Origin of the sequence: Bremerella sp. P1 (assembly GCF_028748185.1) — a bacterium.
In the GTDB taxonomy this organism is placed as follows: Bacteria; Planctomycetota; Planctomycetia; order Pirellulales; family Pirellulaceae; genus Bremerella.
Genome location: NZ_CP118164.1, coordinates 6,745,580 through 6,803,250, shown reverse-complemented (window position 1 = coordinate 6,803,250; position 57,671 = coordinate 6,745,580). Strand labels below are relative to the sequence as shown.

At 56.8% G+C, this 57,671-nt stretch carries 47 protein-coding genes (2 of these 47 running past the window's edge); 19 read left to right on the top strand and 28 right to left on the bottom strand.

Annotated features, from left to right (window positions below):
- The 4 genes from PSR63_RS27525 to PSR63_RS27510 form a co-directional block, all read left to right on the top strand.
- Positions 1-651, top strand: the 3' portion of a protein-coding gene (locus PSR63_RS27525) for an ankyrin repeat domain-containing protein (RefSeq protein WP_274329432.1). 1,764 nt of this gene lie to the left of the window's left edge; only the last 651 of its 2,415 coding nucleotides appear in the window; its start codon lies off the left edge, out of view; the stop codon is at positions 649-651.
- 283 nt (positions 652-934) lie between these two features.
- On the top strand, positions 935-3,106 hold the full coding sequence (locus PSR63_RS27520) for a peptidase domain-containing ABC transporter (RefSeq protein ID WP_274329430.1): 2,172 nt from the start codon (positions 935-937) through the stop codon (positions 3,104-3,106).
- Between the two features lie 62 nt (positions 3,107-3,168).
- Positions 3,169-4,518 (top strand): HlyD family secretion protein, encoded by a 1,350-nt coding sequence (locus tag PSR63_RS27515; RefSeq protein WP_274329428.1) that lies wholly within the window; start codon positions 3,169-3,171, stop codon positions 4,516-4,518.
- A gap of 131 nt (positions 4,519-4,649) precedes the next feature.
- The gene (locus PSR63_RS27510; RefSeq protein ID WP_274329426.1) at positions 4,650-6,110 is read left to right on the top strand and encodes a TolC family protein; all 1,461 of its coding nucleotides are present in this window, start codon (positions 4,650-4,652) and stop codon (positions 6,108-6,110) included.
- Between the two features lie 5 nt (positions 6,111-6,115).
- On the opposite strand, the gene PSR63_RS27505 is transcribed toward PSR63_RS27510, so the two are convergent.
- A complete protein-coding gene (locus PSR63_RS27505) occupies positions 6,116-6,937 on the bottom strand; it encodes a hypothetical protein (RefSeq protein WP_274329424.1) in 822 nt (273 codons plus the stop codon).
- A gap of 418 nt (positions 6,938-7,355) precedes the next feature.
- On the opposite strand from PSR63_RS27505, the gene PSR63_RS27500 reads away from it, so the two are divergent.
- Positions 7,356-8,141 (top strand): phytanoyl-CoA dioxygenase family protein, encoded by a 786-nt coding sequence (locus PSR63_RS27500; protein WP_274329422.1) that lies wholly within the window; start codon positions 7,356-7,358, stop codon positions 8,139-8,141.
- Positions 8,142-8,165: 24 nt separating this feature from the next.
- Positions 8,166-9,362, top strand: coding sequence for a Gfo/Idh/MocA family protein (locus tag PSR63_RS27495; RefSeq protein ID WP_274329420.1), 1,197 nt, complete (start codon positions 8,166-8,168; stop codon positions 9,360-9,362).
- A 159-nt stretch (positions 9,363-9,521) separates the two neighbouring features.
- Here PSR63_RS27495 and PSR63_RS27490 read toward each other — a convergent pair whose 3' ends face one another.
- Positions 9,522-11,489 (bottom strand): trypsin-like peptidase domain-containing protein, encoded by a 1,968-nt coding sequence (locus tag PSR63_RS27490; protein ID WP_274329418.1) that lies wholly within the window; start codon positions 11,487-11,489, stop codon positions 9,522-9,524.
- A gap of 441 nt (positions 11,490-11,930) precedes the next feature.
- On the opposite strand from PSR63_RS27490, the gene PSR63_RS27485 reads away from it, so the two are divergent.
- Both PSR63_RS27485 and PSR63_RS27480 read left to right on the top strand, forming a co-directional pair.
- Positions 11,931-14,363, top strand: a complete 2,433-nt coding sequence (locus PSR63_RS27485) for a DUF1553 domain-containing protein (RefSeq protein WP_274329416.1) — start codon at positions 11,931-11,933, stop codon at positions 14,361-14,363.
- 24 nt (positions 14,364-14,387) lie between these two features.
- A complete protein-coding gene (locus PSR63_RS27480) occupies positions 14,388-15,806 on the top strand; it encodes a DUF1501 domain-containing protein (protein WP_274329414.1) in 1,419 nt (472 codons plus the stop codon).
- Between the two features lie 14 nt (positions 15,807-15,820).
- Here the strand turns inward: PSR63_RS27480 and PSR63_RS27475 are convergent, their stop codons facing one another.
- On the bottom strand, positions 15,821-17,191 hold the full coding sequence (locus PSR63_RS27475) for an SPFH domain-containing protein (protein WP_274329412.1): 1,371 nt from the start codon (positions 17,189-17,191) through the stop codon (positions 15,821-15,823).
- A 184-nt stretch (positions 17,192-17,375) separates the two neighbouring features.
- Here PSR63_RS27475 and PSR63_RS27470 point away from each other — a divergent pair, with 184 nt between their 5' ends.
- Together PSR63_RS27470 and PSR63_RS27465 are read left to right on the top strand one after the other, a co-directional pair.
- Positions 17,376-18,746 carry a sigma-54-dependent transcriptional regulator gene (locus tag PSR63_RS27470; RefSeq protein ID WP_274329411.1) on the top strand — a complete coding sequence of 457 codons (1,371 nt, stop codon included), beginning with the start codon at positions 17,376-17,378 and terminating at the stop codon, positions 18,744-18,746.
- A gap of 170 nt (positions 18,747-18,916) precedes the next feature.
- Positions 18,917-21,115, top strand: coding sequence for a cation:dicarboxylate symporter family transporter (locus PSR63_RS27465; protein ID WP_274329409.1), 2,199 nt, complete (start codon positions 18,917-18,919; stop codon positions 21,113-21,115).
- Positions 21,116-21,165: 50 nt separating this feature from the next.
- Here the strand turns inward: PSR63_RS27465 and PSR63_RS27460 are convergent, their stop codons facing one another.
- The 7 genes from PSR63_RS27460 to PSR63_RS27430 form a co-directional block, all read right to left on the bottom strand.
- Complete coding sequence (locus PSR63_RS27460; protein ID WP_274329407.1) at positions 21,166-21,645, bottom strand: hypothetical protein; 480 nt, start codon at positions 21,643-21,645, stop codon at positions 21,166-21,168.
- 46 nt (positions 21,646-21,691) lie between these two features.
- Positions 21,692-22,285 carry a DUF4291 domain-containing protein gene (locus tag PSR63_RS27455; protein ID WP_274329405.1) on the bottom strand — a complete coding sequence of 198 codons (594 nt, stop codon included), beginning with the start codon at positions 22,283-22,285 and terminating at the stop codon, positions 21,692-21,694.
- Between the two features lie 312 nt (positions 22,286-22,597).
- Positions 22,598-23,023, bottom strand: a complete 426-nt coding sequence (locus tag PSR63_RS27450; protein ID WP_274329403.1) for a hypothetical protein — start codon at positions 23,021-23,023, stop codon at positions 22,598-22,600.
- A gap of 166 nt (positions 23,024-23,189) precedes the next feature.
- Positions 23,190-24,158: a DUF1559 domain-containing protein gene (locus tag PSR63_RS27445; RefSeq protein ID WP_274329401.1), complete on the bottom strand. Its 969-nt coding sequence runs from the start codon at positions 24,156-24,158 to the stop codon at positions 23,190-23,192.
- A 201-nt stretch (positions 24,159-24,359) separates the two neighbouring features.
- On the bottom strand, positions 24,360-25,484 hold the full coding sequence (locus tag PSR63_RS27440) for an amidohydrolase family protein (protein WP_274329399.1): 1,125 nt from the start codon (positions 25,482-25,484) through the stop codon (positions 24,360-24,362).
- The gene (locus tag PSR63_RS27435; RefSeq protein ID WP_274329397.1) at positions 25,484-26,851 is read right to left on the bottom strand and encodes a glutamine synthetase family protein; all 1,368 of its coding nucleotides are present in this window, start codon (positions 26,849-26,851) and stop codon (positions 25,484-25,486) included. The genes PSR63_RS27440 and PSR63_RS27435 overlap by 1 nt, the downstream gene beginning before the upstream one ends.
- Before the next feature lie 10 nt (positions 26,852-26,861).
- Positions 26,862-27,641, bottom strand: coding sequence for a hypothetical protein (locus PSR63_RS27430; RefSeq protein WP_274329395.1), 780 nt, complete (start codon positions 27,639-27,641; stop codon positions 26,862-26,864).
- Between the two features lie 502 nt (positions 27,642-28,143).
- On the opposite strand from PSR63_RS27430, the gene PSR63_RS27425 reads away from it, so the two are divergent.
- Entirely contained in the window at positions 28,144-28,980 is an 837-nt protein-coding gene (locus tag PSR63_RS27425) for a hypothetical protein (protein WP_274329393.1), read from the top strand.
- A gap of 54 nt (positions 28,981-29,034) precedes the next feature.
- Here the strand turns inward: PSR63_RS27425 and PSR63_RS27420 are convergent, their stop codons facing one another.
- The 11 genes from PSR63_RS27420 to acnA form a co-directional block, all read right to left on the bottom strand.
- On the bottom strand, positions 29,035-29,478 hold the full coding sequence (locus tag PSR63_RS27420; protein ID WP_274329392.1) for a hypothetical protein: 444 nt from the start codon (positions 29,476-29,478) through the stop codon (positions 29,035-29,037).
- Positions 29,479-29,512: 34 nt separating this feature from the next.
- Positions 29,513-29,941 carry a hypothetical protein gene (locus PSR63_RS27415; protein ID WP_274329390.1) on the bottom strand — a complete coding sequence of 143 codons (429 nt, stop codon included), beginning with the start codon at positions 29,939-29,941 and terminating at the stop codon, positions 29,513-29,515.
- Positions 29,942-30,824: 883 nt separating this feature from the next.
- Positions 30,825-31,346, bottom strand: coding sequence for a hypothetical protein (locus PSR63_RS27410; RefSeq protein ID WP_274329388.1), 522 nt, complete (start codon positions 31,344-31,346; stop codon positions 30,825-30,827).
- 495 nt (positions 31,347-31,841) lie between these two features.
- Entirely contained in the window at positions 31,842-32,528 is a 687-nt protein-coding gene (locus tag PSR63_RS27405; RefSeq protein ID WP_274329386.1) for a rhamnogalacturonan acetylesterase, read from the bottom strand.
- A gap of 663 nt (positions 32,529-33,191) precedes the next feature.
- The gene (locus PSR63_RS27400; protein ID WP_274329384.1) at positions 33,192-33,725 is read right to left on the bottom strand and encodes a hypothetical protein; all 534 of its coding nucleotides are present in this window, start codon (positions 33,723-33,725) and stop codon (positions 33,192-33,194) included.
- A gap of 178 nt (positions 33,726-33,903) precedes the next feature.
- On the bottom strand, positions 33,904-34,449 hold the full coding sequence (locus PSR63_RS27395; RefSeq protein WP_274329383.1) for a nucleotidyltransferase family protein: 546 nt from the start codon (positions 34,447-34,449) through the stop codon (positions 33,904-33,906).
- A 79-nt stretch (positions 34,450-34,528) separates the two neighbouring features.
- Entirely contained in the window at positions 34,529-34,963 is a 435-nt protein-coding gene (locus tag PSR63_RS27390) for a 5' nucleotidase, NT5C type (RefSeq protein WP_274329381.1), read from the bottom strand.
- A gap of 152 nt (positions 34,964-35,115) precedes the next feature.
- Entirely contained in the window at positions 35,116-36,087 is a 972-nt protein-coding gene (locus PSR63_RS27385) for a toxin-antitoxin system YwqK family antitoxin (RefSeq protein ID WP_274329380.1), read from the bottom strand.
- Between the two features lie 171 nt (positions 36,088-36,258).
- Positions 36,259-36,390, bottom strand: coding sequence for a hypothetical protein (locus PSR63_RS27380; RefSeq protein ID WP_443111109.1), 132 nt, complete (start codon positions 36,388-36,390; stop codon positions 36,259-36,261).
- A gap of 85 nt (positions 36,391-36,475) precedes the next feature.
- On the bottom strand, positions 36,476-38,371 hold the full coding sequence (locus PSR63_RS27375) for an FAD-dependent oxidoreductase (protein ID WP_274329379.1): 1,896 nt from the start codon (positions 38,369-38,371) through the stop codon (positions 36,476-36,478).
- A 301-nt stretch (positions 38,372-38,672) separates the two neighbouring features.
- The gene (gene acnA, locus PSR63_RS27370; RefSeq protein ID WP_274329377.1) at positions 38,673-41,384 is read right to left on the bottom strand and encodes an aconitate hydratase AcnA; all 2,712 of its coding nucleotides are present in this window, start codon (positions 41,382-41,384) and stop codon (positions 38,673-38,675) included.
- A 277-nt stretch (positions 41,385-41,661) separates the two neighbouring features.
- On the opposite strand from acnA, the gene PSR63_RS27365 reads away from it, so the two are divergent.
- From PSR63_RS27365 to PSR63_RS27335, 7 genes are all read left to right on the top strand, one after another.
- Positions 41,662-43,188: an AAA family ATPase gene (locus PSR63_RS27365; RefSeq protein ID WP_274329375.1), complete on the top strand. Its 1,527-nt coding sequence runs from the start codon at positions 41,662-41,664 to the stop codon at positions 43,186-43,188.
- 240 nt (positions 43,189-43,428) lie between these two features.
- Positions 43,429-45,399, top strand: coding sequence for a SpoIIE family protein phosphatase (locus PSR63_RS27360; protein ID WP_274329373.1), 1,971 nt, complete (start codon positions 43,429-43,431; stop codon positions 45,397-45,399).
- A gap of 87 nt (positions 45,400-45,486) precedes the next feature.
- Entirely contained in the window at positions 45,487-45,900 is a 414-nt protein-coding gene (locus PSR63_RS27355) for a hypothetical protein (RefSeq protein ID WP_274329371.1), read from the top strand.
- A gap of 194 nt (positions 45,901-46,094) precedes the next feature.
- Entirely contained in the window at positions 46,095-47,153 is a 1,059-nt protein-coding gene (locus PSR63_RS27350) for a serine hydrolase domain-containing protein (RefSeq protein ID WP_274329369.1), read from the top strand.
- 71 nt (positions 47,154-47,224) lie between these two features.
- Positions 47,225-48,298: a DUF3592 domain-containing protein gene (locus tag PSR63_RS27345; RefSeq protein ID WP_274329367.1), complete on the top strand. Its 1,074-nt coding sequence runs from the start codon at positions 47,225-47,227 to the stop codon at positions 48,296-48,298.
- 66 nt (positions 48,299-48,364) lie between these two features.
- Positions 48,365-48,907, top strand: coding sequence for a hypothetical protein (locus tag PSR63_RS27340; protein WP_274329365.1), 543 nt, complete (start codon positions 48,365-48,367; stop codon positions 48,905-48,907).
- 525 nt (positions 48,908-49,432) lie between these two features.
- Positions 49,433-49,840: a hypothetical protein gene (locus PSR63_RS27335; RefSeq protein WP_274329363.1), complete on the top strand. Its 408-nt coding sequence runs from the start codon at positions 49,433-49,435 to the stop codon at positions 49,838-49,840.
- An 86-nt stretch (positions 49,841-49,926) separates the two neighbouring features.
- Here the strand turns inward: PSR63_RS27335 and PSR63_RS27330 are convergent, their stop codons facing one another.
- The 3 genes from PSR63_RS27330 to PSR63_RS27320 form a co-directional block, all read right to left on the bottom strand.
- On the bottom strand, positions 49,927-50,658 hold the full coding sequence (locus tag PSR63_RS27330; protein ID WP_274329362.1) for a C39 family peptidase: 732 nt from the start codon (positions 50,656-50,658) through the stop codon (positions 49,927-49,929).
- 21 nt (positions 50,659-50,679) lie between these two features.
- A complete protein-coding gene (locus tag PSR63_RS27325) occupies positions 50,680-51,855 on the bottom strand; it encodes a transporter (RefSeq protein WP_274329360.1) in 1,176 nt (391 codons plus the stop codon).
- Between the two features lie 78 nt (positions 51,856-51,933).
- Entirely contained in the window at positions 51,934-53,073 is a 1,140-nt protein-coding gene (locus PSR63_RS27320; RefSeq protein WP_274329358.1) for a hypothetical protein, read from the bottom strand.
- A 559-nt stretch (positions 53,074-53,632) separates the two neighbouring features.
- Here PSR63_RS27320 and PSR63_RS27315 point away from each other — a divergent pair.
- Positions 53,633-54,550, top strand: a complete 918-nt coding sequence (locus PSR63_RS27315; protein ID WP_274329356.1) for a hypothetical protein — start codon at positions 53,633-53,635, stop codon at positions 54,548-54,550.
- Positions 54,551-54,664: 114 nt separating this feature from the next.
- Here the strand turns inward: PSR63_RS27315 and rpoN are convergent, their stop codons facing one another.
- The 4 genes from rpoN to dnaX all read right to left on the bottom strand — a co-directional run.
- Positions 54,665-56,143: an RNA polymerase factor sigma-54 gene (gene rpoN / locus PSR63_RS27310; protein ID WP_274329354.1), complete on the bottom strand. Its 1,479-nt coding sequence runs from the start codon at positions 56,141-56,143 to the stop codon at positions 54,665-54,667.
- Between the two features lie 113 nt (positions 56,144-56,256).
- Positions 56,257-56,856, bottom strand: a complete 600-nt coding sequence (gene recR, locus PSR63_RS27305) for a recombination mediator RecR (protein ID WP_274329353.1) — start codon at positions 56,854-56,856, stop codon at positions 56,257-56,259.
- A 56-nt stretch (positions 56,857-56,912) separates the two neighbouring features.
- Positions 56,913-57,260, bottom strand: coding sequence for a YbaB/EbfC family nucleoid-associated protein (locus PSR63_RS27300; RefSeq protein ID WP_274329352.1), 348 nt, complete (start codon positions 57,258-57,260; stop codon positions 56,913-56,915).
- A 183-nt stretch (positions 57,261-57,443) separates the two neighbouring features.
- A protein-coding gene (gene dnaX / locus PSR63_RS27295; RefSeq protein WP_274329350.1) for a DNA polymerase III subunit gamma/tau crosses the window boundary here: on the bottom strand, positions 57,444-57,671 show its 3' portion. Its footprint extends 1,545 nt past the window's final position; 228 of the gene's 1,773 nt are visible here — the last part of the coding sequence; its start codon lies off the right edge, out of view — the gene reads right to left on this strand; it ends in the stop codon at positions 57,444-57,446.

Genomic DNA, 57,671 nt, shown 5'->3' with positions numbered 1-57,671 from the left:
AAGGCCCAGCAGCGACCGATCGCGGTGACACCGGATGGATTGATTTTTGGCGGAGGTGTTTCGGCATGGAGATTGGATGAGAACCAGCTTGTTCCACAGGAAGAAATCATCTCGGAGGCCATGAATAACTATCTCGGTCGGGTCTACACGGTCGCGGTGTCGCCGGATGGTTCGATCCTGGCGGCGTCCGGGGGAATGGACGGTGCGATAAAGCTTTGGGATCTCGCGAATGACAAGCCCATCGGTCAAACCATGTATGGGCATACAAAGGGGATGTTGCGTTTGAGCTTTTCACCGGATGGAAAGCGATTGGCCTCGGCTTCGTGGGACGGAACTGCGAGGGTTTGGGAGATTCCCACGGGGCGTCCGCTATTGGTGCTCGATGCGGATGTGGGTGCCGTCTCGGACCTGGCCTTCTTGCCTGACGGCAACCTGGTGACGGGCAACGCACTGGGAACAGCTCACCTGTGGGATCTCAACAAGCGACTGGAAGACCAACGAACTTTTGTGGGTGATGAATCCGCCACAAATCGACCGATTCCGAGGACGAAGACCGAGGAAATGTCGCCCAAAACCATGGAATTTCGGTCCCATCATTTCTTGCCCAAAAGTGCTGTTACGGGTAGCCGCAGGCAGGAGCCGACGAAGTGACCAGCCTACTTAGGGCATTTTCTGGCCGTAAATCGATGTTTTTGCCTTGAATTTCCGGCTTTTTTCCTTCAGAGATGCCATCTTGTAGCAGTGGATCGTGGTCCTTGATCCCCCTGAATCATTGGCAACGGGGAATACTCGGCCACTGTCGATCTATTGTCGCGGCCATCGAAATTTTCTATGCCAGGGATGCAATAAATCAATTATTCCATGCCGTGATAGGCACGATAATTTACGGTTAAGGAATCTGCCGCGCAGATGCATATTTGAAAGATCGCACACGATGACGCTTGGACGGCCAACTGACTGGGAAGATGCTTCACTCCGCGGGGCTGCGGACGTGCTGGCGCAGTTTGCTGATGCCGCTCGGGTCACATTCGACCGTGGGCAGGCTCGTCGACTGTTGCACGAGGCCGAACGCGCGATTCCCGGTAGCGATCCAGCAACGTGGGGGTGCCGCCTGGTCGAAGTGGGTGAAAGCATCAATCTCAAGGTGCGAACCCTCGATGCCAGCATCGATCGCATTATCGAGTTCGTCCAAGACGGAACACCGGTCGCCCACGGCTCGGAGGACGAGTCGGGCGAGATACGTTGGCGGATAATTCTTCAAGCACGAGGAAGCAAGGTCCTTGTTCGCCAGCCTCAATCGGATAACACGCAGTGGATATCACACGGGGCGTTGGCCAAAGAGCTGGCACTATCCGCGAAGGATTCCAAGTGCCGCTGGATTGTCGGACAGCCGGCTCTCAGTTGTCAGTCTTCCGGTCGGCCGACCAACATCCCCTCGAGCAAGCAAGGAGCGAAGCCCTTCAACCGACTGATCTCGCTCTTCATGCCAGAGAAGCGAGACCTGTGGATTCTGTTGATCTTCTCAGCGATCGTTGGTTTGTTGGCCCTGGCAACGCCGGTCGCGGTGGAAGTGCTGGTCAACACGGTCGCATTCGGTCGTTATCTGCAGCCGGTCATCATTCTCGCGGTGCTGTTGTTCACCTTCCTTTTGTTCGCTGCCGCGATGCGGGCTTTGATCATCTTCGTGGCGGAAGTTCTTCAGCGACGTATTTTCATTCGCGTGGTTGAGGATCTGGCTTACCGTCTGCCGCGCGTCGAACAGGAAGAATTCGACAACGTTCACGGTCCCGAATTGACCAATCGCTTCTTCGACGTGGTAACCGTCCAGAAGTCGACCTCGGCGCTTCTGTTGGATGGTGTCGCGATCATCCTGCAAACGCTCATTGGTATGGCCGTGATCGCGTTTTATCATCCGTTTCTGTTGGGCTACGACGTCGTTCTGTTGATGCTCATCATCCTCGCCGTTTCGGTACTCGGACGCGGGGCCATCAAAACGGCGATCAAGGAATCGAAAGCGAAGTATGCGGTTGCCGAGTGGCTCCAGGAGTTGGCCCGGCATACCACCGCATTTAAGATGAACGGCGGGCAGACCTACGCCCTGGAGCGAGCCGACGACCTGGCCGTGCATTGGTTGGAAGCACGTCGATCGCATTTCCGCATCCTGCTTCGGCAGATCCTCTTCGTGTTGGGGCTCCAGGCAGTCGCCGCGACGATCCTCTTGGGCTTGGGGGGCTGGCTCGTCGTGTCGGGTGAAATGACGCTCGGTCAATTGGTTGCCGCTGAGCTCATTGTGATGACCATCCTCTCGTCGTTTGCCAAGTTAGGAAAACACCTCGAAAGCTTTTACGATCTGTTGGCTTCGATCGATAAGTTGGGTCAACTATTCGACCTGAGCATCGAGCAGCACGATCGATTGTTCCATCTGCGGGAAGGGGAACCGGCACAAATGTGCTTCCGCAGTGTTTCCCTTTCCAATCACGAAAAGCCGGTCTTTTCGGACCTCAATATCGAAATCGAAGCAGGCGTTTCGCATGGAATTTACGGTGACTCCGGTGCCGGCAAGTCGACGCTGCTGAGTCTGTTGTGCGGGCTGCGTCATCCCAACAAAGGGGGCGTCGAACTCGACGACATCGACATACGCGAGCTTCGCCCTGACTCGCTTCGCGAGCACATCGCACTGGCAGGCGAAATCGAGATCTTCCACGGAACGATTCACGAAAACATTCATCTCAATCGAGCACACATCAACGCCCGAGACGTCCACGATGCCTTGGCGACGGTCGAGTTGTTGGACGAATTCCAAGACCTGCCGGATGGGCTCAACACGGTTGTACAGACGCACGGGCATCGGCTCTCGCGTAGTCAGGCCGCGCGTGTGATGCTGGCCCGAGCCATCGTGGGGCATCCACGGATGCTTCTTTTGGACTGTGTGCTGGATGGCCTTTCCGACGATCTGGCCGATCGTCTGCTAGCTCGCTTGCAAGAGGAAAAGAGCTGGACGCTCGTAGTGGCGACGTCGCGGAAGCGGCTTGCCGAACAGTGCGAACAGCAAATCTCCCTTCGATCCGGCGGCACTTCCCAAAATACCAAGGTAAATACGCAGTAAAACAAATCAATTCTAAGGGTTATGAGCAGCAATTTCCGATGAACAGAATGGGTTTGACGAACATGACGACCACCGTACAGACGCGCGATGATAGCTTGCCAGCATTGAAGCTGGTTCAGTCATCGCGTTGGGTTTGGCGGTTGGCCAACGCGCTGCTGGTCATGCTTCTGCTGTGCATCGTGGGCATGATTTTCGTGCCGTGGCAGCAGTCGGCTCGCGGGGCTGGACAAGTCGTTGCCTACGCTCCGCAAGAGCGGCAGCAAATGGTGACCGCTCCGACCAAGGGAATCGTGTCCGAAATCATGCCCGACCTGCGAGAAGGATCGCCCGTGAAGAAGGGAGATCTGATTCTCGAAATGGAGCCGGCCGCGGCGAACCTGGTCAACCAATTGGAAGGGTCCGTGCGAGACCTCGATGCCAAGATCGAGACGGCCCAAACCAAAGTCGAGGTGTACGGACGAAATGTTATCGATTTCACGGAAGCCAAAAACGCAGCCGTTTCCGCCGCCGACCAACTGGTGGAAGCTGCCAAGGCGAAGTGGGATGCCAAACGAAAACTAGTGCCTGGCTACGAAGCCAAGCGATTGCAGGCCCAGCTGAATCTGGATCGCCAGAAGAAGCTGTTTGACGAAGGCCTGCAGTCGGAAAAGGAATTGGAAAAACTCAAAAAGGATCTCGACGTCGCCCAGGCCGACTTGGAGTCGGTCAAGCTTGATGTCGAGGCCGCGCTGGGTGAACTGGAAGCGAAGAAGAACGAACGGATTCAAAAGGAGCGAGAAGCCCAAACCAAGGTCGACTACGCCAAAGCGATGCAGCAGGAAGCCTTGGGGCAGGTAGCCACCGCCAACAAAGAACGCCGCGACGTCAACATCAAGCTTTCCGAACTTCAGCGATTGAAAATCAGAGCCCCCCGCGATGGTACCTTGTATCGGGTCGAAGTATTCGAGCAAGGGCAAATGTTAAAGGAAGGAGATCCCCTGTTCACGATTGTCCCTGAGACAACTCAGCGGGCCGTGGAACTGTGGATTTCCGGGAACGATGTTCCATTGGTTCACACAGCCGATCACGTTCGGCTGCAATTTGAAGGTTGGCCTGCCGTGCAGTTTGCCGGTTGGCCTTCGGTTGCAGTGGGTACGTTCGGCGGAACCGTTGCGAGTGTCGATGCCACGGATGACGGACTAGGCAATTTCCGGGTGTTGGTCGTACCAGACGCCGACGCCGAGAATGCCTGGCCCGACGACACCTACTTACGACAAGGCGTCCAAGCCAACGGCTGGGTGATGCTGAATCAGGTTCCCTTGGGCTATGAAATATGGCGACAGTTAAACGGATTTCCTCCCACAGCCGCCGATCGCAAGGCCAAACCCAAAGGCAAGGATGCCACAAAGCCCAAGGTCAAGCTTCCCAAGTAAGACCAGCGGTAGTTGCATTGTTTGCGTTTGCGTCAGCCCTTGCGCTGTTGGGTTGCCGCACGTCTTCGCCGAGCCCTCCTGCTTACTCGGAACACGTCACCGCAAGGGCGCCGCAGCACGATGATCAGCCGGTGCCTGCCGCCGGCGATGCCCAGTCCGGTAGCGATCTGCAAATGGTCTCGTTCGAGGAAGAAGAGACCAAGCCGACCGTCGGTGAACTTCCCGAACTCAAGTCCGTTCCGCTGGAAGAAATTCAACCGGCACCGCTCGACGTGCAAGACGTCCTCACGGCCGTTCAGGCATCCTACCCGCTGTTGACCAGCGCGTACCTGGGACGCAACGTGGCCACCGGCGAGAACATCTCGGCCTGGGGTAATTTCGACTTGAAGCTAAAAGGCTCGTCGATCTCGCGCCCCGAAGGTTTCTACGAGACATATCGCAACGCGGTATCGATGGAAAAACCACTGTTCAACGGCGGCTACCTGTACGGCGGTTACCGCCTGGGGGAAGGCAATTTTGCGCCATGGTATGGCGAACGACAGACCAACGGAGGTGGCGAATTCGCTGCCGGCGTCGGCGTTCCCCTGCTGAAGGATCGCAACATCGACAAACGCCGGGCCGAACTGTTCAAAGCTCAGCTCGAACGACAACGGGTCGAGCCGGAGATCCGTGCTCAGCTGATCGACTTCTCGCGCGTCGCCACCATATACTACTGGGACTGGGTCGCCGCCGGTCAGGCTCGCACTGCCCAGCAAGGACTCCTTTCGCTCGCCCAAGAACGCGTGCAAAACATTCAACGACGAATCGAGCTAGGCGACCTCAAGTCGATTACCCGCATCAACAACGAACAGCTCATCGCATCGCGTGAAACGAAACTGATCGAGGCAGAACGAAAGCTGCAAAGTGCGGCGATCAAATTGTCGCTCTTCTTCCGCGATCCTTCTGGCGAACCTCTGCTTCCGCACGATTCGCTACTGCCGGGCAGCTTTCCGGACCAGGTGTTGCCAACCGAAGCCGACCTGGCCGACGCCACCGACGCCGCGATCGCCGCTTCGCCCCTGTTGGCCGAAATGGACTGGAAGATCCGTCAAACGCGAATCGATCTGCAGCAAGCGGAAAACTCACTGTTGCCCAAGCTTGACGCGCAGTTGTACGCCTCGAAGGACGTCGGCGAGCCGACCAGCTCCAAGGGAGACAAGACTCCGTTCGAGCTGGAGCTGGGGCTCTTCGGCGAAGTGCCTTTGCAGCGACGAGAGGCCTACGGTAAGGTTACCTCCACCCAGGCCAAGCTCCAGCAGTTGTCGGTTAAGCGTCAGTTCACGCAGGACAAGACGGTTGCCGCCGTGCAAGACGCCGTGTCGGCTTTGCTGAACGCGCATCAGCGAATTCGCCGAGCCGAACAAAACGTTCGCCTGGCCGACGAGGCGTTGAACCTGGCTCGCATCCAGTTCAACGAAGGGGATATCGATCTGGTGGAACTCAACATCTACGAGCAAGCCACCACCGATGCCCGCCTGATCGACATCTCAGCCAAAGCCGACTTCTTCAAAGCGATGGCCGATTACCGCGCGGCGCTCAACATCACGCCGTAGTACCGTTAGCGTGGTGGCCCGCGTCCTTTCGTTCCTGGTGCCATGCCCAAGTCTGCTTGGGCGTGTGGTGCGGTGCTTACCTGGTCAATCCAGTACAGCAGATCGAACTCCACGACCTCGACATGAGGGCAAACCTTCGGCACGTCTTCGCTGGGTAAGTGCTCTTCGTAGCAAGCCACTTCGTGGATACCACCCAACTCACGACGCAAGCGATCAATCTTGGCCTGCTTCGTGTGGATCTTCTCCTGCAGTTCCAGGTCTTGCAGCTTCAGCCGATAGAAGGACCACGCCAGGTAGCGTTTCTCTTGGTACGTGTACGGCTGTTCGAGGGGAAGATCCTTCCAACGCTTTGGCCGCTTGCGGCGTGTTGGTGAGTCTTCGTCGCGAGTTGATTTCATCCTCTTAGGACTGGGCAACTGCGGTGGATCTTCCTCGGGGAAGTCGTAGCCTGCGACGTCCGGATCGATCGGCACCGTCAGGTAGTCGGCACAGAAGCCGGGGTCGTCTGACGCCAAATACTCGGCATGACGTGCTTCCTGCTTGGCTTTCTCGGCCTGCTGAAACGCCTCCCATGCTGCCTCTTTAAGTGCGTCTTGCCGACGTGCGATCGCTTCCCAGGGGGAAGGTCTCATGCCGGGCGGCTTAGGGTAAGCCGGTTCCGGCGTCGGCGAGTGTTCTTCACGTGGTTCCTCGACCGCAAGATGCATCAACACTTCGCCGCAGCAGGGGCACAGGAGCCGGTTCCCATCGCGCACGGCAACCTGCGGAGCGTGCTTGGTTGAGCCTGCTCCGTGTGTTTCAAGTTGTGCGACGAGGTGATGGGACATGACGTTTGTTGTGTGTTGATGATTGGTTACAAGTTCGCACGCCCAAGAAGCAAGATTGCTTCGTTGGGTGTACGTGCAATCTATCAGCGAAGTGCTTCAGCGAGATAGTGCGCGCGAGATTTTTTTGTAGGGCCCGCGCCAGCTCGGGTCGGAACCCTGGTACCCACTTCGCGACCCGCGCTGGCGCGGGCCCTGCTTTTATTCGTGACCATCGGTGAAATCTGTGGTTGGTCCTCTCTCGAGACTTCGACGCTGGTGCCCGGTTCGCCCCCTCACTCTAACCCTCTCCCCTAAGGGGCGAGGGGACTGGATTTGTTATTCATTTGCTTCTGATTTGGCGATGGGGCGTGGAATGTGGATAATGGCTGCGTGTCTCACCCAACCTCCCCTCATGTTCCGAGACCAGAAGGATCGATCGATGAATCAGTTCGCCGTGAGCGAAGAACAGGTCGCGCGGTTTCAGACCGAAGGCTATTTGATTGTCCGTAGTTTGTTTGACCAGTCCGAGATGGACGGCCTCTTGGCGTATGCCCGGGCCGATCAAGATTTGCTGGGCCAGTCGCATGTGAAGACGGATGCTACCGGAAAGGAAACGCGCTTGACGGTGCGAAACGACCTGGAAGAGAGCTCGCTGTACACTGCGATCGTGCGCAGCCAGCGCGTAGCCGGGACGATGCAGAAGCTGTTGGGGGACGAGGTCTATCACTACCACCACAAGATGATGCTCAAGCAGCCCAAGACCGGCGGGGCCTGGGAGTGGCATCAAGACTACGGCTACTGGTACGAAAACGGTTGTCTGTACCCTGACATGGGAAGCTGCATGATCGCCGTCGATCAGGCAACCAAGGCCAACGGCTGCCTGCAGGTTCTCCGCGGTACACATCACATGGGCCGCGTCAATCATGTAATGATCGGCGATCAGACCGGCGCCGACCCGCAGCGCGTCGAAGCCGCGATTGGGCGGCACGAACTGGTCTACTGTGAAATGAGCCCCGGCGACGCGGTCTTCTTTCATAGCAATTTGCTGCATCGCTCGGATCAGAATACTTCCGACAACCCGCGATGGTCGCTGATCTGCTGTTATAATACCCGGCACAACGATCCGATCGTCACCGGCGGTCGCCACCCCAACTACTCTCCTCTGGAAATCTGGCCCGACCAACGGGTCTCGAAAGCGATTCAGGCCGTTTCGGCCAGCCACTAAAATCGCACCGATGAAGGCACTTCTATGACACGCATTGCTCTTCTGGGTACCGGTCTGATCGGCCGGTTCTACGCTCAATCGCTGCACGCACCACGTTCGCGAGACCGGATTCATCTGGTCTATTCCCGCAGCCACGATCGCGCGGACGCGTTTGCCGATGAGTTCGGCATCCCTCACGCAACCGACAACTGGCAGGCCGCACTGGCAAGCGACGAGATCGATGCCGTCGTGATCGGCTTGCCCAATCACATGCACCTGGAAGTGGTACTGGCAGCCGCCGCGGCCGGCAAAGCGATCCTCTGCACGAAGCCGCTCGGCGTGAACGCGCAGGAAGCCCTGCAGATGCTGGAGGCCGTCGAAGCGGCTGGCGTTTACCATGCTTATCTCGAAGATCTCGTCTACACCCCCAAGACATTAAAGGCACTTCAGTCGGTGCGTGCCGGGGCGATTGGGGATGTGCTGTGGGTTCGGTCGCGCGAGGCGCACCCAGGCCCGCACAGCGATTGGTTTTGGAATAAGGAACTCTCTGGCGGTGGGGCGATCATCGACTTGGGGTGTCATTGCATCGAGATCGGCCGCAACTTCATCGGCAAGGAAATTCGCCCCGTCGAAGTGATGTGCTGGGCCGATACGCAGTACCATCCGGTGGAAGTCGAAGACCACGCGATCGGCATGGTCCGCTACGAAAACGGCGCGATCGGGCAGTTCGAGACCAGCTGGATCTTCCGCGGCGGAATGGACCTGCGGGACGAGGTCGGCGGCACCGAAGGAACCATCTGGCTCAACCATTGGCTGCGGACCGGGATGGAGATGTTCTCGTCGTCCAACCAGTCAGGCTACATCGCCGAAAAAGCCGAGACCGACACCGGCTGGCTCTTCCCGGTCGGCAACGAAGGGGCCGCGCTGGGCTACGACGACATGTTCGCCGACGTCCTCACCCAAATGGAAAACGGCGGCAAACCTCAGGAAGATTTCTACGATGGCTACGTCGTCAACGCGATCATCGACGCCGCGTACCAATCGGTGAAGACCCGACAATGGTCCCCGGTCGAACTTCCCCTATGGCGAGGCCACACCGGCGAGCAGAAGGTCGAAAAGTCGCGTTCGTACGACGACGAGCACGATCTGATCAAACGAGAAATGATGCCTGATGGTGCGACGAAGCTGATTCTGCGGCACAAAGAGACGGGTGAGCTAAGCCAGCGGATTGTGGCGAAGTAGCTTCGCTTGTCCGTGTGCCACTGGCACCCTCGCCAGTGCGAGGTGGGTACCAGCGTGCCAACCTTTAATCAGCTTCGAATACACCAGCCAGAGGCCAGTGGCACACAGAGGTATCATCCGTGATCAGTGCCACCCTGTCGGTCGCCACTGTATGGAGCGTTACTCATCCTTCAACCCCACTTCCACCGCCACGGCCGTTAGCGAACGTTCGAGTTGCTGTTCATACTGCAGCATCGATTGGCTGAAGGTGGCGTAGTTGGCGTGGTTTTGGTTGGCGAAGCGGGCCAGTTCGGGGATCAGGCGATCGAGCGTCGCCAGACTGCTGCGGGCACGTGATGAGATGGCCCGGTTATTTTTCAGCGACTGAATGTCTCGGTCCAGGTTCTCCGACAACACGGCGATGATCTCACGAGCGGCCCCGCTTTTGAATGCCTGTTGCATCTTCAGGTCTTCGCCGGGAGAGAGCATACGGCACATGCCGCCGGCTTTCCCTTGCGAACTGACGACGAAGGCCTGGTGTTTGATGTGCTGGCCACACATCGCGAGCGCTTCGATATACCGAAGTCCGACCAGTGCGACCAACCGCTCAAACACAATCAGCAAATCGTGCTGGGCCGAGACGTTCGCTGCGTCCTCAGGCGATTGTTTCAGAACAATATCGATGGCACTCGTCACGTCGCTGGCCGGTATTCCGAAGGCAATGCCGACCTGTAGCTTCGAGGAATCGTCACGCTTGTACTTGTCGCTGAAGGTCGTGATCCCTTCGCGGATGGATGCTTCGGCATCTTCGTTCGCTTTCATCGCGGTTACCGCGACTACTTGCCTATCGCTGCTGAGGATAGGACCGCCGCTGGAGCCTGGGTTTACCTTCGCATCGATCTGCAGATAGTCGGCTCCGGCGATACGAACGTTGGCTCCGATCTTGCCGCCGACCACGGCATTTTTGAGGATGATCCCGCCGCCCACCGATGGGTTGCCATAGACCTTCACCTCGTTGCCGGTCGTGGCTGAATTGTCGTAGCACAGCGAAAGGGGCAGCACGTCGGCTTCGACCAGGAGAATCGCCAGGTCGCGCTGGGGATTGGAGTAAACGACACTCGCAACAGGGTAAGCCTTATCGGAGTCGCCAAAGTGAACCTTCAGGTCGGCAACCACGGCGTCGGCAATCACATGATGGTTGGTGACGACGAGATTGCGCGCGGCCATGAATCCAGAGCCGCTGCTCGAGCCTGATTCGATCAAAGCCACCGAGGAAACCACTTCCTGCGAATCGATCTTGCGCGGCTGAATCTGCGACTTCGTGATTTCGCGTAGCTCCATCCGCGAGATGAGAAACTGGGCACCATATCCAATCAACACGAAGCCATCGTCCGGGACATTGTTCCAGTCGGACCCGACCACCTGAAAGCGATCCGTGTCGCCGTGCCAATTGAGGAAAGTCGTTCCATCGATCGAAACGTGAATGTGGTGGTGATGTACGGTCACCACAATGTCGTGCGTCGTGCCTGGACGCAGACGCTGTCCGCGATAGCGGGTAACCTTGGAAACTTCAATCGAGCCATCGATTCGACTGAGCTCGCTGAATCGCTTATATCCGTCCAGACCGAGGGCCACTCGCTTTCCGCCGGCCATCAAGCCCAGGAACAAGGCTTCATCCCCTGCTTGCCGCTCGATGGTCATCGCCAATTGATACTGCGGGGGTGACTGGGCAGGGATACCGACGATCGTTCGTTCACCGCGGGGAAGCGTCAGCCCTTCTGGGCGTTGCTTGGGATTGCCGCGAATGGTCGCTTTCGCCAAATCCAAGGCACCGATCAGATCGACCGCGCCATCCAGTTGGTCGCCCCAATTGATGCGGCCCATCGGCGGCGTCTGAGAGGTGGACTGCTTGGCCTTGAAGATGAATTGCACATCGTCCGGCGAAAGAGAATCGAGGGAGACTTCGATCTGGTTTCCATCAGCCTGCTTGAGAATGACCGAGGACTGCTGAATTTTCAGTAGGGTCGCAGTCGTACGAAACCTCCCATCGCGACTGGTCCAAACGCGGGCTGCCTGCTCGTCCGCCCAAGCGACCTGCAGGCAGACAAACGCCAGCAAGAGGACCAGCAATGAAACACGACATGGCATAACGTGATACCCACATGGGAAGAAGAAAAGGAGCCAAGTGTTCCCTATTCTGCATTCTTAGTTCTTTGATTTCAATTTTTTAATCGCCCAAGAATTCTATGAAATGATCGCGATCGCGCAGACCGACCGTAGCGCGTAGTCGGGAGTCCTCTTCGGCCCCCACGCCTGTGGCTTTACGTATGCAAATTTCCCTACGAACGCAAAGCAAGGAGAGCCAGCGGCGGGGTAGCCTACCTAGGTGAATTGACCACGAATTCAATTCTAAAGCGAACGCCGGTGATCAGGCAAAATTGTCTGCGTCCAAAAATCAATGTGGGCAAATGTGCGGCTTGCGATATACTAAAGTGATCTCACCTGATATCACTTTCCTGCCTGTTTTTGCCGCTACCCTCGTTTGGGGTGGTGGTGCCTGCCCTTCGACAGACGCGTAGTGAGGCTACTATGCCGACATCGCCTTTCGTGCCCGCGACGATCCTTCGAGCTGCAGTTTTGCTGCTTGTGGTGACCGGTTCGCACGCGTATGCCGCGGAACCGGCCTCGCCTAGTTCGCAGGACCTGGCATTCTTTGAGTCGAAGATCCGTCCGTTGTTGGTCGAGCACTGCGTCGATTGCCACGGGGCCCATACACAGGAAAGCTCGCTCCGCGTCGATACCATGTCAGGCATGCTCGGCGGCGGTGAATCGGGCGCGGCGGTGATTCCCAAAGATCCGAAGCACAGCCTGCTACTGGCCGCGGTGCGGTACGACAACGAACATCTGAAGATGCCGCCCGACGGCAAGATGACCGACGCGCAGATCAAGCTGCTGCAGCAGTGGATTGAAATGGGGGCACCCCATCCCGATCAACTCGGCAGCGGGAGCATCCAGCCGAGACGTTCGCCGATCGACATGAATGCGGCTCGCGCGTATTGGGCGTTTCAACCGGTTCGGCGGCCGGTGATCCCGACTAGCGAAGCTCAAAACCCAATCGACGCGTTCATCCATGCGCCGCTGGCCAAGCAAGGCCTGGCACCCAACGGCCCGGCCGATCGGCGGACACTCATCCGTCGGGCCACGTTCGATCTAACCGGCTTACCCCCGACGCCGGACGAAGTGAGCGTGTTCCTGGCGGATGACTCGCCCGACGCGTTTGCCAAGGTGATCGATCGCTTGCTGGCATCCGACGCTTATGGCGAACGTTGGGGACGGCATTGGCTGGATGTCGTACGTTACGCCGATAGCAACGGCCTGGACGAAAACCAGGCGTTCGTCGATGCCTGGCGGTATCGCAACTACGTGATTGACGCGCTGAACGAAGACAAGCCGTTCGACCAGTTCGTCATGGAGCAGGTTGCCGGCGATCTGCTGGCCGGGAAGTCGGATGGCGGGTCGGATGACGATTCGGCAATCGCGACCGGTTTTCTGACGCTTGGCCCCAAGGTATTGGCCGAGAAAGACACCGTGAAGATGGAGATGGATATCATCGACGAGCAGATCGATACGCTGGGTCAGGCGTTTCTCGGTCTGACGATCGCGTGTGCCCGGTGTCACGATCACAAGTTCGACCCGATCTCGACCGCCGACTATTACGCGCTGGCCGGCATCTTCAAAAGCACGCAGTCGATGCAGTCGCTCAAGACGATTGCCAAGTACAACGAAAAGGTGTTGGCAACCGACGAGGAAGTTCAGCGAAAAGCGAAGCTCGATCAGGCGAAAAAGGAGAAGCAGACCGAGCTCGACAAGCTGGTCAAAGAGGCCAAACAGAAGCATCCCGATAGCAAGGAGGAAGCCTATCCGGAAGACATTCGTAAGCAACTTGACACGCTGCGAAAGGAGATCGCTTCGCTTACCGAGCAAGCCCCTGAGTTGCCGACCGCGATGGCGGTGAAAGAGGGAACGCCAGAGAACTTGCGGATCCACGTCCGCGGGAGTCACTTGATATTGGGGCAGCAAGTGCCCCGCGGCGTGCCCGTTGTGCTTCAGCGAAGCCAGCCACTGGATATCAGCGACGCCGAGAGTGGTCGCCTGCAACTGGCTCAATGGTTAGTTCACGCGGATAACCCGCTTACGGCCCGCGTGGCCGTCAATCGCGTCTGGCGATGGCATTTCGGTACCGGGCTTGTGCCGTCGACCGACAACTTCGGTAAGCTGGGCGAAGCGCCAACCCACCCTGAACTGTTGGATTGGCTGACCGCCGATTTCGTGGCCAACGGCTGGTCGCTTAAAAAGCTGCACCGGCAGATCATGCTTAGCGACACCTACCAGCGAAGCAGCAGCGTGAACGAAGAGAATGCGACGATCGACCCAGAAAACCGCTGGTACTGGAGAGCTAATGTGCAGCGATTGGAAGCCGAAGCCCTGCGTGATTCGTTGCTGGCAGTTAGCGGCAAGCTCGATCCGACGCAGGGAACCACCATGCTGACGGTCGACAAGTGGAAGCTGGTGTTCGATCACACCTCAAAGGACGACACCAGCTACGATACGCAGCGGCGTTCGATCTATTTGCCGGTCATTCGTAACAACTTGTACGACGGCTTCGCGCTGTTTGATTTCGCTACGGCTGACACCACGCAGGGAGACCGGGCGACCTCGACGGTGGCTCCGCAGGCATTGTTTACGCTTAACAGTCCTCTGTTTCTCGATGCCGCCGAAAACCTGGCCGATCGATTGCAGCAGCAGGTGCCGGATGACGAACGAGCACGGATCGAATTGTTGTATCAGTTGACCGTTTCGCGCCCGCCGCACGATCACGAGGTGACGCGGCTGCTAACGACGATCGACCAGTTGGAAGTTGCCCTGCGAGAAACGATGGATCACGACGCGGCAAAGCACCAGGCTTGGGCCGCGGCGTGCCAGTGCGTGTTGGCCTCGAACGAATTCCTGTATGTGCAATAGGCTGACCTGGAAATGGGAACCACGATGAACGACCAATCGACATCGACGATGACCCGGCGGTGTCTGCTGCAGAACTCGGCGGTCGGCTTCGGTTACCTGGCGCTATCGGCCCTGCTGCAAGGCGAGGCCCGACAAGCGATGGGAGCTCCGGCGACCGAACTGGCCCACTTCCCTGCCCGGGCCAAGCGGGTCATCTTCCTGTTCATGAAGGGTGGTCCTTCGCACGTCGATACGTTCGATTACAAGCCGCAGCTACAAAAGGATGACGGCAAGCCCCTCCCCTTCGACAAGCCTCGCGTGCAGTTTGCCCCGACCGGTAATCTGTTAGGTTCGCCGTGGAAGTTTCGTCAGTATGGCGAAAGCGGAATGCACGTGAGTGAGCTTTTCCCGCATGTCGCACAGCATGTCGATGACCTGTGCTTTTTGCATTCGGTGCACGGTACCAATCCGTCGCACGGCGGTGCGCTACTGAAGCTGCATACCGGTAGCGATAACTTCATTCGCCCCAGCATGGGAGCATGGGTGAATTACGGTCTCGGCAGCGAGAACGACAATCTGCCAGGCTTCGTGACCATCTGTCCCACGTTCGCCCACGGCGGCGCGAAGAACTGGGGTTCCGCATTCTTGCCGGCCGAGTACCAAGGCATTCCGCTGGGGGTGGCGTCGCAGCCATCGACGGCGGCAAATGTGAAGTACATCGACAACCCGCGCTGGAGTAAGGACGTGCAGCGGGTTCAGCTTGACCTGATGAACGCGATGAACCGCGAGCACATGACGCACGTGCAGAGTGAGTCTTCGCTGGAGGCCAGAATTCAGTCGTTCGAGCTGGCCTATCGCATGCAGTCGAAGATGCCGGAGACGCAAGACCTTTCGCAGGAAACGGCGGCCACCATCGAAGAGTACGGACTCAATGATGAGGTCACGAAAGACTTCGGACGCCAGTGCCTGCTCGCGCGACGTTTCGCCGAACGCGGCGTGCGATTCATCCAGGTCACCCACAGCGATACGAAGGTGCAGTGGGATCAGCATGGCGATTTGAAAGCAGGCCACACAAAGAATGCCGCCGAGGTCGACAGACCGATCGGTGCCCTGCTGGCCGACTTGAAGCGACGCGGCCTGTTGGAAGATACGTTGGTGCTGTGGGGAGGCGAGTTCGGGCGAACGCCGACCTGTCAGGGAAGCGGAGCCAATGGCCGCGATCACAACCCAGAAGGCTTCACCATGTGGATGGCCGGTGGCGGCGTGAAGGCGGGCTATCGCCACGGCTCAACCGATCAGTACGGCTATTATGCCCAGGAAAACAAGATGCACGTGCACGATTTGCACGCGACTCTGCTGCATCTCTTGGGGCTCGATCACGAGCGGCTGACCTATCGCCACGCCGGTCGTGATTTTCGTTTAACGGATGTCCACGGACATGTTCACCGTGAGATCTTGGCCTGATCTCTGCTCAAGGGCTAATTTGCCTCCGGCGTTTTCATGACGCTGGCCGTCTGGGCCGGTAGCTGCATCATCAGGCTGGGCGATTGGCTGCTTGAGTCCATCTGAAACAGGTAGTTCGGGTACTCGCCGTTCCATTTCTCGATCCGGTCACGTTCGACCTCAAACTGCTTGAGCTGCACGAACAGCGGATCGGATTGGGCTTCGCGGGTTGCTTCGGCAATCTTCATGATCGCGTCGGCTTCACCTTCGGCAATCGTACGGGCCATGTTTGCCTGACCTTCGGCTTCCAACTCGATGCGTTCGTTCTCCTTCTGCTGGGCGTCGAAAAGAGCGATGTTGATCACTTTCTTCTGCTGCGCCACGAAGGTCTCGTCGATTGCTTCCTGGATCTTCGGGTTCTGGTAGGTGAAACCACCAAACATGCCGATTGTGGTGACCGTGATGCCGCGTTCCTTGAAGAACGCGATCACGTCGGCGCGTACGTCGTCGACCATCTCCTGCTTGCGGGAACGGAGTTCGTCCAAGTCGTACTTGGCTGCCGTCTCGGCAGCAACCGACTGAATCCGGGCTCGGACCTCTGAGTCCATCATGTCAGCCAGTGACCGGCTGCGATACATGTACAGAAAGCGAGCCGTGTCTTCTTCTTCGATGAACGCCGTGCAGTTGAAGCCCACCGAGAAGCCGACCGAATCTTTGCTTTCAATCCAGATCGCTTCGTTGGTGTTCTTGGTGCCGCTGGTCGAGTCGGCGGTCCACTCACGCGTAACCGGCGAACGATCAACCTTGATCAGGCGAACCGTGTCCATCCATTCCCCGGTGCTGTACAGGCGTCCGGTCTGGACCCAGCGATGGGGTACCTGAACGCGCTTGGCGGCGACCTTTCGTTCGGCCAGGTAAGTTTCCGATTCGAATGCGACCTGCTGATCGGTGGCGCCTTCCAAGGGGATAAGGAAGCCGGTTTCCGACGTGTCGATCTCTTCAAACTCGGGCCTGTCAAACGGACGGCAGCCGGTCGAAGCGGCCAGAATGACAACCACACCAGCCAAAACCAGCAGACTTTGTTTCGAGCTATTAGGTGCAGCAGGTGCTTCAGCTTGAGCTGCCTGTTCGCGACGAGCCAACAACAGCGGTCCAATCAAGAAAGCAGCGGCCAGCAAAACCAGCCCCAATAGCGACATCGGCAGGGACGCGTGCAGCGCGGTTAGCGTGTGCAGCGTTTGCGACCACGCAGGCGACTCCATCTGCCGCAGGGCCAACTCATTGGCGGCGATCGGCCACAGGTATTGCTCGACGAGAAGGTCGGCCTCTACGGCTAATCCCACCAGGCACGCCAGAAGAATCAGGCGTCGCAGCATCAACTCACTCCAAGTCAATTCACGTTTCATCGAGGCTCTCCAAAGAGGTTAGTGGTAGTTCCGAGTCCCCTTTTGCATGGGCCGTACCGAAAATGTGGCAATTGTACTAAAGCTTTTTATGGTAAAGGGTTATGTGATCCCGTGGGTGTCTATGAATGTGAGACTTTTCACTACATCTAGTGAAAAGTCTCACATTCAGGAGTAGCATGAGGCCATGCAATTTTCACGACTGACCATCTTCGGCTCCGATCAAGATCCGCTGGACGATTTGCGCTCGGCGTTTCGCGATGCTGCGCCAGGTTGTGACGTACATGTTGTGCAGGAAGAGCAGGAACTGCTGCGTGAGGTCCGCACCCAGGCCGACGATCGCTTGTTTGTCATTCATGGCCCGCATGCGAATTCCCAGCTGATTGGAGCGATGCGTCAGCTGTCGCCAACCGCGCTCATCGTGATTGCTGCCGATCAAGGGAGCGTCGAAACAGCCGCCTCGGCGATTGCCATGGGGGCGAACGACTTCCTGGTCCGCGGGCCGCAGCTGGCTGCCCGAGTGGCAACACTGTTGGGGAAGATGGGCTACTTGCTGGAAGTGCTGCACGAGGCACGGGAGCTCGATGCCCAGAACACGCAGCTGCAGAAAGTTCTTCAGTTTCGCGGGCAGATCATCGGCAACTCACCGCAGATGCATTCGATTGTCGAGCGTGTCCAGCTGGTGGCTCGCGTGCCGCGGCCGGTATTGATTGTCGGCGAGCGCGGTACCGGTAAGGAGGTTATTGCTCGGGCAATTCACCAGGCCCAAGACGATCATGCGCGGCCGATGGTCACGGTCAACTGCGCCGCGTTTACGACGGCGCTGCTCGAGAGCGAACTGTTCGGTCATGAAAAAGGAGCGTTTACCGGCGCGGACGAAACCCGCGATGGTAAGTTTGGCTTGGCGCATGGTGGCACGCTGTTTCTGGACGAGATCGGTCACATGTCGTTACCGTTCCAGCGGAAGATTCTGCGGGTAGTGGAGTACGGCACATATAACCGCGTCGGCGGCCATGCGGAACTGCGTACGTCTGCCCGGATTATTGCCGCCACCAACGTCGACCTGCGGCAGCGGATTCGCGAAGGCGAGTTTTTGAGTGACCTGTACGATCGGCTGGCGTTCGAGGTGATCGAAGTTCCTACGCTGCGAGATCGCGAAGGAGATATTGAAGTACTGGCGCAGCACTTCCTCGATCAGTTCGCCCAGGAGATTCCTCGCTTTGCTGGAAAGCAGCTGTCGAAGTCGGCGATCAACGTGCTGCGGCGGTATCGCTTTCCTGGCAATGTGCGAGAGCTGAAGAACATTATTGAGCGCGCCGCCTACCGCGACACGACCGACGAGATCACGCCGGAAGACATCGGCATGCTAAGTAACGGGCCGCTGGATGTCGCCGGGACGAGCTTCAAGCAGCGGCTGGATAACTTTTGCCGCTTGATGCTCAGCGAAGCGATGAACCAGTGCGGCGACAACCAGGCCGCCGCGGCCCGGCAGTTGGGGCTGAGTTACCACCAGTTTCGTTATTACTACGCCAAGTACCTGGGTGAAGATTCGCAGTAGCGGAATCGATAACATTGGCCGAGAGTTCCCATTGTGAAGTTTTTGCACGGCAGGCGTCGAAACGTCGGCTTGGGAATCGCTGCTGATTGAATTCAGCAGTCGCATGGACTACGTTTGAGAGACATCTTTGACTTGATCATGTGCTTCTCTTCTATCTGGCCCCGCGTTCGATGGCAGATTCCACTTCTCGCAAGCGACACCCTAGCTTCTCCACTTGGGTCTTGATTTCCCTGGTGTTGGGGATCGGTTGCGGCCTGTTTCTCGGTGAGTACGCCGAGTCGATTCGCTGGGTCAGTGATGTGTATGTCGGCCTGTTGCAGATGGCCGTCTTGCCGTACGTGTTGGTCTCGCTGATGACCAACATCGGTCAACTGACGCGGGAGTCCGGTATTCGGCTGTTGCGGATCAGCTTCTTGGTCTTGTTGGTGCTGTGGGTGATTGGCTTGGTGACGCTGGCCGTCAGTGCTTTGGCGTTTCCTCGCTGGGAAACCGGTTCGTTTTATAGCAGCCGCTTCACCGATCCCCCGCCGGCATACGATTGGAAGAGTTTGTTCATCCCCTCGAATCCGTTCGAGTCGCTCGCGGAAAATGCGGTCCCGGCGGTAGTGGTCTTTGCGATTGGGCTCGGATTCGCGTTGATGAAGCTGCCGGGCAAAGAGAAGTTGCTGGAACCTTTACAGGTGTTGATCGATGCGCTGTCGAAGGTGAACCGCATGGTGGTTCAGCTGACACCGATCGGCCTGTTCGCCATTGCTGCCCATACGGCCGGCACGATTGAGCTGGGGCAGTTGAGCTTGCTGCAAGGCTACCTGCTGGCGTACTGCCTGCCGGCGGTCATCATCGCATTGGTCGTATTGCCGGCGTTTGTGGCGGCGTTCACACCGCTGGGCTACTGGGATATTCTCCGGGCTTCGCGTGACCCACTGATCACGGCCTTCGTGATCGGCAATTCGTTTGTCGTTCTGCCGATGATCATCGAAAGCGTGAAGCGGCTGCAAGCGGAGACAGGCCTGGGCGACAATCAGCACGGAAACAAGCCCGAGTCTTTGGTGCCGCTAGCGTATCCCATGCCAGATATCGGGCGAATTGTGGCCTTGGTGTTCATTCCGTTTGCGGCCTGGTTTTCTGGTACCGCGATTTCGCTCGACAAGTATCCGCCGCTGATGGGCGTCGGCTTTCTGGGGGCGTTTGGTAAGCCGGTGGTGACCATTCCCTTGATGTTGAACCTGGCCGAGTTGCCCAGCGACCTGTTCAATTTGTATCTGATCTCAGGGGTGGCGGCCGCGCGGTTTGGCGACCTGATGAAAACGATGCACTTGATCTCGTTCACCCTGCTGACTTTTTGTGTGCTCAGTGGGACAACCCGCTTCAAGCCCACGAAAATGGTCATTGGTTTTGTCGGTTCGCTGTTGCTGCTCTTGGTGACTTCGATCGGGACACGCAGCTACTTAATTGCCGAGTTTCAGGATCACTACTCGCGCGAAGACCTGCTTACCGAGCGTACGATGGTTCCGATTCGGCGCACCGATACGTTCGAGGCGACGAAGCATACGATTCTGGAAACCTCTGAGCCAAATCCTCAGCCGATCAAGCCGGGGCAAACGCGGATCGAACGCATTCAAGAGCGGGGGATCCTCCGCGTCGGCTTCAGCCCCGACCGGATGCCGTTCGCCTACTTCAACGGTGAACGGGAACTGATCGGTTTCGATATTCAAATGGCCTACATCCTGGCCAGAGATCTGGATGTCGATATCGAGTTTGTCCCGATCGATCGAAGTAACGTGCTGGAACAACTGCGCAGCGATCATTTCGATCTCGCTATGTCGGCCGTCGAGGGAAGTGTCACCAAGGCGATCTACTTTCCTGAGAGCGATCCCTACATGGAGGTGACGATGTCGCTGGTGGTGCCGGATCACCGGGAGCGTCAATTCCGCGACGTGGAAACAATGCTCAAGATGCCCAAGGTAACGCTGGCCGCCGTCAAGAATAGCTACTTCGCGGAGCTGGCCAAGAAAGACTTTCCCAAGAACATCGAGGTCGTCGAAATCGAGACGGTGAACGAGTACTTCGATGGTCGGTACAAGGAGGTCGACGCACTGGTCATCAGCGCCGAGTCAGGCTCGACCTGGACCTTGCTTTATCCTCATTTTGCCGTGACCAATCCGCTGAATGGCCGCAACCGGGTGCCCCTGTATTACCTGAGCAATAACGACACCGAGTTCGACCAGTTCCTGGAAGACTGGCTGCGACTCAAACGCGCCGATGGAACGTATCAGCTGCTGTACGACTACTGGATTCTGGGCGAGGAAAAGCGACCCCGACAGCCTCGCTGGTCAGTGCTGCGGAACGTGCTGGGATGGGTGGACTAACGACACTCGCTTTGTGGCTATCTTAGAAGTACGGTGCCGCGATTAGGTCCTCAAGGAGAATCCAAGTGGACCGTTTCGTGGGGTTTCGCCTTGGCGACAAGCTCTTTGAGCGGTATCGCGTGGTAGTACCAGGTTAGTGGTTCCTGTTTGCCGTCGAGGTGGCTGGTCTTGATCTGGATTTCGGCTCGTGCGGCCCAGTCCTTGCGGATGTGGATCCGCGCAACCTGCTTGGTTTCTTCATTTCGAGTAGACATGGAAAGGGTGAGATCGGATTTGTATCCACCACTGTCATGTTTTTCATCGCTCGGGATGTGAAAATCAATGGACGAGATGGGCTTGAGCCGCCCTTCATCTTCGAGCGTGAACTTCACCGTCACGCGTCCGGTATCGTGGTCGTAGATCGAAACGTCGTACTTGAGCTTGAGCTCATCTTTCGACTGACCCAGTTCAAATCCCAACGCCCAAGCAACACTGGCAGGAATAACGAAAAGGACAACGATGCCTAAGAGGATGCGAGCGATTCGTGACATGGTAGGGAACCCTTCCTTCGGAGTTGTCGACGAGCTTTCGGCCGTGCTACGCCATGTGGATCCGCTTGGCAACCGCGGGATCAACCGGGTAAACCCGCTCCTGCGGAAGCAGTCTTTTGGCGTGCTTCTCTTTGCCTGATTTTAGGCAATCGCGAATCTTGGCAACAGTTGGTGAAAAGTCCACGATCTTGACGATCCATTGGTCGACAAACTCGCCGATCAAGTGGCGACTGATACCAACCTGAATACTGAAATGATTCTGGGCAGCCCCGCGCAGGGATCGCTCTGTGTCCCATTGGATATGGACGGCCGCTTCCTGGAACTCCGTATTCCACTGGTCTGGGTTTGGATAGATCGATGGCTCCGGGTGGGTGAGTACGCCCAAAGACAATGCCTTGTCCCATCCGGCGCGTGAGATATGGACAGCCAGCGTACGTTGCTGATTGCTCTTTTGCCCCCAGTTACTGCGATGCATCAACCAAAGAAAGGACGGCTTAATCCAAGTCATCCGGTGGAATGAAAATGGCGGCACAAATCGCTGCTGGGCAATCGCTGGATCAGCGATCTGCGGCGAGTACGCCTGATAGATGACGATGGTGTCGCGATCGTATTGAGCGCGTATTTCGCGTTCTTGTGTCATGAGAGGGCTCGTAGGCAGGGCAATTTCTCAAGAGACACGCGTTGATGCTAGAGGTTCGCTCATCCAACAAGAGTCGGACTGCTTGCCGGCATATCGAAAGCGATAGAGTGACCTGCTATCCGATTCGCCGATACGCACTGGGCCGAGATGGCGGGAGGCGGCCGGCTTCTACCATGTTGTAGGTCAACACACAGTTGAGCGGGCGTTGCTTGCTGGTGATCAGTTCAAAGATCCAATCGACGGGGGCGATCGAGTGAATTCCGTCAGGACTGAAAACGCAATACTTTCAGCCCCAGCGTTTCTCCTAGTGATCTAACGCCTTTTTACAAGCTCGACGTCGATCGTCGTAGTTTGCGCGTTGATTTCCGCTTGATCCGTTTTGGGGATCATGCCCATGTACGGCGGCTTCGGTGCGGTGTACGTCGGGTCGTGCCGCTGCTCTTCGGTCAGTTCCGGCTCCGGCGGCGAATAGACAATTCGGTACTTACCGGTGGTGATGCCGGGCGATACCGCGTAGTTGCCATCTTGCTGGACTTCAGCACTCGCCGCTTTGCCACCCCCGTCACCAATCGGCGAGAAGACTAGCGTTCCCCCTTTAACCGGCTCTCCGGTGGATGTTTTCACATGCCCCTTGAGTTCGATGCCTGTGTTGGCTGTGCAGCCGACGACCAGTAGCGGTAGTGATAGGACCAAGACGGCGCTAAACCACTGGCCCAATCGAAAACGGCGGTCTTTCATGATTAGCCTCGTTTCCGTAGATGAATGGCGAATCGAGTTCGCCGTTCCGCTCGTAGAATGATGAAAAGTTCGATGTATTCGCGTGGAAAAGGTGCCACTGCCAAAACGAGTCGGCAGCGGCACTGCAATTAACATTTGAAGTGACGTAGGAGGATCGTCGAAGCCACTAGGGGCTCACGACCTCACCGCCGTTTCGGGTGCCCAACGCTTGGTACGCGAGCCCGTCCATCGTTTCAGCCAGGAAGCGAACCGAACCATCGCACAGAGCGAAGTTCCCACCGCCAGGATGCTGACTGCCGAAGCAGCGATTGGCGTTGGAACCGACTTTCAAGTTCAGCGGGTAGGCTTGGTCCATGATGCGAAGGTAGTTGTGCTGACGTCCTTGGCCAGCGTAACCAGCGTTGCCGCCAGCCCAGTTCGGAACTCGGGCAGTCTGATCGATCGTGTAATCCTGGTTGTCTGGAGTTGCTTCGCCGATGGCGACCGTGTTGCTGGTGCCGTCAGTGATCGCGGCCATGTTGGTCACCCAAGTTTTGTTGTTGTTGTTGGCCTGTAGCAGAATGCCATTCTCCGTGCCGCCGTTGGGATTGCTCCAACTCGCCCAGTTGCCGCCGCTGGTATCGCTACCCATGCAGCCGAGATAGTTCGTCTTACCAAAGCCACCACTATTTCGTTCCGGCCAGATGTCGCTGGGACAAACGAATGCGTCGATCACGTTGGTGGCTGCTCCACCACCAGCTGCCGTCCGAACGGTCGTGGCGTTGTTGTTGCCGCCATCGGTGGTTCCAAACGGATTGTCGCCGCCTCCGGGAATTGGGTACAGAAAGTTAGCCGTATCGGCGGTCAACAGATCGTAGATATTGTTCTGTTCGATGTATGGAAGAACAGCAACGCCCCAGCCCCATTGGCCATTGTCGTCGTCTTGCTCCCCGACCGGAAAGTTTCCGTAGGTATCGTGAAAGTTGTGCAGCGATAGAGCCAACTGTTTGAGGTTGTTGGTGCACTGCATGCGTCGAGCCGCTTCGCGAGCCTGTTGCACCGCCGGCAGCAAAAGAGCGATGAGAACGCCAATGATGGCAATGACGACCAGCAATTCAACGAGTGTGAATGCCCTTCTTCGAATAGTGCGGACCATTCCAAGTTCTCCAAAATAGAAATGAGGTGTAAGAAGAGGAGAGGAATCTCAGACAATCAATTATATCAGGAGGTCACGATATAACAAGGGTCGCTGGGCCATAAGGGGGGCATGGGTGGTCTTAGGGTGGTTGTAGTGATGGATTGCCTTACCTACCTATTTCAGGGGGCGGCTCAAGCGATAAGCGCCAAGCCGACCCACTCAAGAATTGCTCAGGCCGTACAGATTCCGAGCATTGCCCCGCAGGACGGCCTCGGCGACCTCATCCGCTTCCGCTGTTGTCAGATCGGTGTCCCGCACTGCCTGGTCGAGGATCTCTCCGAGGACAGTTCGTCCCCACTTTGCTGCGAGATAGTACAGCTCGGGTATCAGGTGGGCATCCGAGGAGTACATCAGCTTGCTAAACGGGGCCAGCTCCAGCAGTTCGCGTACGGTACGACCCATGCCGGACACGCTCAGCAGCGGCACCGCCAGCCCCATGTCGACGTAGACATGGGGGTAGACGGAAGCTAGGAAGCCTGCCTCACGCGCGAAGGGATAGGATGCATGAAGCAGTACGATCGGTGCCCCGCGGTATCGTCGATCCTCTAGCAAAGGACGCAGGTGCAATGGGTTGGCCAGACGCAGATCGAGATCGGGATCGCCGAAGCCCGTGTGCAGCTGAATCGGCAACTGATGCCGACTCGCAATTGCGAGCGCCTGCAGCAATAGAAAATCGAGCAGTGTCTTGTCCACCAGTCGCGGTCGACGGGTTTGACTGCTGCCTTGCCAGGCGGCAAACTTCGCCCGTGCGTCGTCGATGGAAGTCGGACGAACATCGAGGCCCGTCCGATAGGCGATGATGCTTTTCAGGCCCACCACTTCCGCAGGCGGTGGATCGATGGCTGCGCGGAACTGGGCGAGGAAGTCATCGAACGAATCCGCTTCACCGACGAGTTCTTCGGCCAGGGTTTCAATGCGAAGCAGACGATGAACAGGCACAAACGGGCGGTGCCAATCCAACGGCAAGATTTCGTCGGGCATCAGCCCATCGTCGATCAGAACCCCCTCCAGATTCGCGGCCTCGAAGCACCGAGATGTTAACTGCTCTAGCCCCAGCGCGTCCCGCCGTGCGAGAACGGCCTCTTCGTTGGGATCACAGCCAAGCAACTGGGCAATCTCGCGGATACTGCGGCGGTAGAAGAGTGTGTGCTGAGCGTGATGGGCGATAACGTCGGGGTCGTAACCTTCGGTGAAGGCAGCCCGGAATGGGGTCCGGCTCGCTACCTCAGGCTTGATGAGGTTGTGGGCGTGCTGGTCCAAAACCGGGATCGCCGTCAGGTCCATCAGTACCGCTCCAGTAGCAGGCTCACTTCGTCTTCGAGTTGGAAGTCCTTCATCGCGTCCCACTCGGCTTGCCGAACCGCCAGGAACGACTTCGCCAGGCCTGGTCCAAGTGCGTCGGTTAGCACCTTGTTGGCGGCCAGCTGCTTGATGGCATCACCTAGGTTCGCCGGCAACGCATCGATGTTACGTTCGGCCCGCTCCGCGTCGGACAAGGATCCTGGATCGACCTGGACCGGTGGTGCCGGCTTCAACTTCCGCCGAATCCCATCGAGCCCTGCGGCAACGACGCAGCCGGCCGCCAGGTAGGGGTTGGAAGTCGCATCGACCGTTTTCAATTCGAAATGGGTCGAACCGTCGCCGGTGGGACTGCTCGGCACGCGGACGGCCGCCTCGCGGTTGTCCAATCCCCAACAGCGATACGCCCCGCTCCAGTAATGCGGCTGGAGTCGGCGATAGGAATTCGGGCTCGGCGCGACGATGGCCGCCAGTGCCGGCAGGTGCTCCAGCACGCCGGCAAGAAACGAGAGAGCCGTATCCGATAGTCCACCGGGGCCGGACGCATCGGGGAAGATGTTCTTGCCGTCCTTCCAAAGACTCAGGTGAAGGTGGCAGCCGCAGCCCGCTTTGTCGGGGTAGACCTTGGGCAGGAAACTTGCCTTGAGGTCATGCCGGGCAGCGACTGCGTGAACCGTCTCGCGAAAGACGACTTGCCAGTCGGCTGCTTGCGTGAGCGTTGTGTAGGTCGCGGAAAGCTCGTGCTGACCGGGACCCGACTCGGGGTAATACAACTCGACGGGGATGCTCTGATCCAGCAGCGCTTCGACAATGTTATCGATCACTGTGCAGGCCAGGTCCATCGACAGCGTCGCCGCGAAGACGGTTTCATCGGCCGGTGCGATACGACCATCAGGCGTTGGCTTCATGAGAAAGAATTCGTTCTCGAAGCCTGCCATAACCTCGAGACCTTCACTTGCTACATCGTCGGCGATCCGCTTTAGAAAGCCACGCGGGCACAGCGGCCAGGGCTCGCCGTCAAGCAATAGGTCGCCCATCACCCGGGCGTGACCGGGAGAATAGGGCAGCGGCGTGAACGTGGCGAAGTCAGGGACAAGCCGGATCTCACCAATCGGTCCCAAACCGGTTTCAGGAATGACTGCATCGTACATAGCCGGCATGGCCTGCGAGGCAGCCGTGATCCCCACGCCGTGCTCGGCATAGTTGGCTAGTGCACGCCGGTGGATGGCCTTGCCGCGAATGACGTTGGCGTTGTCGGTCCAGAGAACGCGGACGAAGCGAATATCGTCGTCCAGGCTATTGAGGAAATCGCCTTCCATATGCACCTCAATCGATTGGGGGAGTCGCGGCAAACTGCCTGCATCATACCCGCTGGCTGGCGCCCCCAACAGATGTCCGTCGCAGCCGGTCGATCTCGTCAGCCGTCAGTTCTACATAAAAGCCCTTGGATACCATGAAGTCGATGAGCTCCAGGCTTCGCCGCTGAATGTGTGCGATTAGCGAGTCGTTATCAAACGCGACAAGGTCCGTTCGGTCGGCGACCGACGTCTGGTGATGCTCGATGATGTCGGCAACGGTTGAGCCACGAGGAATGCGATCGATTTGGACGTTGGACGGAATCATCTGGGGAATCCAAAGCTCGGCCGTTTCGACCGATGTATGCAGTTCGGTACCGTCGGCCGTTTCGGAGTGACACGCGAAGACAACCCGCGCGTTGCCGTACTGGCCAACTCGAATTTCAAGCCAATTGGCGGTACACCAAACCATTCGCTGATGATCGAGCGATATCGACACTACTCCGCTTTTTCCACCGATCCAACTTGGCAGAAAGTATCCGACGTGCTCCATGCCAGCGGCCTGGCACTGGTGGTCGAAGGCCGTGAGTGCTTGTCGTGCGTCGTCAGGCAGATGCTCTTCTGTAGTTTCCGTCAGCGTTGGCGGATAGTGGGTACCATAGCTGGCCGGCATGCGCTGGCGAAACAGTTTGCGAACGACGAAGTACACAAAAAAAAGCGTTCGCAGAAATATCGACTGCCCTTGCAGGCTTTGCCAAATGATACCGACGGGTAGCAAGGTAATGTCATCGGTAAAGTACCGATCGTGATCTTTCGGGTTCGGCAACGAATAGGGATTCAGGGTCATCCGACAAAACCCGGGGTTTGGTTTCGAATCGCCAGCGCAATTATGGATCGAAGTCGTCGGTGGATGATTGTAGACGTTTTCACGCAAGCGTCGTAGTCTGAGACGAGTCCTCACAATTCTTGCTTGAATGCGACGGAATCCACGCAACCGTTCGGGAAAACGGAAGATAATCATTAATGACTGACTTGTTTTCCGTCCGCAAACGCGGGCCGTTCTGAGGTCGCTTCTCAACCGGTGCTCGGTTGTTTCCGAGCAAGTCTACGCCGAACATCATTTCGGCGAGTGGCAAGTCACTGTCCGAATGCTCGGCGCTTCGTTCTGATTGACGAATTCTGCTGCCGATCGCATCTCGTCTCTTGGGTCCATTTTTCATTTGATGGGAAAGGTTTCTATTTCTATGGGAGCAGGCGCAAAAATTACCGAGGATTATCAGAGGAAACTGCACGCATTTTTCAGCGAGTTTCCTCCGGTCGGCAGGGAAGTTCCATCGGGAACACCGATCTTGCAGTATCCATTCACAAGCACCGATGTCGACGACATCGAAAAGAAGTGCGTCACCAATAAAATCTTCAAAAAGTACACCGGATGGGAGCATCTATCGTTGCTCAGGACGTGGTTACGCAAAGGGACGACGACCTGTAACGAGTTCTGCACGAAGTGTGGAACCGCAATGGGGCTAGGCGCCGACAAGGCGGTCGGGCGATTCGATATCAAGGACTGGCTGGCAACCCGCGGGCTCGGCCATTGCTGGGTTCCTGCTAGCAGCGGAGCCCTGCCAGAGTATGGCGATATGTTCCGCTTGTTCAGTGCTAAGCCTGATGCCAATGGCCTGCGGCAAAATCACATGGGTGTGGTGCTGTACGTGGAAGGGGGCACGCTCCATTCGGCCGATTCAGGGCAAGGAGGACGCCGGACCGGGTATGACAAGCTCATGAGGAAGACGCGACCCTGGAAGCCGGCCGGACTGCAAGGCTGGGTCAGCATCAAGGCGCTGCTCAATAGCGGCGAGCCGCTTCCCTACTGGCTCGGAGGTTGGTGGGAGGTGTTCGAAGAACCGTACGATACCTACTACTACTACTTTGCAGCCAATGGCAAAGTGACGTGTACTTCCCGCCCGCCGAAGTCCCCGGCGTCCGCCCCGGACTCAAACGCGACGGTCGGGACATTCTCCACGAAGGGAATGTTCCACGTGCACATCAAGTGGAACAACTCCGACCCAGACGAGAAGTTGATCACGAAATACGACTCCGATACCCGAAAGTCCCAGCTGGCCACTGAAAAGGGAAGTCAGGTGAAGCTGACCGGTAAACGGATTGTGTTTAAGAAAAGGTATGGATAGACCTTATCCACCACGGGATCCAGGCAGGCGGGGTTACCGCGCCGCCTGCTATTGTCAGGATACGATCGGCACGCCGTGGCTTTCGCAGAATTGCACCGCACGATAGCTGGCCGGGTGAACTGCGATGAGCTCGCCTGTTTGTGTGTCGTGAAGTAATGCCGCCGGGCGTAATCGCACCGCATCGAAACCACCGTAATACTGAACGTACAGAGTGTACCGCTGTGGGTCTTGAAGAATCAGAGGTTTGAGCTTGCGGAAGTTGATTTTCGACGGGAATGACCGCACCCAGCGTGATCGTATCCTGGCGTTCCAGAGAGAGGTTACGACCGAGGAGATGAAATGGAAGATCAATGGCACAAAGAAAAGCAGTCCGATGATCCGTGCGAACGGTAGGAGAATTGCGCCAATAAGTCCCGCAATCACGTAGTTGGGCATTTCCAGAGTTGACTCGCGAATCAACTCCGGAAAGCGGACTTCGGGATGGATGTGCTTGTTCATCCGCTTCGGTGGCTCCGGCTCATGCACCGGTTAGTTAATGCCAATCATGGCCGCATGACAGGCACTGACGTGTCTTCTCGTTGATGAGAATCCGGCTGCATTCGGGACATCGATTAATCGACACTTGGCTTTGGTGAGGACGGAACATCTCCCAGAATGCTTCGATCTCAAGCCTTTCTGTTATGGGTGTTACCAATTCGAGCAACTCCGGGCTCAGTTGCGGCAACATGGGAGTCATGTGCACGATGTATCCGTTACGAGACTCGCGCACATCCTCGGCGATCGAATCGGCCACAATTCTTCGGCACTCAAGTGTGTGTTGCCAATACGCATCTCGGGCATCGGCCGGCAGCGCATCGCGAATGGCTTCCGAAGAAGGCAGGCACTGGTGAGGGCGCACAAGTTCTGGATAGTTGCGCCACACGTAAGTCATCAACGCGCGCTGCTCGTCGTATTCTCGCATTGGTTTGGTGTCTTGAGATTCATGGGGCTACTGAGTCGGCGATGATCGCAACGCAAATGATCCGTCGCTCTCGGTCTATTGAGATTATGCGACAGGTGACTTTCCGGTCAATGAATGTGTCAGGGTTGTTAAGCAACGCCGAGGAAACGCAGTCATCAGGTAGAAACGAATTGACGCCAACGTCGATGAGAAACCCATCGCAAATTCGGCGCGTCACGCGCCCCGTGCAATGTTGTCCAACGGAAAGACTGGCAAAAGTCTTTTCCAAATCGCCCATGATTGGCATGCAAACTCTACGGCGAATAATCTTCAGTGGGCGATCCGCGACGTCACAATCATCGTCGATCATGATGGGGTATTCGTCGCCGACTTTTGGCGGATCGCCACCGTCCCAATCGGTCAGAGGAATGGGGGACGCAAACTTGGACCCGATATCAAACCAAGCGGCACCGTCTGCGATGCGGACTACGCGAGCGGAAGAAATAATCCGCGATCCATCGCCTGCCATCAAAGCTTCCCACTCGGCGGGCAATTCAGCGCGAAGAGAGTTTTCGTCAGAATTCGGTTTATTGGGTCTGCCTGTCATGCTATTTCGTGAGAACGCCGAACAAATGAATGTGGGAGTTACCGATTATACGGCCGGGTGCGCTGGTGAATGATCCGACTTCCGTGTGCCACGGGCGTCTCGCCAGTGCAATGCGGTCTCTATCGTTAACCACCTGTCTCTTGAGCACCGGAGGCGATTCTTCCAGGGGAATCTTTGAAAACTATCACTTAAAACGGTTTTCATTCGTGGGGGCAGGTGGAAGGTTTCTGGAAACTATCAATTAAAGAATGCATTCATTTGTTAGGGTATGTCGCGAGGAATTGGTCCGAAGGTTACTCATTCATGAATGCTTCTTCGTACCGAGAGAAGGAACATCGTTATACTGCCAATAACTGGTGTGCTTGCGATTGGAACAAACACGACCATTGGAATCGGAGTCCAGTCTTGCCCAAGAATCCACCCGAGCCAAACTATCGTCAGAAGGATGAGGTAACCAACAATCGCACCAGCAATTGTGCCTAGTGCCGTTCCACCTGGTATGCCGCCTCGGCAATCAACTCGTCCCACCAGAAAACCAAACACTCCACCCACAGCACATCCGGCGGGGACATAAAACAAGTTGTGAGGTACGTGATGCATTATGAGTGGTAGCGTAGCAATGCCACTGCCAATGATGGCAAAGAAAAGTGATTCCAAACACCAGACCAATCGGACCAGCCAAACTGCCGACATGGGTGACGACACCCACCACGCGTAGCAACTATTGAGAAGGAAAATAACGACGACAACTGCGTAGATAGAGGCGATGCCGATCATCACGAATAGTGTGATAAGGCCTTCGACGGGTGGCGGCAACATGGATCAAGACTCCATCTTTGGATCGACTCTTAACCGTTAATCAACCATTGTACTTTCGCATCGTTTTAGGTTCCGCGGGAAATACTTCATTGGTAAGAATACGATCTTCTATTTCTGATGCCGTTTCACAAACGTTTCAAGAACTCACTGAGAATTCGTGCCTGCGTTCGTGTTCCTGCTTTGATGTGGACGATCGTGACCGAAGTAATAAATAACAAGAAACCGCACCCCAATAACATCATCGTCTTCTGACCTGTCCCCTCCAGCCGCGTCCGTTCGGCAATTTAGTCTTTGGTGAATTTGACCATCACCCCAACCTTGATCTAGTTGGACGTTTGGAGCTAAGGACGGCCAATGTCACGCCCTCCTTACGCTGTTTAAGGGCGGGACTCAATACGATCAGCCAATTGCTTGGCAAGACAGCGTTTGGTGTAACAGGGCGGTCACGCTACGCGTGGAGTTCCGTTGTCGCTGGATTCACGGCGTGGTTAGCAGTCACTTGAGATAGTTTGAGAACTCGGGGACGACAGTCGTGAGTTCCGACAGGATCAGATCAGCAGTCGCGGCGGCTCCTTTCTTGCTGAAATGAGTTCTATCGGTTTCGTTGAAGTTGTAAGCCGCACTCGCTGCCGGGCCAATTTTGTTGTGGTGCTCGATGCTGATCGCATTCAGATCGATGAACGGGACCTTGTTTTCATGAGCAACGGCCTTCGCCACTTGAGCAAATTCAGGCAAGGTCCGGTTCCCGTTGACAATCCGAGGCACGATCTTACCGTCCTCATTGAAGGTTCGACGGGTTACGGAACTGAGAACAATGGCTTGGCTGCCACCGCGTGTAACTCGCTGGATATAGTCGGTGAGTTTTGTGCCGTAGGCTTCGGCGTCGTATCGTTTCATGTCGTTGTGCCCGAATTGAATCAGCACATAGTCTGGCTTCTGCTCGATGAGCCGGTCCAGTTTCCCGGAAAGAGAATCCAGCGTCGCCCCGTTCTTCGCATAGTTCAGCACCGTCACAGAGTCGTTGAATCTCTCCGCAAAGGCAGGGCCCCATCCATAGGTCGTCGCAACGGTGGAGTCACCTATCAATCCGATGGTTGTTGCCTTGTCTTGCGCTGCGACAGCATTCACGACCGTGAAACAGGACAGGACGATGAGAATTGTGGCGGCTGATTTAGTAGACATAGGCGATGGTGCTGATTGCTAACTTGTTCATAGAAAGTTTCTGCCTATTACCTGTAGGCTGCAAATGTGCGGCCTAGCACGCAGGCAGTTGATTCTCCTACGTCGAATTCTAGCTGTAGGTTGCTCAATTGTCACGCTTGTTCGTGCGTGATAGGCGGCTCCTGTCTAACGCTCTTGGGGCGCGGCGAACGACTTTAATTTCAGAACCCGCGCGGACCGCGGTTCCGTGTACGACGCCTTGTCATGCCTCTTTCCTAAGCTCGCGGATTTGGTCATCCGTAAGCTCCGTCGGGAAAAGAGCGTTGCCCTTCGCCCAAGGTCCCCCATAAATCAAGTCCATCGTATCCACGATCGCATCATATCGAGGATCGTCTCCTGGGGTCGCGACCTGAAGGCTTGAGAACAACGAATAGAGCGTGATCTGCTGGACTCCTTCGTCCCGCAATGAAATTGCCAAATGGAAAAGCTCATCTGACGGATTCGTAGAGCAAAACGCATCGTTGAGACGTTGTCGATGCACTGGATTATTCATGGCATATTGACTGAGTTAACGGGGCGGGATTGCGGTGGGTGATGCCTCGAAGAGTTCAAGAGATCGCCCGTCGCCATCCCTGTTCCCGTTCGACGACTCGTTCGGCCACCACCTCGCGTTCCCTTAGCATTTTACTTTCTGAAATATGCCTCCGGTTGCTTCGCGTTCTCGAATCGATGCACTGTTGCCGTCTTGAGGTCCTTCGAGAATTGAAACAAGTAAATATGACCACTGTTCCGGCTCTGAGTGATCACGGTAGATTCGTCGGAGGCGATCCACACTCCCCCAGTTTTCAGGTGATTCTGTGTCTTGTTGTTGGAAAGGAACTTGATGAAACCCTTGGGGTTCGCTCGGGTGCCCCACCTTGTGTTCTCGAGTCGCTTTGACGTTACGAATGCAGGATCGCTGTCCCCGAGCTTCGCTTCCAGTAGAAGCGATTCCTTCATGTCCGCCAACTTGTTGGCTTCTTCAAGGTTTCCGTCAGCCCCTTCCTCCTTGATGGCCGCGTCGAGTTCACCAATGTAGATATTCCGAGCGTCGTCTATCGCCTTCTTGTATGCGGCCTCCGCCGCTTCCGCGCGGGGGTTCGCGGCTAGCACCTGTGATTGACACTTCAGGACCACACAGAGCGTAAGACACAGCACGACGACACGTAAGGTTAACATTGCTTGACCGCCTCATATGAATGGAGAATTGTGATACGACACGCTACGAGCGCCGACCGTTCAGGGCCGCACATCAAGTGTCCGGTGGTACAGAAAGGGTTTTCGAGTGGCCTAACGCCCCGCATCAGCGGCCATATTGACGGAGCAGCCGGCAATTTGGTCCGACTGCATGGGCTTGTTAGGCGATCACTTTCAATTTTGGCCATTGGGTTAACCAATTCTTGCTTTCGATTCTTTTATAGAAGTCGGCAGGTTTTATTCTCTTTCGATTGATTGTGATTGTGTTTCGAAACAAGTTTTCAATTCCGAATGGTGCGACTAACTCAATTTCGCCTGTTTCGGACAATTTTACTCCGACGGCAGTTTCTATTTCGACCCAGTAACTCATCGCATTGCTGGTAGACGTATAGGGTCTATCTTTGTTTCGAATGTGCATGCGTGCCTGATTTTTAACGGACCAAGGCTGGTTCGTCAGATTCTTGAGTCGCAGCTCGAGCTGCCTATCGTTCATTGACGCAATATTTTGTGGATCGAAATAGATAAGATCGAAATCATTGAGCGGTGTCGATGTTTCTTTTTTATGAAGCTTGTCCCATACAAGATTTCCAACGAAGCCTGCCGCGATGCACCAGTCAGAAAGATTTAATTCTGATGCCAGGCGAAGAGCGCGCATGCGAATAGGATCGCTGCTAATCCATTCCTTAATGATTTCCTCAGATTCCACGTGACCGCCTAAAGTCCCGCAATCACCGGGTCCGAGGGGAAAGGCAACTACTGCCCAAGATGAACGCGAGGACTCCGGTTCATCCGTTGGTTATCCCACGCTTCTTTAGGAATGTCAAAACGGCATGCCAATCAGGGAAATCGTTCGAACCAAATTCTATCAACGTTCCTTCGAACGCATCCTGGCCTTTGCCCGTGACGTGGTCGTCAACCAGGTAGTCACCCTTGAGTAAGCCCTTGTTTGGACAAAGAATCAGTTTCTTGGTGAACGGGTAGTCAAAGTGCTCTTCGATCCAGATACGTTTTTCAGAGTATGAATGCGGATTGCGTGTGGAAGGTGCAGTTAGAACGTAAACGTCAAACAGGTCACGCAGTTCGTTTAGTGAAGCAATCGCGCCATCAATAGGAGCGAGTGATCGGAAGAACCCCGGTACGGACTGCGGGAATTGAACGCCGGGCTGATCGTCTAGCGCACGGGAATGTGCGGGTGTGTAAGCACACAAGACGTCGTCCATGTCAACGTAGACGATGGTGATGGCGGCAGCTCCTATGTGGGATAACGATCAGGCTAACCGGGCGGCCGCCGATCAGCTTTCCACTTGACTCCGCCGGACCGGCCGCTCCGGTTCAGCCACTAGTTATGCCGTGAATTGGGTGCACGGCACCATCAGTCTACAGGCACATAATGTACGAACGAAGCTAGACGCTCGGGAACCGGACCACGAGCGGGAGTATTCAACGAATCGTTTCCTGACTTGATGACTACGTTGTCCGCCAAGAAGTGAAGGAAAAAACAGACGCGGCGTTTCGGTGTCGAGACCGCCACAGACTCTGAAATGAGCGTTGTGCCAGCCGCATCAATGTAAAACTCCAGATACGGCGCTTGATCATTTGCACCGATTGAACGGATCAAAGCCCTTGGCGAAAAATCGCCGTCGATCTGAACTTCGACCAAACATAGATCATTGTTATTGGCCCATACGATGGGTTCTTGGAACGATCCATTCGCGTCAAGAAGGTGCTCATACTTGTGGTATTGGGCTGCCTGTGCGATGGACTCCGCCGTTGGGACCACCGGATAGACACCGACAATTGTCAGTTGGCACGCCAGTTCATCTCGTTGCCGCGGATCTTCCTCTTGACACACGACTCCATCTTTCAAGTGTTGGACCTTTACGACTTCGTTGTGCTTGTAAATGTCGACTTGAGTGACCTCTTCGTTCTGGAAGTGCTCTACGGATGTGATGTTGCCAGACTGCCAGTGCTCAATCTTTATGATCAGCCCTGCATCATTCCAATGCTGGTGATCACCGACATGGATCCCGTTCGAATACTGGCATTCACTTTTCTTCTTGCCGTTTGCGTGCCAGTGAGTGGTTGTGCCATTGGGCAAACCGTTTTTCCATGATGCTGTGGAGCGGAGTTGGTTGGGCGGTGTTTCGAACCAAGTCTTCCAATCACCGCTTCGCTTATTGCTGTTCCAATACTCTTCGGCCTTCAGCGAGTTTTCGGAGTTGTCATATCGTGTGATCCGAGATCCGTGCCACTTCCCTCGTCGATACTCTGTTTCCTCCGCAACGCGCCCGCTTGGGTAATTAGTCGTCCACGTGCCGGAGTAATTCTTCGAGGGAGTGCTCATAGCGGCATCGATAGTTACGGCATAACTTGTTTATAGGATGATCAGCGTATCACGTGTAGGCTGCAACCTTGTCAGCCTAACTTGCGGGACGCCAATCGTTGCAAGTCTATTCGTACTCGGTGGTTGCATCTTTTTCAAGACGTTCGCTGCGTGATAGGATGTTTCATCATATCACTCACCGTGACCACGAGTCAGACCGTCAGCCGGGCTGCGGACGCCACGGCCGCCTCGGTTCAAGACGTGTGTGTAGATCATTGTCGTGCGAACGTCTCTGTGACCAAGGAGTTCCTGTACCGTGCGGATGTCTTAGCCCGCCTCGATCAGAGGGGTTGCGAACAAGTGACACAGTGTCTTCGTCTCGTTAACAGACCCGGAGACAAGGTAGATGCTACGACTTTCGGACCCGCTCGGCCCAGTCGGGGTGCTGTTTCTTGAACTGCTGGAACTGGTCGTATTCCTTCTCGTCGATCTGCCCGTTCTTGTCGTTGTCGATGAACAGGAAGAGGAACTCCCAGCCGCTCTTGCCGGCGTTCCATTCGGCCTGGCTGACCAGCTTGTCGTTGTTCTCGTCGCACTCTTTCAAGAGGCGGGCGTAGTCGAGCCGGTTCGCGGCCGGGCGGGTTGGGGTGTCGACGGCTGGGTCCCAGGTAAGCTTCTGCCCTGCCCTTTCCAAGGCGGCCAAGTACTTCGGCTTGTTGATGTCCTGGACAGGGACGTTCTCCTCGATGGCCTGCACGGCGGCGATACCGGCGGACTCGCCGCAGATCATGAAGACCGGCTCCATGCGTGCCGATGCGTAGCCTAAGTGGGTTGCGGAAAAGCAAACCGGCACCAGCAGGTTCGTGCACTCGGCCTGTTTGGGCGTGATCGCTGCATAAGGGACGGCGTAGGGAACGTTGGTCGGGCCGCGGTTGCCGCCGACGAACATGTTTCCTTCGTTGGCGACCAAGGTCTTGCCCTCTTCCTGAATCACGATCCGCCGCGAGGGATAAGTGTCGATCCCGTACTGGGCGAGGCCCACCGGTACGTCTACCTGGGTGCGGTTGTAGACATCGTGGGCGGTGATCGTGTATTCCGCTTTCAGGCGGCGCGAGACGCGAATGTAGAGTTGATGCGGCCAGCCGCCGGTCTCTTCATGATAGCGACCATCGAGACCGAGCTGACCGACTTCTTCTCGGTACCAATCGGGAATGCGCTCGTCGGTTCGCATGAACTGGTACAGCCCACGCAGGTAATTCTGATGGGCCTTCCAGACGCGGGCCTTGGTGGCGGCATCGCCGCTGGCATAGTCTTGGCTGATGCCCAGCGGAGCCATGGTGATCAGCGAGTCACGCTGGTAGTTCCATTCGCCAGAGTTCTTCCACCCAGGACAGATTCCAATCAGCTTCTTGCGAAGGGCTTCCTGGTCTTCGATCGTTTCGGTCAGGTAGGCGACGTAACGCCCGACCAGTTCGTAGTCTTGGGCTGAGTACCCTTCCGGGGCTTCGATCGGCAGGCGATGCTCGGGTTTGTTGGTCGTGTAGTAGCGGTAGTTGTAGGCCTGGGTGTACTCGTCTGCCGAGCCGACCGGTTTGCCATGATCGACTTGCAGCAAATTCAATAGGCCACTGTTGGGATCACCTGGCGTCACGTAGGGATCGATGGGCGTCTTCACGACCGGCACCCGCACGCCAGCGGCCTCTTCGTCGAACTGCTCAACCGACTCACGGCCGGTGCGATACGAGCACCCAGCCGCCGCGAGGAGATCCCCTTCGTAGCTGGCATCGATGAAGATCTGGGCGCTGACCTGCAGGTTGCCTGGCTTGGTTGGCTCGACCGGTGGGCAGCCCAGCTTATCGAAAGGCGCCAGGTCGAACGTAGCAGACTGAATTGCGGAATCGCTTGTTGTGCACGAGGCGACGCGGTGTTCGTGGATAACCTTAATCTCGTGCTCGTCCAATAGATGCTGAAAGTCCTGGCGAATGGCCGGGACGATCACCATGCCATCGGGGATGCCAGGTCCATGTCCCAAGCTTTTCAGCAGCGGTTTGGTCATGCCGCCGGTGGCGTTGTAGTTCGGGCAGTCCTGCATCGGCTTGAGGCCTGCCCCAAGCATGCCACCAACCCAGCGGCCTGGCTCGACGATCACGACGTCTTTGCCGGCCTTCTTCACCGCGATGGCCGCCAGGATACCGGACGGGGTTGCGGTGTAAACGCAAACGTCGGTCTCGATCGTTTCGGCCTGAGAAGTCGCACCAGCGGCGGCGACAAGCAGAAGGGCAAGAGTACAAACAACACGTCGCATGAGGTTTCCTTTGGCAGAAGGAACGCTGCCCTGGTGGGGAATGGTCGCTCGACAATTCAGGCAGCCAAGACTTAGGGATGAATTGGTATCACGATAATCTTCCGGCTGGCTGTTTTCCAGAAGAACGGATGAGAAAGAAGCCCCAGTAGCACGAAGAGAAGAGAATTTGATCGTCGTGTATACAGATATGCGCGGAACCAGGTTGATCGAGCGCGGATAGCCCCTGCATCGGCAAGAAAAGAAAACGCCCTGGAAGCGTTCTTCCAGGGCGTGAACTTATTTCGTCCGAGACAACTCGGCTTTACTTCGATTCCTGCAGCAGCTTCAACAGCACCGTTTGGAGGATACCACCGTTGCGGTAGTAATCGAGTTCCACTGGCGTGTCGATGCGGACCGTGGCGTCGAAGGTGGTGACTTCGCCGTCAGCGCTCTTGGCCGAAACGGTGACCTTCTGCAGCGGCTTGAGATCTTCCGGCAGGTAAATGTCGTAGGTCTCTTCGCCGGTCAGGCCGAGCGATTCCCACGAAGCGTCGTTGGGGAATTCCAGCGGCAACACGCCCATCCCGATCAGGTTGCTGCGGTGGATACGTTCGAAGCTGGAAGCGATGACCGCTTTGACGCCCAGCATGAACGTGCCCTTGGCGGCCCAGTCACGCGAGCTGCCGGTGCCGTATTCTTTACCGGCGATCACTACCAGCGGCGTGGCATCTTCCTTGTAGATCTCGGCAGCATCGAAGATCGGCATCGTTTCACCGGTCTTGAAGCACTTCGTCCAGCCACCTTCCTTTTCAGGAGTCAGGCGGTTACGGATACGAATGTTGGCGAACGTACCACGATGCATAACGCGGTCGTTACCACGGCGGGAACCATAGCTGTTGAAGTCGACCGGGTCGACGCCATTTTCCATCAGGTACTTGCCAGCTGGGCTGTCCTTGGCGATTGCACCTGCAGGCGAGATGTGGTCGGTCGTGACCGAATCACCCAAGAGCGCCAACACGCGAGCACCGGTGATCGACTCGATTGGGTCGACCGATTCCTTGACGTCGTCCAGGAAAGGTGGCTCTTGAATGTAGGTGCTGCTGCCGTCCCACGTGTACAGTTCCGAGTCGGCCACGCTGATCGCGTTCCAGTTTGGATTCGACTCGTAAGCGCTGTTGTAACGTTCGCGGAACATCTCTGGCGTGATCGCCTTTTCGACCGTTTCGGCAATCTCTTCGTTGGATGGCCAGATGTCCTTCAGGTAGACCGCTTCTCCGTCGGCGGTGGTGCCGATCGGGTCGTTGTCCAGGTCGATGTCGACCGTGCCGGCCAACGCGTACGCCACGACCAGCGGTGGGCTGGCCAGGTAGTTCGCTTTGACGTGCGGGTTCACACGACCTTCGAAGTTACGGTTACCGCTGAGCACGGCGGAAGCCACGAGCGAGCCCTTGGTGACGGCAGCGGCAACCGGTTCCGGCAGCGGACCGCTGTTACCGATGCACGTGGTGCAGCCGTAGCCAACCAGGTTGAAGCCGAGCTTCTCGAGGTCGTCCATCAGTTCGGCTTTGTTCAGGTAGTCGGTCACCACGCGGGAACCAGGCGCGAGGCTGGTCTTCACGTATGGCTTAACCGCCAGACCCTTTTCGACGGCCTTCTTCGCCAAGAGGCCAGCGGCCAGCATCACGCTAGGGTTGCTGGTGTTGGTGCAACTGGTGATGGCCGCAATGACGACGGCACCGTGACCGATGTCGGCCGACTTGCCGTTGTCTTCGACAGTGGCCGTGCGAGCCAGGTCCCCTTCGCCGAGGCCGAAACCACGTTCGTTGGGGGAAGTGACCAGCGACTTCTTGAATTCGGACTGCATGCTCGCCAGCGGCACGCGGTCTTGCGGACGCTTCGGACCGGCCAGCGATGGCTCGACGGTCGACAGGTCCAGGCGAACCAGCGACGTGTAGCTAGGCGTCATGTCGTCGGTACGGAACAGGCCTTGTTCCTTCGTGTAACGTTCCACGCGTTCGACTTCGGCATCGGTACGGCCGGTACGACGCATGTAGTTCAGCGTTTCGGAGTCGACCGGGAAGAAGCCCATTGTGGCACCATATTCAGGAGCCATATTAGCGATGGTCGCTCGGTCGGCCAGGCTCATGTGCGAGACGCCAGGACCGAAGAATTCGACGAACTTACCGACGACCCCTTGCTTACGCAGGATCTCGGTAATGGTCAGCACCATGTCGGTCGCGGTGACGCCAGGGCCGAGCTTGCCGGTCAGCTCGAAGCCAACCACCTGCGGCGTGAGCATGTAGATCGGCTGACCCAGCATGACCGCTTCGGCCTCGATACCACCCACACCCCAACCAACAACGCCCAGGCCGTTGATCATGGTGGTATGGCTATCGGTACCCACCAGCGAGTCTGGCAGGCAGACCTTACCCTTTTCGTCTTCACGAACGAAGACGCCCTTTGCCAGGTACTCGAGGTTCACCTGGTGGACGATCCCGACGTTCGGTGGAATGGCTTGGAAGTTCTTCAGCGACTTCTGACCCCAACGCAGAAATTCGTAGCGTTCTTTGTTTCGCTTGAATTCGAGGGCCACGTTCTCGTCGAGGGCCTGCTCGGTGCCGAACTTATCGACCTGCACCGAGTGGTCGATCACCAGGTCGACCGGAATGAGGGGATTGATTTTGGCAGGGTCGCCGCCCAGACGTTGCATGGCGCTTCGCATGGCGGCCAGATCGACCACGCACGGCACGCCGGTGAAGTCCTGCAGGACCACGCGAGCTGGCATAAACGGGATTTCGCTCGGAGCTGGGCTCTCAGCCTTCCAACCGGCCAGCGTCTTCACGTCGTCTTCCGAGACGATATAGCCGTCGCAATTACGCAGCACGGATTCCAGTAGAACGCGGATCGAGAAAGGAAGCTTATCAATGTCTCCCAGGCCGGCTTCCTGAAGCTTGCGAATCCGGTAGATCCCCAGGTCCCCTTCCGAGGTAGAAAACACGTCGCGAGCGCCGAACGGATCGAACTTTGCGGTCATCGTACTCGTTCTTTCTAAAGCGTATCTATAGAGGCATATCGGTAGATGCTCACAATTTTAGCGAAACGTCGGGGCGTTGTCTTCCAGGGAACTTTGTGGCGTTTTGGGGGTCTTTGAACACCGATCTGCGGCAAAACGGTAACCGTAGGTGGGATTATGAGGTCTGGACGGACCTTGACGACAAAGGAAGTTGATTCTTTCCGTACGTGACCTAGGCTTTTCTCGAACGTCTTTTCCCTACCTCTCTGGCAGTGCTCGCGCGACGAAGAAGTTACCTATGTCCGACCCGCTCAAAGATCTGTTGTCCCAACTGGCTGGTAACGATGCGGCAGAATCCGGGGACGTTGATCCCTGGCAATTGGTAGAAGCCGCTTCGCCTGAGGAAGACCTGCAAGATTCCAGTGATAAGTCTCTCGAAGAGATGATCTCTCGAATCAACAGCATGACCACCCAGGGTTCGGACGACGAAGGTGCGTTCGCCGAAGCTGCCCAGGATGCTGAAACGTCGAAAGAGAGTTCGTTCGAACTGCAAGAGGATGGCGACATGCCGTTCTACCCGCGCGAGCCCGAGTCGCTCCGCGAAGCGCATCTAACCGCAACCGACGTCGAAGCGCTGTGCCTGAAGTACCTGCTGACCGCCGGTGAAGCATCAGGTCGCGTGATCGCCGGCCAGCTGTCCATTCCGTTTTTGCTGATGGACGAATCGCTGCGAAAGATGAAGTACGACCAATTGGTCGTCTACAAAGACACCGCTCAAGCCGGCGACTACGTTTACTTTCTGACCGATCTCGGTCGCGAACGGGCTCGTCGTTACAACGAACATTGCACTTACTACGGCTCGGCCCCGGTCTCGCTCAACGATTATGTGGCCAGTGTCCGTGCCCAGTCGCTGGAAGGCCAGTCCCCCAGTGTTGAAGCGCTCGAGACCGCCTTTGAGGATCTGTTGATCAACAAGGCCATGTTCCGTCGGCTTGGTCCGGCGATTAACAGTGGTCGCGGTCTGTTCCTGTTCGGTGCCCCGGGTAACGGTAAGACGAGTATTGCCGAACGCGTTACTCGTGCGTTTGGTAAGTACATCTGGGTTCCTCGCGCGATCGGGATCGATGGCGAGATCCTCCGCGTGTTCGATCCGGCCGTGCATGACGAAGTGCCGCTGGAAGATGGGCCAGGCATCATGCAGCAGCATCGTATCGATCGCCGCTGGGTGCGGATCAAGCGTCCCACGATTATCGTCGGTGGTGAACTCACCATGGACAACCTGGAAATCAGCACCATTCAAGCGACCGGTGTCAGCGAAGCTCCGTTGCAGCTCAAAAGCAACTGCGGCACGCTGGTGATCGACGACTTTGGTCGTCAACGTATGAGCACCGACGAGCTACTCAACCGCTGGATCGTGCCCCTGGAAAAGCGATACGACTTTTTGAACATGCGGGGCGGTAAGAAGATTCAAGTGCCGTTCGATCAGCTGATTGTGTTCTCGACCAACCTTGAACCACGCGACCTGTGCGACGACGCGTTTCTGCGTCGTATTCCGTACAAGATCGAAGTGATCGACCCGACGGAACAAGAGTTCCGCCAGTTGTTCGACATCATGTGTCCGCTGATGGGCTTCACCATCAACGAGCCGGCAATCGATTACTTGATCGAAACGCACTACAAAAAGGTCAATCGTCCGTTCCGCTGTTGCCAGCCGCGCGACCTTCTGATGCAGGTTCGCAATATGTGTCTCTACGAGAATGCCCCGCTGGAACTAACCAGGGAACACTTCGACGGCGCGGTCGATAACTACTTCGCGGTGATGTAAACAAAGTCGAGTAATTCACTTCTCTTATTCCCTCTCCTTCGCAGGAAGAGGGCTAGGGTGAGGGTTTCGCCAGCTGCGAACGCTGGCATTTGCCAATTTGTGAACATCCGTGGTCGCCCCCTCCCCTTCTTTTACATCGACTTTCGGTACGTATGCTGACAGGTGGCGCGTGGGCCCATCGGATGCGTTATCATGAAAGCTGCGGTTCGCTGCTTTACTTCCTCTGATGGAATAGAGATCTTGTCTGTTAAACGTCTTCCTATTCGAGTTCTCGCTCCGCTGCTGTTCGGCATCCCCGTGCTGATTGTCGGGGTGTGGTTGTCGATGACGTGGAATCGCCAATCGCAAAAGGCTGTCACGCAGCTGGCCGAGCAAAGCATCGACGAGATCCATCGTACGACGTCGGACAAGATCGCCGACGTACTTTCGATTCCGGTTCAGGTTTGCCAGGTCAATAAGCACCTGGTCACCTCGAAGGCCCTGCCGCTGGATGACCTTGCCGCGTGGCGACCTACCTTTGTGCACGAGTCGAAGACATTCGATATGCTCAGCGCGGTTTCGTGGGGTGGTGCCGACGGGCGAACCGTTTGGGTTAGCCGTTACGCCGACGGAAGCACGTACTGGGCGATCAAGAGCGACTCGTCTTCCGAACTGATGGAAGAGTGGCAGCTCAACAGCGACGGCGAGGTCCTGCAAGACACGCGCAACCAGTTTGAGTTTCGCCTGCAAACGCGTCCCTGGTTCGAAACGCCGCGTGACGCGAAGCGGCCGACCTGGAGTGATCCGTATGTATGGGTCGGTGGCGGCAGCGATGTCGAAACAACGCTGGGCATTTCGTACGGGATTCCCCTCTACCATGCCGATCGCTCGTTGATGGGGATCGTCGATGCCGATTACTCGCTGAATGATCTCTCCCGTTACCTGGGCGAGTTGAAGATCGGTAAGACCGGGATGGCCTTCATGCTTACCTCGGACCGCAAGCTGCTGGCCACTTCCGACGGAACGAAGATCATTTCGCTCGAAGGAAATCAACTGCCTGCCACCGAGTCGGACAATCCCAAGATTCAGGCCGCGGCCCGTTTCCTGGAAAGTCAGGACTCGCAGTACGATGTCAGCACCAATATCAATGTCGACGGCGAGGTTTTCTACTTGCATGCGTCGCAGGTAGGTCGCGAGGTCGGTCTTGATTGGCAACTGCTGACCATCGTGCCGGAAGACGACTTTGTGGGGGACATCAACGCCGAGTTTGCCCGTAGCTGGATCATCAGCCTGGTGGCCGTCGTGTTGGCGGTCGGCCTGGGGCTGATCGCGGCCCAGTGGCTGGTTCGGCCGTTGACGAACATCGGGGATTCGGTCCGGCGTATCGGCCAAGGCGACCTGGAGACGCGGCTCGATATTCAGCACGCCCCGGAGTACACGCACCTGGCTGCCGAGATCAACAAGATGGCCGAGGGTCTGCAAGATCGCCTCCGCATGCAAAAGTCTCTTTCGCTCGCCATGGAAGTGCAGCGAAACTTGTTGCCTTCGGAGTCGCCGCAGATCAAAGGGCTCGACATTGCCGGCCACAGCACGTACTGCGATGAGACCGGCGGCGACTATTACGACTTCCTCGACGTCGGCGGGACCGACGAAGATACCGCCGTGCTGGTGATCGGCGACGTGATGGGACACGGCGTGGCCGCGGCCCTGCTGATGGCCACGGCCCGCGGCATTTTGCGAAGCCGCTGCGCGGTGCCAGGCTCACTGGCTGACTTCCTAAATCACCTGAACGAGATGCTGGTGATCGATACCAACGGCGAGCGTTTTATGACGATGCTGTTGCTTACCCTTTCGGCGAAGAAGGATACCATCCGCTGGGCATCGGCCGGACACGGGCCTCCGATCATCTATACCCCCAAGGACGGTCGGTTCCCGGAACTCGACGGCGGCGGCTTGCCGCTGGGGCTGATGGAGGGAGAAGAGTACGCCGAATACTGGCAGCCCAATATCCACGCCGGCACCGTCATTCTGGCCACCACCGACGGCCTGGAAGAAACGATGAACGAAGCAGGCGAGCAGTTCGGCAAAGAACGCCTGCAAGAGTTGATCCGCGACAATGCCGAGAAGACCTCCGAAGAAATCAGCCAAATCATCCGCCAGGCACTGGTGGGGTACCGCGGAGCTGGCTCGCAGGATGATGATCTTACGTTTGTAGTGGCGAAGGTTCTGTAGAAGTCGGGTAAGGTTCATTCTCCCCCAAGTGATACTGAAGATCCAAAAGACCTTCCAGTCCCTCGTTCTTCTCCGAGTTATCTACCCGTGAAGGAGAGATCTATCTATCCTTTCAACACTATAAGCCACACCGAGGGCGAAGCAAAAAGTAGTGGTCAGCTCTGCAGAGCATTCCTGTTCGTAGCCTCCGTGGCACTGCTTATTCCGCTGTGTTCTCCGCTTGGTTCCATCCGAGATCAATTCTTAGAAAGCAACGCCGACAAGGTTTCCGTTGAAGATGTTCAGTCTTGGTATTTGCTTGCCGCGGTAGTCATCAGGTCGATCATGGCCGCTCTCGGAATCGTGTCGTTCGTGATCGCTTGCTGGTCGATTTATTGTGGAACTCGCTACGGTTTTGTTCTGCTGGTTCTTTCGATTCTTCTTCTTATCGACTTCTTTGCATCAATCGCTTGGTTCTTCGTGCTGTATCGAGCGTATGGCGCGTTTGAGCTAAGCATTTAAACGAAAGGAAATAGAGGCGGATGTCTTGGCGACTTGAGTCTCCCCGAATAGCACTCTACTGAATTGCAGCCCGGCTATTGGGATGGTAGAACTTGCCTGTCCCCTCCCCTTTCGACCGATTCCGGTCTCTCCTGTTCCCTTTTAAAAGGGCCTGCCTTATGTATCGTCGTCACTTTCTTTTAGGGAGTCTTGCCGTGGGATTAAGCACACGAGTCTGCGCGGCGGACCAGCCCAGTGGTTTGGATCAAGCGGACAAGGTACTACAGCAGGCAACCGCCAGTGGTCAGGTGAAGTCGGCGACGCTGCATGTCCTGAAAAAGGGAAACGCCGTAACACGCGCGTATGGCGATGGCACGACGACCGATTCGATGTTCCTGCTAGGATCGATCTCGAAGCCGATTTGCGTCACCGCGCTGATGCGGCTGTACGATCAAAATGAATTCAAGCTCGACGACAAGTTGCGCAAGTACCTGCCGAAATTCACCGGCCAAGGGAAAGAGAACGTCACGCTGCGTCACATCCTGACGCATACCTCGGGGCTGCCGGATCAACTGGCCAACAACGCCGAGCTGCGTCGCAGCCACGCGGAGCTTGCCAGGTTCGTCGAGACCGCGCAGCAAGCGCCCCTTTCGTTCAAGCCAGGCTCCCGCTACCAATACTCAAGCATGGGCATTCTGCTGGCGACCCACGTCGCGGAGCTGCTGACCGGCCAGGATATCCTTTCGCTGGTTCAAGAGACCGTGTTTAAGCCGCTGAAAATGGAACACTCGGCTCAAGGGCTGGGGCGATTCTCGCTCGACGACATGGTGCCTGCCCAAACCGAGTTCGCCGCACCGGAGGCAGGCAGCGGCGATCCGACGGCCAAGAACTGGGATTGGAACAGCCTCTACTGGCGCAAGCTGGGTGCCCCTTGGGGAACGACCCATTGCTCGGCACCTGACGTGGCGAAGTTCCTGGCGGAGTACCTTTTTCTGAATGGAACGGTACTCAAGCCAGAGACCGCCAGGATGGTGCGCTCGAACCAGAACCCGGCCGGCATCAAGCCGCGCGGCATTGGGTTTGACGTGGGCGCGCAACTGGGAGGCGACGGCTGTTCAGAAGAAACGTTCGGCCATACCGGCTCGACCGGAACGTTGGCCTGGGCTGACCCTGCCACCGAGACCATTTGCGTCGTGCTGACTTCGCTACCAGCCCGCGCGGTAGATCCTCATCCCCGGGAATTGGCCTCGGCCCCGATCGCCGCGCGAGGTTGATCGGCCCAGTGGCACACGAAAGATCCCAAGGCCCTGCGTCCCGTAGTGTTTCCACAAGCAAGGCAAGATCGTTGAACCGAAAAACTTCAACCCTGCGAATCCTGCTAAGTGAGCCAGGCTATCCCATCTTGCTGGGGTTCTTGGGATTGTGGTGGTTTACGGTCGTCTATGGCAATATTTTTGGCGAAATTGGCTACCGGCAGCCGACGGAGTATTCCTCCACCACGAACTTAAAGATGATCGGCATCGGCAGTCTCCTGACGTTGGTGTGGGTAGGGTTCTTCTTAAGAAGAGTCTCCCGAATCAAACGCGTGATCGCCATCGGTAACCAGGTCAAGGGACGCGTGATCACCGTCGACGTGTCGGAATTGAAACAGCGTCTTGTTGGCAGTGATCCAAAGAAGTACGACTTTGAATACGAATACGATGGAAGAACCTACCGCAACAAGAATACGATTTGGAGAGACGACTCTCTCGATGATGGGGAAGAAGTCACCTTAATTATCGACCCTCGGAATCCTTCATATGCGCTGATTGCGTCCAGGTATACGGATCTTGAAGAGGCATCTGACGATCAGCGTTCCGACTCGTCCGTGAAACCGTGGAGTGGCTCCTACGTAGGCGGGGTTGCTTGTGCTGTAAGCCAACTCGGCGTGTTTTGGTTGCTGATGCTGTTGGAGTCGTCGTTCTCTCCTTCGGAATTAAGTGTTGCGTACGGTGTCATCCTGAGTATACCGATCACGATTGTCGGCGGCTTTTTGGGCGCCTTTGCAGGAAGTTTGGCGCACCCTATCACGAGCGCCGTAGCCGGAGCCATCCTATCGGCATTGCCGCTCCTTTTCCTCCTCGGTCCGAGTCGCGCATTCGAGGGGGATGCGCTTTGGGTCGTGATTAGTGCGATGTGCGCTGGCGCATTGGGTAGTGGATTGGGTGGGCTTGTTGGGCTACGAGCCACACGGAACCAGGCCAAGGAATTATCTCCGGCGTCGCCAGCCGAGAAGAATGGAGAAGAATCTCAGTCGGTCAACGAACTGGATGAGTTGGAATCAGACGAACAAAGTGACGAACTCGACCGATGTCTTGCCTGTGGAGAGGTCATGCAGTCACAGACGAAGTGCCCCAAGTGCGGGTGGACGTATCTATAGAGATGGGTAGCGTAGCACACAGCGAATTCATTTCGTGCAAAGACGGTAGGACTGGAGCATTCTCCGTTGAAGATTACATCGACCCTGAACGACGTTCGGTTTGAGCGAGGTCTTGGGCTGGGCGGCGTGATGTTTCTTTTGCTTTTGGCTCTGCTCATGACCAAGGTCACGTTGGTTCTGTACGTAATGAGCGAACATGGTCTCCTTACGTCACTCGTTGCCGCGGCTTTCGGAGCTGTCTTTGTTTACTGGTGCCAACAGGTCTGGAACAGCCCTCCGAATTATCTTGAGATATCGTTCTCCACTCGACGAGTCAAAACCGGCACGGTAGGCGAGGACGAACTGCTCTTGGATATCCCTTTGGATTGCGTAGCTCATTTCGAGTGCGTCCATCGTGGCGGTGCGGGAGCATCGCATACGCTCTACGCGCATCTTGAAGAGCCCCATTCGAACATCGCTGGCGGAGCGATCGATGTCGACCTGATGCCTTGGACGCAGGAAACAAAATCGACGATCAAGCGAATCATGGACGAGATCGCGGCACACGGTCACGCCGTCCGTCGTGCGGTCCGCCCGCTGGAAGAGATTTCTGATTTTGAACCGAGGTGATCCGGTTTTCAGCGAGAGTTCGAAAGCAGACCGGGCCTGGGACGTGGTGCTCGATCAAGGGACCAGGGAAGGACGAATCCATCGCCTACGTCTATCAGTCTTCCTAATACTTCCTTGGGGCCTGGTGGGACGAACCGAATTTTCGGCAGCCGACTCTTGAGATACGCCGGCTGGCAATTACTCTAAGACTTAACGCGGCGGCCGAGTTGCTTCCGCCTGCGGCTTTCGGCGACCGATTTCTTCCTTTTCGGTCCGGAATTAAGCGACCTAAGTCGTGTGCTGATCACGACATGCCACGCGTTTTTAGGTGGTAGTTAGTCTCGTTGCGCGGCGCTTTCTTCCCCCGCCGTTAACTTCTTTGCAATCCCCAAAATCTGGGTAAATGCTCCATTTTCACTCATCGGGATATGTATACCCGTAATTACAATCGGGACTATTGCAGAACTTTTTCAGTCACTCAGGGGGGGTCTCAAACGGTGGGATCGTGCCTGAATCTGCCTCAATTCGTTTCGATGGAGAATCTCGATGAAATCTTTGGCATGTCTCTTGGCGGTAGCTTTCACTTCTTTTGCTTTGGTTTCGGACGTTCGTGCCGCTGACCCAAACGGTAACGTCGATCAAGCTACGCTGGCTTCGATGGGCCTCTCAGGGCTGAGCGTCATGAGCGACGAAGAAGGCAAGAACGTACGTGGTACGTTCGCCATCGCTTTCGGCTACGGCACTTCCCGCTTCTTGGGTAGCACCCAGACCACCGTTTACGCCGCCGGTGACTTCGGTCCTGGTTATGACTTCGCCGCTGGTGGTAACAGCAGCCAAACCGGTCTGGTCTACAACAAGACCTACTACGGTCCAGGCGGTTATGTCTTCGGCGGAAAGTCCGTCAGCGTCGGCACCTACGCCACCGGTTATTCGTGGGCATTCGCTGGCAAATAAGCGAACCACTTTCAAGCCAACAAAAACGGCCGCGTCGAAACCTCTCGACGCGGCCGTTTTCTCTTTCTTGCTGTTCTCGCCAAGGACTACGGAAAGGCGGGAAACGGTACCCGGAATGGTTTCTCGGGGAAGGTGCGGATGATCTGATCATCGACCCAACCGCGGGCCATCTCTTCGTGTCGCACTCCCAATTGCGAGACATCCGACTTCGCCTTCCCCTTCTTCGCCACAACTAGCACCGCGTTTTCGATCCAAATTCGCTCGAACTCGAATTGCGGAATCCGCAAGTTGCCCCGGGCTGGGTCCGCTAAAAACACCCAGCCGTTGGCCATGCCCCGCAGCACGACAAAGTGGTTGGTTTGCTCCAAGCGAATCGCCACGATCAGCGGAACCTTCACATCGGTCAGTTCTTCCATGCTCAAGCGACCGATCGTCGAAAGATAACCGAGCCTTACCGCCGTCAAACGCAAGTCGGAAATGGCCAGCCCGTTCTGAAAACGTTCCTGCAGTTCTTCCCTCGTGAGTTGTTTCTCGATGACGCCCAGCACCTGGTTCTCGGTGACTGGGTCGCCCCAGTAATAACGACAGAGGGTTGCCAACGCAGCGGCACCACACGAATAGTCACGCTGCTGCTTGACGATGTTCTGGTCGCGGATCGCGGTCCACGTGCGGGCATAGGCCTGAATGTTATGGTCGCGCGTCCGTACCGGTGGCCCAAACTGGGACCGGGTCTGAGCCGAGGCCGTCGCAGCTGCCGCCACGACAACACCGATGGCAATGACCGGCACAATCAGTGATTTGATCCTTGGGCTACTCAAAGGAGCTTCTCCCTGGTGGTGTTACATCGTCCAGACGATACCGACCACCGAGTCCGCGGCGTCTTCGGTCATCCCGATTTCGGCAAATGGTTCGATGATGCGACCGCAGCGATAGGTGGTCGCAGCGAAACGAAGCCGCAGCAGTTCCCGCATCGAGCCCGGCACTCCCAGACCATCGACCTGAGTTTCCGTTTGATAGAGACCCAGGAACGCGGTGCTCAGCGTGATGCGATCGTTGACGGCGAAGCCAACGCCAAAGTTGTACGTAAACTGGTGACCGTAGAAGACGTCCTGATCGTTGAACTGGCGCTTGGCCTGGTAGCGATATCCGCAGCCATAAAAGTAAATGATCGGATCATAACGCTGAATCATCAGCAGCTGGACTGAAGGTGCCCACACGCCGTTGGCCAGCGTGGCCTGGGTCAGCCCGTTGATGGCGTACTCGGCATCGCCGGTCGGGGCCGTCAAACCAAAGCTGAGGATGACGTCCGGCGAGTAGCCGTAGCAACCTTCGCGACACAACAGGTTCACGCCCAGTTCCAGGTCGCCGATGCCACCGTTGTCGGTGTTTTGGTCGAACAGGCCCAGCGATGAGAACTCCTGATGCGCCCAGCCGATTGGCAGGCTACCCGAAAGTTGAATGCGATCGGTCAGACCGTACCTTAGCGCGAACGGTACGAACAACGAGCGACGTTTCAAGTCGGCCCGAGCAACGCCAGACGGAGTCAGCGAGATCGGGAAATCGTAGTCGGCTTTGGCATACACCAGTCCGACATCCATCTGCCACTGGCCCGGATCCAGCAGAACGCTCGACGTCCGCAAAAACTGAACGTTGAAGTCTTCCAGCGGCTCGCCATATTCCTGGTCACGACTCACTGGCGGATCGACCAGTTCGACCTTGCCGTTTTCGGGAATCAGCGGCATCGGTGGCGGCAGTGGATTGGGCTCTTCCTGCATGGCGGTAACCGGCATGATCGAGGCGTTGCCGTAACGCCAGACGAGCGACGTATCCTCGAAGTCGGACGCAACGAACAGCGGTTCGTCGATGCGGAAACTGTTGGACGAACCATATTCCCACTGCGCGTCAGCAAAGCCACCCTGCCCGCAGAGCACGATGGCTCCTGCGATCATCGCCAAGCGAAGGCAATCGGCAAGCCAGTTGTGCCGGCGGCGTGTTGTGTTTGTTCGCATCATCATTTCGATCCTTCGGGAAGCGAGCTTTGCAGGCTTTGAAACTTCCATGGTTGGAACCTTGTGTGTGCCGAGTGTGCCGCGTTACCAAACGATTCCCGCCGAGATGGCGAAACCGACCAGGTCGAGCGAATCGGACGGAGCCAATGCGTTCATGGTCAGCTCGCCCACGTTCAATTCGCCCGCGGTCGATGAGGCACCGGCCGCCGCTCCCATTTCGCCCCAGTGCTGGTATTCAAACGCACCACGAGCAAAGAATCGGCCACCCATGCACTTGACCGCCGTGCTCCACTGGGCACCCAGCTGGAACTCGGCGACAAAGATCGTATCGCTGTCGCCGGCGTAGCCGCCGTTAGTGTTGTTGGCATCACCGCCAGGGCTGATCAGTTGGGCATGCGTTAGCGCCCCGGCATACGTATCGCCGAACAACACCGAGCCGCGAGCGTTCCAGAACCATTGCAGCCCGCAGCAGCAGTCCGCACAGCGGTAACCGGAAAGCGAGAACGTCAGGCCATCTCCTTCAAACACGGCAATCCCCGAAGCCGTACCGGCGAAGATATCGGTCCCGCCGCCAAGGCCGCCTGGGCGGGCAATGGCACCGTTGAAAGCAATCGTTTCATTCGTGTCGCGCTGAGCATGTCGATAGCCGAACGTACCGACCATGTTCCAGTCACCTACGCAAAACTCTTTGACCAATTCCAGGTCCAGCGCGAACATTTCCAGATTCGTGCCAGAGGCAAAACCGAAGGTATCGCCCGACAGAAAGTATGGGTCCGCGTAATTCGAGCTGGTGTTCAGTTCCCAGTAACGAAATTGCACGCCCCAGCCGTTGTCGCAGACGTAAGCGGCCCACAGGCGTGGGGCCGGAACGAGCCCGTCAATCCCGTGGGCATCGGTCGAAAAGCTATCGGTGATCGAAGTCGTAACGTTGTCGAAGGTCCAACCCGCCTGGTTGCCGCCCATCGGGGCAAGGAAAGTCGCTTCCACCCCTAGTCGCCAGCCGGCACGGCAGTAACCACAAGCCGGACCACACGCCGCGCTGCTGGCGGCCACCGGGTAGTGCTCGGCTGTCGTCAGGTTGTCGAGCTTCTCGAACGACATCGGCGCCAGTACCGGGTCCTGGGCGAGATAGACCGGACGGAAGATATTATCCGCTTGGGCAAACAGCACGGATGTCGCCATGAACCAGGCAATCATCGCGACAAGGAGGTGACGCACTTTCATTTCTGAATTCCTTTCAGCCACCGCCACAACCGGTGAGCTTTTCCATGCTCAGAAGGGATGCTTCGTTAAACGGCCCAGGTTCCACACGGACCAGGCGATTCGTCCCGCTCATGCGTTGCTAGCGGCACGGGTGTGCTAGCGGGCATAACAGGTAGAATCGTGTTCTCTGGCATCGTGCTTTCGAGGGGGGCGCGATAAACAGAATGTTGCCAGCACCGACAACCGCTGCCACGGGACTAACCCCACCTTCCGGTATAGCTAGAACAACCCCCAGGAGCCAATCAACGCCTGGTGAAGTTGTGCAGTGCGTTATCATGCGACTTGTCTCGCCGCAGCAGCAAAATTCCGCGCGCACTATCTTTCCGCACCGACAGGCTGGTATACCTAAGGCATGTCCTCGAATTCGGGGGCATGCTTTGCAGTCTCCATCCCAATCTCGGCATGCCTCTGGCCTCTCGCCAGTGCTCTTAAGGTCAACTGGGGATGGATAAGCTCCTGCTAACTTCCCACTGCCGAGGGCGGCAGTGGCACACGATTTAACCGACGGAGAGTTTTCACGATGTCCCATCACCACGCTGCACAACCTGAAACACACGGAGCTGGCTCACCAGGCCACGCCCCGCAGGTTGCCGTGCGCGATGGGAACCGGCTATTGTGCCCCTGCTGCGGCGAAGTGTTGCTGGTGCTTCAGGAGACGCCAGCCAAGCCGCCGGCCAAAAAGCCTACGCGGCCTCGTACGATGCTGGAAGAACCGATCCGTCGACAACAGGCCCAAGCCGAGGCCAGGTTGCAGGATGCGATACAACGGCGGCTGTCGTCGCCTGAATCGCGGTTGCCTGGCGACAGCCCCATCGGCTTGCTCGCCCAGGGCATGGTCGTACCGATCGACCCGAAGGTCGCCCAGTACGAGTTCCCCGATCAAGCCCCACCCAAACAGAAGCGGCCATCGCAGGCCTCTGCGGCGGAGCGGCGACGCAAACGGCCTTCCCTTCTGAGGAAGCTCGTGCGTCTCGCGAAACCACGTCGCTCGAACGGACGCATCGCTGAGCCATTGACGTACGTGAGTGCTCGCCTTCACGCGTGGCTCTTCTATCGCCTGAAGCGACTCAACCTGCAACTGCTCGAAGAGGTCGCAGCAAAGCAGGAAGTCGTTGCTGCGCTGTCACACACCGTCGACCTGCTTGATGAAGGGCCATCGCAAGAAGAACCTTCGCAAGGCAACACACCGCGGAAGATTGTTTCTGTTTGCAAAACGCAGAAGGTCATCACACCACGGCGACGGGAACGGGTGCGTCAGGCGATTCAAAGACACGCCCCAGCAGACTTGGCCACGGCACCGGATGACGTCCGCGCAGACAAGGTCGTGACGACGGGAACCATACAGGAAGCGATGGAAACCAGCCAGCGCGGTCCGCCCTGGAAATCTTGTCCTCTCTCCCCATCGGGGCGAGGGGACAAGAGTGCGGATGCGCGCTGATCATGTGTTGGGTGCCACGCCCAAGTCTGCTTGGGCGTGCGGTTGGCATGCGCGTTAGAGACGAAGCAAGGCAACGGCCCTCCGGCTGTGCGATGACAACCGGAGAGGATTGCTTTACTTCTTCGACCAGTCACGTCGTTGACGCGAGCTGGGGATGCCCATTTTCTTGCGGTACTTGGTGACCGTACGGCGGGCAACGTTGAGGCCGTCGTCTTTGAGCTTCTTGACCAGGTCGTCGTCCGACAGCGGTTTGGCTTTGTCTTCGTTGTCGATCACTTCCTGTAGACGCAGACGAATCTGATCCCAGGTAACTTCCTCGCCAGCTTCGTTCACCGTACCACCGGCGAAGAAGGCTTTGAGCGGGAAGATACCGCGCGGGGTCTGAATGTACTTGTCGTCGACAGCTCGGCTAACGGTCGTCACGTGCACGCCAACCTGGTCAGCGATCTGCTGCATCTTGAGCGGCGTGATGTGCTCGGGGCCGTTGTCGATGAAGTCCTTTTGATAGTCGACGATTGCCTGGGCAACGCGGCTGAGCGTGTTTTGACGCTGGATGATCGCGTCGATCAGCCACTGGGCGGCGTTCAGCTTTCGCTTGATGAACTCTTTCTCTTCCCGCGTCGCCGTGGGGCTGGAAAGACGTTCACGATAGTAGTTGCTGATCCGCAGCTGAGGAATGTCACGGTCTTCGGCCTGCACGACGTAGCGGCCATCCTCGTCGACGTCGAGCATCAGGTCAGGGATGACATTGGCGACATGCGAGTCGTTGTAGATCGAGCCTGGCTTCGGGTCTAAGCGGCGTAGTTCGCTCCAGGCAGCCTGAATGCGTTCGATCGAGAAGCCGGTTGCCTTTTGAATTTGTGGCAGACGATTGTCACGAAGGTCTTCCAGGTGGTTCATTATCAGCGTGCGAAGTTCGTCGTAGAACATCCGCGACGGATCGATTTGCAGGAGCAGGCATTCGCGCAGGTCACGCGCACCAACACCGGCTGGGTCGAGCGATTGAACGACGTGCAGGGCTTCCTGAGCGGTGTCCTTTAGTTCGTCGTCGGCATCGGCCGGGAGCAAGTCTTCGAGGCTCGTGGTTAGGTAACCGTTGCTATCGAGAGCCGAGATAATGCGTTCGGCCCATTCGCGAACCAGCGGTTCGATGGTGAGTTCGTACAGTTGATGATCGAGATGATCTTGCAGCGTTTCCGGTCGAGATTGAACGTTGGCCAACGCGTCCATGCGGCGCTCGGCGTCTTCTTCCATTTGGCCGGAAGAACGTTGCGGGCGTTCGTCGAAGGTGTCGGGATACTGCTGGTCCATTTCCAGAAGGCGTTCGAAGTCGTCGGCATTGTCCTTGCCGTCTTCGACGACGAATTCTTCTTCGGACTCGGAGCGTGAATCGTATTCGTCTTTGGAGGTATCTTCCGAATCGCTCGCTTCTTGTTCCTGAACTTCGAGCATCGGGTTTTCGTTCATTTCCTGCTCGATCTTCTCTTGCAGAGCAAGAACGGGCAGTTGCAGAATTTCCATGGATTGAATCATCCGTGGGGCCAGAACTTGCTTCTGGACCATCTTCTGCTCGAGACCGAAGGACATTCTCATGGGAATGATTCCGTAGCTGTTGGGAAGTGGGTGCTGAATGCGAAGACAGCGTCTTTAGCTTTCAGCGGGTATTGGATGGTCCCGGTTGCTAACTGGGGTCACCCAAAATGTGGTTAAAGTGATTGTCGGCCAGTCATGGCGTCGGCAAGCACTTCCTTGTTGGCGAATTCGAGAACACTACCGGCGGTAACGCCTCGTGCCAAACGGGTTAATTTGACCGGGAACTCGGCAAGCAAGCTGGAAATGTGCAGCGCGGTGCCGTCCCCTTCGGTCGTTGGATTGGTGGCCATGATCACTTCGCGAATCTCTCCTTGGGAAACTCGCGAGACCAGGGCATCAATGGTCAATTGGTCCGGGCCGATACCTTCCAGCGGAGCGATACGCCCCAAGAGGACATGGTAGAGGCCTGGGAAAACGCCAGACTGCTCGAGCGCGATCAAGTCGCGTGGCTGTTCGACCACGCACAAGATGGACGCATCGCGCTGGGGATCTTTGCAGATGGTGCAGAGGTCCCCTTCCGACAGGTTGAAGCATCGGCTGCAGTAGCGGACGTTTTCTTTGACGTCGCGGATGGCGTCTGCCAGTCCGAGAGCTTCTTCTTTGTTCACGCGAAGGAGGTGATAGGCAACGCGTTCGGCACTTTTTCGGCCGATGCCTGGCAGCTTCGATAGTTGGTCGATCAATCGAACCACCGATTCAGTCAGCTGCGCCATTCACCTCGCTCCTTCTTTGTGGGTTGTTATTTTGGCTTGCTTTCCGAAAGCAAACCTTATTGACCGAACTGGCTCAGGGCTTGATCCAAGCCTGGGACGTTCAGTCCGCTGGTAACCGATTGCATCATCTCTTGATGAAGCTCTTTGCCTTTGGCCTGGGCATCGTTGACGGCCTGAGGAATGAGTTCTTCGATCAAGTCCTTGTCGCCATCGGCGATCAATTTGGGATCGATGGTGATGCTGACCACCTGGCCGTGTCCGGTACAGATCGCTTCGACCATGCCAGCACCGGCAGTTCCCTTCACACGCTTGTTGCGAAGTTCTTCCTGCATGGCCTTCATGTCCTGACCCACTTGCTGGGCCTGCTGCATCATGCTGGCGATGTTGCCTAGGTTCTTGAACACGGACGTCTCCTTTTTCAGTGAAACAATGCGACATTTAAGTCTTGTTCGTTCTCAGCGATCGATGCTGGAGAACAAACTTTTCTATGCATGCCGGCGGCATGACTTCCGCGCAAAGTTTAGCTCAGCCAGAGGCCAAAACGTCCCTTACGTGCGAAAAGCGTGCCAAGTTCTGCAGAAAATGCCTTAGGATTCCGAATCGCGGACTCCGGTCACTTCCGCATCGAACAGATCCATCGCCTTTTGGACGAACGGTTCCTGTTCGGCAAGTAGTCGAGCTTTGAGACGACCCTCTTGAGCCGATCGCTCGGGAGACATGTGTTGATCGGGTTTGCGACCGGCATTGGGGTCATCCAATACCCGAAACTCGACCGTGTAACTGCCTCCACACATATCAAGAAACGCCTTTTCCAG

Excerpts from the sequence above, each read along its gene's own strand:
- PSR63_RS27520 (WP_274329430.1), top strand. The coding sequence starts at position 935 with ATGACGCTTGGACGGCCAACTGACTGGGAAGATGCTTCACTCCGCGGG.
- PSR63_RS27515 (WP_274329428.1), top strand. The coding sequence starts at position 3,169 with ATGACGACCACCGTACAGACGCGCGATGATAGCTTGCCAGCATTGAAG.
- PSR63_RS27505 (WP_274329424.1), bottom strand. The coding sequence starts at position 6,937 with ATGTCCCATCACCTCGTCGCACAACTTGAAACACACGGAGCAGGCTCA.
- PSR63_RS27500 (WP_274329422.1), top strand. The coding sequence starts at position 7,356 with ATGAATCAGTTCGCCGTGAGCGAAGAACAGGTCGCGCGGTTTCAGACC.
- PSR63_RS27495 (WP_274329420.1), top strand. The coding sequence starts at position 8,166 with ATGACACGCATTGCTCTTCTGGGTACCGGTCTGATCGGCCGGTTCTAC.
- PSR63_RS27490 (WP_274329418.1), bottom strand. The coding sequence starts at position 11,489 with ATGCCATGTCGTGTTTCATTGCTGGTCCTCTTGCTGGCGTTTGTCTGC.
- PSR63_RS27485 (WP_274329416.1), top strand. The coding sequence starts at position 11,931 with ATGCCGACATCGCCTTTCGTGCCCGCGACGATCCTTCGAGCTGCAGTT.
- PSR63_RS27480 (WP_274329414.1), top strand. The coding sequence starts at position 14,388 with ATGAACGACCAATCGACATCGACGATGACCCGGCGGTGTCTGCTGCAG.
- PSR63_RS27475 (WP_274329412.1), bottom strand. The coding sequence starts at position 17,191 with ATGAAACGTGAATTGACTTGGAGTGAGTTGATGCTGCGACGCCTGATT.
- PSR63_RS27470 (WP_274329411.1), top strand. The coding sequence starts at position 17,376 with ATGCAATTTTCACGACTGACCATCTTCGGCTCCGATCAAGATCCGCTG.
- PSR63_RS27465 (WP_274329409.1), top strand. The coding sequence starts at position 18,917 with ATGGCAGATTCCACTTCTCGCAAGCGACACCCTAGCTTCTCCACTTGG.
- PSR63_RS27460 (WP_274329407.1), bottom strand. The coding sequence starts at position 21,645 with ATGTCACGAATCGCTCGCATCCTCTTAGGCATCGTTGTCCTTTTCGTT.
- PSR63_RS27455 (WP_274329405.1), bottom strand. The coding sequence starts at position 22,285 with ATGACACAAGAACGCGAAATACGCGCTCAATACGATCGCGACACCATC.
- PSR63_RS27450 (WP_274329403.1), bottom strand. The coding sequence starts at position 23,023 with ATGAAAGACCGCCGTTTTCGATTGGGCCAGTGGTTTAGCGCCGTCTTG.
- PSR63_RS27445 (WP_274329401.1), bottom strand. The coding sequence starts at position 24,158 with ATGGTCCGCACTATTCGAAGAAGGGCATTCACACTCGTTGAATTGCTG.
- PSR63_RS27440 (WP_274329399.1), bottom strand. The coding sequence starts at position 25,484 with ATGGACCTGACGGCGATCCCGGTTTTGGACCAGCACGCCCACAACCTC.
- PSR63_RS27430 (WP_274329395.1), bottom strand. The coding sequence starts at position 27,641 with ATGACCCTGAATCCCTATTCGTTGCCGAACCCGAAAGATCACGATCGG.
- PSR63_RS27420 (WP_274329392.1), bottom strand. The coding sequence starts at position 29,478 with ATGAACAAGCACATCCATCCCGAAGTCCGCTTTCCGGAGTTGATTCGC.
- PSR63_RS27415 (WP_274329390.1), bottom strand. The coding sequence starts at position 29,941 with ATGCGAGAATACGACGAGCAGCGCGCGTTGATGACTTACGTGTGGCGC.
- PSR63_RS27410 (WP_274329388.1), bottom strand. The coding sequence starts at position 31,346 with ATGTTGCCGCCACCCGTCGAAGGCCTTATCACACTATTCGTGATGATC.
- PSR63_RS27405 (WP_274329386.1), bottom strand. The coding sequence starts at position 32,528 with ATGTCTACTAAATCAGCCGCCACAATTCTCATCGTCCTGTCCTGTTTC.
- PSR63_RS27400 (WP_274329384.1), bottom strand. The coding sequence starts at position 33,725 with ATGTTAACCTTACGTGTCGTCGTGCTGTGTCTTACGCTCTGTGTGGTC.
- PSR63_RS27390 (WP_274329381.1), bottom strand. The coding sequence starts at position 34,963 with ATGGACGACGTCTTGTGTGCTTACACACCCGCACATTCCCGTGCGCTA.
- PSR63_RS27385 (WP_274329380.1), bottom strand. The coding sequence starts at position 36,087 with ATGAGCACTCCCTCGAAGAATTACTCCGGCACGTGGACGACTAATTAC.
- PSR63_RS27375 (WP_274329379.1), bottom strand. The coding sequence starts at position 38,371 with ATGCGACGTGTTGTTTGTACTCTTGCCCTTCTGCTTGTCGCCGCCGCT.
- acnA (WP_274329377.1), bottom strand. The coding sequence starts at position 41,384 with ATGACCGCAAAGTTCGATCCGTTCGGCGCTCGCGACGTGTTTTCTACC.
- PSR63_RS27365 (WP_274329375.1), top strand. The coding sequence starts at position 41,662 with ATGTCCGACCCGCTCAAAGATCTGTTGTCCCAACTGGCTGGTAACGAT.
- PSR63_RS27335 (WP_274329363.1), top strand. The coding sequence starts at position 49,433 with ATGAAATCTTTGGCATGTCTCTTGGCGGTAGCTTTCACTTCTTTTGCT.
- PSR63_RS27325 (WP_274329360.1), bottom strand. The coding sequence starts at position 51,855 with ATGATGATGCGAACAAACACAACACGCCGCCGGCACAACTGGCTTGCC.
- PSR63_RS27320 (WP_274329358.1), bottom strand. The coding sequence starts at position 53,073 with ATGAAAGTGCGTCACCTCCTTGTCGCGATGATTGCCTGGTTCATGGCG.
- PSR63_RS27315 (WP_274329356.1), top strand. The coding sequence starts at position 53,633 with ATGTCCCATCACCACGCTGCACAACCTGAAACACACGGAGCTGGCTCA.
- rpoN (WP_274329354.1), bottom strand. The coding sequence starts at position 56,143 with ATGAGAATGTCCTTCGGTCTCGAGCAGAAGATGGTCCAGAAGCAAGTT.
- recR (WP_274329353.1), bottom strand. The coding sequence starts at position 56,856 with ATGGCGCAGCTGACTGAATCGGTGGTTCGATTGATCGACCAACTATCG.